Annotated in this window: 44 protein-coding genes (1 of these 44 running past the window's edge); 19 read left to right on the top strand and 25 right to left on the bottom strand. The window is 64.8% G+C overall.

What is annotated here, in order from left to right; translation table 11 throughout:
- Window positions 1-25: 25 nt before the first annotated feature.
- The 3 genes from NTZ26_00880 to NTZ26_00890 form a co-directional block, all read right to left on the bottom strand.
- On the bottom strand, window positions 26-370 hold the full coding sequence (locus NTZ26_00880) for a hypothetical protein (protein ID MCX6559042.1): 345 nt from the start codon (window positions 368-370) through the stop codon (window positions 26-28).
- Window positions 363-851: a sigma-70 family RNA polymerase sigma factor gene (locus NTZ26_00885; protein ID MCX6559043.1), complete on the bottom strand. Its 489-nt coding sequence runs from the start codon at window positions 849-851 to the stop codon at window positions 363-365. Before NTZ26_00885 ends, NTZ26_00880 begins: the two co-directional genes overlap by 8 nt.
- A gap of 301 nt (window positions 852-1,152) precedes the next feature.
- The gene (locus NTZ26_00890; protein ID MCX6559044.1) at window positions 1,153-3,300 is read right to left on the bottom strand and encodes a S46 family peptidase; all 2,148 of its coding nucleotides are present in this window, start codon (window positions 3,298-3,300) and stop codon (window positions 1,153-1,155) included.
- Between the two features lie 356 nt (window positions 3,301-3,656).
- On the opposite strand from NTZ26_00890, the gene NTZ26_00895 reads away from it, so the two are divergent.
- Window positions 3,657-4,229 (top strand): YcbK family protein, encoded by a 573-nt coding sequence (locus tag NTZ26_00895; GenBank protein ID MCX6559045.1) that lies wholly within the window; start codon window positions 3,657-3,659, stop codon window positions 4,227-4,229.
- A gap of 31 nt (window positions 4,230-4,260) precedes the next feature.
- Here NTZ26_00895 and NTZ26_00900 read toward each other — a convergent pair whose 3' ends face one another.
- Entirely contained in the window at window positions 4,261-5,982 is a 1,722-nt protein-coding gene (locus NTZ26_00900) for a L,D-transpeptidase family protein (protein ID MCX6559046.1), read from the bottom strand.
- Between the two features lie 151 nt (window positions 5,983-6,133).
- On the opposite strand from NTZ26_00900, the gene NTZ26_00905 reads away from it, so the two are divergent.
- Window positions 6,134-7,855: an alkaline phosphatase gene (locus NTZ26_00905; GenBank protein MCX6559047.1), complete on the top strand. Its 1,722-nt coding sequence runs from the start codon at window positions 6,134-6,136 to the stop codon at window positions 7,853-7,855.
- Between the two features lie 14 nt (window positions 7,856-7,869).
- Here NTZ26_00905 and NTZ26_00910 read toward each other — a convergent pair whose 3' ends face one another.
- The gene (locus NTZ26_00910; protein ID MCX6559048.1) at window positions 7,870-8,436 is read right to left on the bottom strand and encodes a hypothetical protein; all 567 of its coding nucleotides are present in this window, start codon (window positions 8,434-8,436) and stop codon (window positions 7,870-7,872) included.
- Between the two features lie 12 nt (window positions 8,437-8,448).
- Window positions 8,449-9,033 carry a hypothetical protein gene (locus tag NTZ26_00915; GenBank protein MCX6559049.1) on the bottom strand — a complete coding sequence of 195 codons (585 nt, stop codon included), beginning with the start codon at window positions 9,031-9,033 and terminating at the stop codon, window positions 8,449-8,451.
- Window positions 9,034-9,186: 153 nt separating this feature from the next.
- Between NTZ26_00915 and NTZ26_00920 the strand changes: the two genes are divergently transcribed.
- The 4 genes from NTZ26_00920 to NTZ26_00935 all read left to right on the top strand — a co-directional run bounded on the left by NTZ26_00920 (window position 9,187) and on the right by NTZ26_00935 (window position 17,844).
- A complete protein-coding gene (locus NTZ26_00920; protein MCX6559050.1) occupies window positions 9,187-11,607 on the top strand; it encodes a glycoside hydrolase family 127 protein in 2,421 nt (806 codons plus the stop codon).
- A 250-nt stretch (window positions 11,608-11,857) separates the two neighbouring features.
- The gene (locus NTZ26_00925; GenBank protein MCX6559051.1) at window positions 11,858-14,230 is read left to right on the top strand and encodes an alpha-L-arabinofuranosidase; all 2,373 of its coding nucleotides are present in this window, start codon (window positions 11,858-11,860) and stop codon (window positions 14,228-14,230) included.
- 147 nt (window positions 14,231-14,377) lie between these two features.
- On the top strand, window positions 14,378-15,751 hold the full coding sequence (locus NTZ26_00930) for a hypothetical protein (protein ID MCX6559052.1): 1,374 nt from the start codon (window positions 14,378-14,380) through the stop codon (window positions 15,749-15,751).
- Window positions 15,752-15,837: 86 nt separating this feature from the next.
- On the top strand, window positions 15,838-17,844 hold the full coding sequence (locus tag NTZ26_00935) for a glycoside hydrolase family 127 protein (GenBank protein MCX6559053.1): 2,007 nt from the start codon (window positions 15,838-15,840) through the stop codon (window positions 17,842-17,844).
- Here NTZ26_00935 and NTZ26_00940 read toward each other — a convergent pair.
- Both NTZ26_00940 and NTZ26_00945 read right to left on the bottom strand, forming a co-directional pair.
- Entirely contained in the window at window positions 17,841-20,147 is a 2,307-nt protein-coding gene (locus tag NTZ26_00940; GenBank protein ID MCX6559054.1) for a VWA domain-containing protein, read from the bottom strand. The genes NTZ26_00935 and NTZ26_00940 overlap by 4 nt on opposite strands.
- Window positions 20,144-22,360 (bottom strand): VWA domain-containing protein, encoded by a 2,217-nt coding sequence (locus tag NTZ26_00945; GenBank protein MCX6559055.1) that lies wholly within the window; start codon window positions 22,358-22,360, stop codon window positions 20,144-20,146. The genes NTZ26_00940 and NTZ26_00945 overlap by 4 nt, the downstream gene beginning before the upstream one ends.
- A gap of 196 nt (window positions 22,361-22,556) precedes the next feature.
- On the opposite strand from NTZ26_00945, the gene NTZ26_00950 reads away from it, so the two are divergent.
- Genes NTZ26_00950 through NTZ26_00960 form a run of 3 tightly spaced genes read left to right on the top strand, consistent with a single transcriptional unit; the run spans window position 22,557 to window position 25,189 of the window.
- Window positions 22,557-23,759 (top strand): hypothetical protein, encoded by a 1,203-nt coding sequence (locus NTZ26_00950; protein MCX6559056.1) that lies wholly within the window; start codon window positions 22,557-22,559, stop codon window positions 23,757-23,759.
- A 4-nt stretch (window positions 23,760-23,763) separates the two neighbouring features.
- Entirely contained in the window at window positions 23,764-24,837 is a 1,074-nt protein-coding gene (locus tag NTZ26_00955; GenBank protein ID MCX6559057.1) for a rhamnose:proton symporter, read from the top strand.
- Between the two features lie 13 nt (window positions 24,838-24,850).
- Complete coding sequence (locus NTZ26_00960; GenBank protein MCX6559058.1) at window positions 24,851-25,189, top strand: L-rhamnose mutarotase; 339 nt, start codon at window positions 24,851-24,853, stop codon at window positions 25,187-25,189.
- A 21-nt stretch (window positions 25,190-25,210) separates the two neighbouring features.
- On the opposite strand, the gene rsgA is transcribed toward NTZ26_00960, so the two are convergent.
- From rsgA to NTZ26_00990, 6 genes are all read right to left on the bottom strand, one after another.
- The gene (gene rsgA / locus NTZ26_00965) at window positions 25,211-26,326 is read right to left on the bottom strand and encodes a ribosome small subunit-dependent GTPase A (GenBank protein ID MCX6559059.1); all 1,116 of its coding nucleotides are present in this window, start codon (window positions 26,324-26,326) and stop codon (window positions 25,211-25,213) included.
- 7 nt (window positions 26,327-26,333) lie between these two features.
- Window positions 26,334-27,155 (bottom strand): adenylyltransferase/cytidyltransferase family protein, encoded by an 822-nt coding sequence (locus NTZ26_00970; protein MCX6559060.1) that lies wholly within the window; start codon window positions 27,153-27,155, stop codon window positions 26,334-26,336.
- Window positions 27,156-27,247: 92 nt separating this feature from the next.
- Window positions 27,248-28,591 (bottom strand): tetratricopeptide repeat protein, encoded by a 1,344-nt coding sequence (locus NTZ26_00975; protein ID MCX6559061.1) that lies wholly within the window; start codon window positions 28,589-28,591, stop codon window positions 27,248-27,250.
- On the bottom strand, window positions 28,588-28,956 hold the full coding sequence (locus NTZ26_00980; GenBank protein MCX6559062.1) for a hypothetical protein: 369 nt from the start codon (window positions 28,954-28,956) through the stop codon (window positions 28,588-28,590). Before NTZ26_00980 ends, NTZ26_00975 begins: the two co-directional genes overlap by 4 nt.
- Entirely contained in the window at window positions 28,957-30,057 is a 1,101-nt protein-coding gene (locus NTZ26_00985; protein MCX6559063.1) for a glycosyltransferase family 2 protein, read from the bottom strand.
- A 44-nt stretch (window positions 30,058-30,101) separates the two neighbouring features.
- Window positions 30,102-31,133, bottom strand: a complete 1,032-nt coding sequence (locus NTZ26_00990; protein MCX6559064.1) for an NAD-dependent epimerase/dehydratase family protein — start codon at window positions 31,131-31,133, stop codon at window positions 30,102-30,104.
- A 420-nt stretch (window positions 31,134-31,553) separates the two neighbouring features.
- On the opposite strand from NTZ26_00990, the gene NTZ26_00995 reads away from it, so the two are divergent.
- Window positions 31,554-32,837 (top strand): hypothetical protein, encoded by a 1,284-nt coding sequence (locus tag NTZ26_00995; protein MCX6559065.1) that lies wholly within the window; start codon window positions 31,554-31,556, stop codon window positions 32,835-32,837.
- A 24-nt stretch (window positions 32,838-32,861) separates the two neighbouring features.
- On the opposite strand, the gene NTZ26_01000 is transcribed toward NTZ26_00995, so the two are convergent.
- Both NTZ26_01000 and NTZ26_01005 read right to left on the bottom strand, forming a co-directional pair.
- Window positions 32,862-33,581, bottom strand: coding sequence for a lysophospholipid acyltransferase family protein (locus NTZ26_01000; protein MCX6559066.1), 720 nt, complete (start codon window positions 33,579-33,581; stop codon window positions 32,862-32,864).
- On the bottom strand, window positions 33,578-34,492 hold the full coding sequence (locus NTZ26_01005; protein ID MCX6559067.1) for a diacylglycerol kinase family lipid kinase: 915 nt from the start codon (window positions 34,490-34,492) through the stop codon (window positions 33,578-33,580). Before NTZ26_01005 ends, NTZ26_01000 begins: the two co-directional genes overlap by 4 nt.
- A gap of 218 nt (window positions 34,493-34,710) precedes the next feature.
- Between NTZ26_01005 and NTZ26_01010 the strand changes: the two genes are divergently transcribed.
- The 7 genes from NTZ26_01010 (at window position 34,711) to NTZ26_01040 (ending at window position 46,749) form a co-directional block, all read left to right on the top strand.
- On the top strand, window positions 34,711-36,693 hold the full coding sequence (locus NTZ26_01010) for a glycoside hydrolase family 97 protein (protein MCX6559068.1): 1,983 nt from the start codon (window positions 34,711-34,713) through the stop codon (window positions 36,691-36,693).
- Between the two features lie 92 nt (window positions 36,694-36,785).
- A complete protein-coding gene (locus NTZ26_01015; GenBank protein ID MCX6559069.1) occupies window positions 36,786-38,153 on the top strand; it encodes a sigma-54 dependent transcriptional regulator in 1,368 nt (455 codons plus the stop codon).
- A gap of 241 nt (window positions 38,154-38,394) precedes the next feature.
- The gene (locus NTZ26_01020; protein ID MCX6559070.1) at window positions 38,395-40,182 is read left to right on the top strand and encodes an ATP-binding protein; all 1,788 of its coding nucleotides are present in this window, start codon (window positions 38,395-38,397) and stop codon (window positions 40,180-40,182) included.
- Window positions 40,183-40,280: 98 nt separating this feature from the next.
- A complete protein-coding gene (gene kdpA, locus NTZ26_01025) occupies window positions 40,281-41,960 on the top strand; it encodes a potassium-transporting ATPase subunit KdpA (GenBank protein ID MCX6559071.1) in 1,680 nt (559 codons plus the stop codon).
- A 7-nt stretch (window positions 41,961-41,967) separates the two neighbouring features.
- Window positions 41,968-44,052: a potassium-transporting ATPase subunit KdpB gene (gene kdpB, locus NTZ26_01030; protein ID MCX6559072.1), complete on the top strand. Its 2,085-nt coding sequence runs from the start codon at window positions 41,968-41,970 to the stop codon at window positions 44,050-44,052.
- Between the two features lie 418 nt (window positions 44,053-44,470).
- Window positions 44,471-45,097: a potassium-transporting ATPase subunit C gene (locus NTZ26_01035; protein MCX6559073.1), complete on the top strand. Its 627-nt coding sequence runs from the start codon at window positions 44,471-44,473 to the stop codon at window positions 45,095-45,097.
- Window positions 45,094-46,749, top strand: a complete 1,656-nt coding sequence (locus NTZ26_01040; protein ID MCX6559074.1) for a PTS sugar transporter subunit IIA — start codon at window positions 45,094-45,096, stop codon at window positions 46,747-46,749. The genes NTZ26_01035 and NTZ26_01040 overlap by 4 nt, the downstream gene beginning before the upstream one ends.
- On the opposite strand, the gene NTZ26_01045 is transcribed toward NTZ26_01040, so the two are convergent.
- From NTZ26_01045 to NTZ26_01065, 5 genes are all read right to left on the bottom strand, one after another.
- The gene (locus NTZ26_01045; protein MCX6559075.1) at window positions 46,746-48,335 is read right to left on the bottom strand and encodes a hypothetical protein; all 1,590 of its coding nucleotides are present in this window, start codon (window positions 48,333-48,335) and stop codon (window positions 46,746-46,748) included. The genes NTZ26_01040 and NTZ26_01045 overlap by 4 nt on opposite strands.
- 10 nt (window positions 48,336-48,345) lie before the next feature.
- Entirely contained in the window at window positions 48,346-49,086 is a 741-nt protein-coding gene (locus tag NTZ26_01050) for a hypothetical protein (protein MCX6559076.1), read from the bottom strand.
- Between the two features lie 85 nt (window positions 49,087-49,171).
- Window positions 49,172-50,047, bottom strand: coding sequence for an alpha/beta hydrolase (locus NTZ26_01055; protein MCX6559077.1), 876 nt, complete (start codon window positions 50,045-50,047; stop codon window positions 49,172-49,174).
- A gap of 227 nt (window positions 50,048-50,274) precedes the next feature.
- The gene (locus NTZ26_01060) at window positions 50,275-51,618 is read right to left on the bottom strand and encodes an amino acid permease (protein ID MCX6559078.1); all 1,344 of its coding nucleotides are present in this window, start codon (window positions 51,616-51,618) and stop codon (window positions 50,275-50,277) included.
- A complete protein-coding gene (locus NTZ26_01065) occupies window positions 51,615-52,709 on the bottom strand; it encodes a hypothetical protein (protein ID MCX6559079.1) in 1,095 nt (364 codons plus the stop codon). Before NTZ26_01065 ends, NTZ26_01060 begins: the two co-directional genes overlap by 4 nt.
- A 151-nt stretch (window positions 52,710-52,860) precedes the next feature.
- On the opposite strand from NTZ26_01065, the gene bfr reads away from it, so the two are divergent.
- Entirely contained in the window at window positions 52,861-53,325 is a 465-nt protein-coding gene (gene bfr, locus NTZ26_01070; protein ID MCX6559080.1) for a bacterioferritin, read from the top strand.
- A gap of 1 nt (window position 53,326) precedes the next feature.
- Here bfr and NTZ26_01075 read toward each other — a convergent pair whose 3' ends face one another.
- The 4 genes from NTZ26_01075 to NTZ26_01090 form a co-directional block, all read right to left on the bottom strand.
- A complete protein-coding gene (locus NTZ26_01075; GenBank protein ID MCX6559081.1) occupies window positions 53,327-53,647 on the bottom strand; it encodes a YbjQ family protein in 321 nt (106 codons plus the stop codon).
- A gap of 268 nt (window positions 53,648-53,915) precedes the next feature.
- A complete protein-coding gene (locus NTZ26_01080; protein MCX6559082.1) occupies window positions 53,916-54,497 on the bottom strand; it encodes a YdeI/OmpD-associated family protein in 582 nt (193 codons plus the stop codon).
- Window positions 54,498-54,623: 126 nt separating this feature from the next.
- A complete protein-coding gene (locus NTZ26_01085; GenBank protein ID MCX6559083.1) occupies window positions 54,624-55,421 on the bottom strand; it encodes a glutaminyl-peptide cyclotransferase in 798 nt (265 codons plus the stop codon).
- Window positions 55,418-56,497, bottom strand: coding sequence for a uroporphyrinogen-III decarboxylase-like protein (locus NTZ26_01090; protein ID MCX6559084.1), 1,080 nt, complete (start codon window positions 56,495-56,497; stop codon window positions 55,418-55,420). Before NTZ26_01090 ends, NTZ26_01085 begins: the two co-directional genes overlap by 4 nt.
- Window positions 56,498-56,639: 142 nt before the next feature.
- Between NTZ26_01090 and NTZ26_01095 the strand changes: the two genes are divergently transcribed.
- Window positions 56,640-57,671, top strand: partial view of a solute:sodium symporter family transporter gene (locus NTZ26_01095; protein ID MCX6559085.1) — the 5' portion only. Its footprint extends 513 nt past the window's final position; 1,032 of the gene's 1,545 nt are visible here — the first part of the coding sequence; it begins with the start codon at window positions 56,640-56,642; its stop codon lies off the right edge, out of view.

Here is a 57,671-nt window from a genome sequence, read left to right on the forward strand (position 1 = left end):
AAGAATTCGAATGACCAGAGACCGTTCAATCCTTTTCATTTCGTTCCTCCTCGAAAAGATGAAAATCCGGCTTTTGGAAAAAGACGACCTTAATGTTCTTGCCGGCGATTTCGAATTCCGTGCGGATCTCGGAGATCGGATTCGGCGCCGTCGCGGGACGCGGGAAAAGAAGGAAGGCGGCCAGGAGCGCCGCGGCCGCGCCCGGAATTAAGGCCAACAGCCAAGGTCGGCGTCTATCCGATCGCTCCGCCCGAGAAGTGAACCTATCCGACGCTTCCCGAATCCGGCGATCCAGGGTGGGCGGAACGTCGCGTTGGACGCTCCGGACCAGCTTGGCGATGCTTTCGTCGAGGCGTTCGTCGCTATTCATGCGTCACTCCCATAATGGTCTTGAGGGCGGTTCGGGCTTGGAACAGAATCAGTTTGATGTGGCCCTCTTTCAATTTCGCGAGGTCCGCGATCTCGGCGATCGAGAACCCGCTCTCATAGAACAGAAAGAAGATGTCACGCTCGCGGGGCTTCAGTTGGGCGGCATACCGATAAACCTCGCCCACGGCGCCGCCCGGGCTGCCCGCGGCCGAAGCGGCGATCTTGTCGGGCTCGGGCAGCGATTCGGTGCGGCGGCGTTTCTTGAAGTGGGTCCTGATCTCGTTATGGGCGATCCCGAAGATCCAGGCCCCGAAAATCTCGTCTCGCCGGAAGGATCGGAAGTATTGCAAACCGTGCAGGACCGTTTCTTGGAAGACGTCATCCGCGTCCGGCGAGAAATTTAGGGACTTGAGGATGTAGTTGTAGAGTTTGGGCTTCAGCGGAGCTAAATAGTCCCAGAATAGACTTTGCGAAGTCTCCATCCTCCCCCTCGCGAGGATCGCCTGATCTCCGAATCCCCGCCTCGTCGCCTCAGCCAGGCCGTTTAAGGCGGCAATGGCCGCAATAGGGGATTGGGTCTTCACATACCTTATATAACGGACGGCGGGAAAAGGTTAGCGACGGAGTCCGATGGGCGGAAATCCGCCCTTAAGTCGATCCGCCCGCGGCTCCCGCGCCGCGGACGCAGGGAACGTCACCGGAGCCCGATCTTGAGGCCGATCGGGCTCCGGTGTCACCGGAGCCCGATCTTGAGGCCGATCGGGCTCCGGTCGACGCTTCGGCTTAAAGCCCCATCTCCTTGATGATATGGGTCGCGCCGGAGAACTTGTCGGTCACCCACAGCACGTAGCGGATGTCGACGCTGATCGAGCGCTGATACTCGGGGATGATGTAGTAATCGCCGACGACGCTCTCATAGGACATGTCGAAGATGATCCCGATCTGCTCGCCCTTGGCGTTCAGGGTCGGCGAGCCGGAATTGCCGCCGGTGACGTTGGTCGTGTTCATGAAGCAGGCCACGATGTCGCCCATGGCCTTGTCGCCGTAGCGGCCGAAGTCCTTGCCCTTCCAGAGCGCCTTGACCTTTGCCGGCACCGCGAAGGGGAAGACGCCGGTGTCCTTGTCGATGACGCCTTTGAGGGTGGTCATGGGGGTGTACTGGACGGCGTCGCGCGGCGAGTAGCCCATGACCGGGCCGTAGGTGAACCGGATGGTGCCGTTGGCGTCCGGGGGATAGGTGCCCTTCTTCATTTCCAGGATGGCGGCTTCATAGCCCATCTTGAGGTCGGCGCCTTCGCGGCCGAAGCCCTTGCTCTCCTCGCGGATGATCTTGAGCTCCGTTTCCATGGCCGCCGCCAGCTTCAGGAACGGATCGTCGGTCGCCGCCAGTTGGGCGGGCTTGAGGCCGAGCACTTCGAGCCGCTTTGCGCTGTCGCCCAGCTTGGTCGCGGCGTACATGGCGTCGATCCTGGCGGCGACTTCGGCGTCCGAGCCGGCCACCAGGGCCCGCAGGCTGGGCGGCCACTGGGCCGCGTCCGGCCGGGTGGCTTTAAGCCGTTTGAGGGTCCACTTCATCAGCTCCCGGTCCGTGGCGAAAACATAGCCGCGCTCGGCTAGGCTTATGTTCTGGCGCAGGCCCGGCATGTTCCGCTCCTGGTAGGCCGCTTCGCGGTCTTTATCGGGCTTTTGCAGCTCGGGAACGGCCCGGACTAGGGTATAGGCCTGGTTCAGGATGGTCGATCCGCCGAGGACACCGTTCAGGGCCGCGCTGCGGGCGGCGAAAGCCTTTTGCTTCTCGAGGTAGGCGTTGAGGTCGGCCGCGACCTTGCCGTACTTGGCCGTCCGGGCGGGATCGGCCGCGATCCAATCGAGGAGGACCTTCTCCTGCTCCGCCTTGCGGGCGATCAGGTCGAACTTCTGCAGGCCCTCGAGCTTGCCCTGCGTATTCTTGAGGCCGTTGTAGAGGCCTTTGACGCGGGAGGCGTAGCGGATCTCGACTTCCTTGTCGGCCTTGCCGGCTTGCTCATAGAACGCGATCAGATCCTGGGTGTCCTTGATCCGCTGGCCCATCGAGTCCATGTCGGCCTTGAGCTCGCCGAAGGCGTAATTGCGGTACGTCCGTCCGGGGTAGCCCATAACGAAGGTGAAGTCGCCTTCCTTGTACCCGTCGAGCGAGGCCTTGATCCAGACTTTGGGCTTGTAGGGAATATTGGCCGGGCTGAAGTCGGCCGCGTTTCCGTCGGGCGCGACATAGGCCCGCAGGAAGGAGAAATCGCAGGTGTGGCGCGGCCACATCCAGTTGTCGACTTCGCCGCCGAAGTTGCCCAGGGACTGGGGTGGGGCGTAGACCAACCGAATGTCCCGAATCTGTTTGAAGGTGTAGAGGTAATAGGCGTTGCCGCTGTACATGGAGGCCAGAGTGCAGCGGAGGTCCTTACCGCCCTTTTCGCCGGCCGCGATGAGGTCCTTCTGGGCCTTGTCCAGGGCGTCGTAACGCTCCCGCGGAGTCATTTTGGGCTTGAAGTAGGCGTTGACCTTGGCCGTGACGTCTTCGTAGCCGAGAAGGACGCCGGCCTGGTAGCCCTGGGCCTGGATCTCCTTCTCGCGGCCGGGAGCGATGAAGCCGTTCTCGATGTAGTCGTTCTCCTTGCTCGAGGCCCGTTGGATGGCGCCATAGGCGACATGGTGGTTGGTCAGGATGAGGCCTTCGGGAGAGACGAACTCGCCCGTGCCGCCGCCCAGGTTGACGACGGCGCTCATCAGGCCGGAGCCGTCCTTTTTGAACAGATCGTCCGGGTTCATCTGCAGGCCGAGGGCCTTCAGGTTGAGGTCTTTCATCTGATGGGGCATCCACATGCCCTCGTCGGCCCGGCCGAGGAATCCGACGAGCAGGATGAGTCCGAGAATCGCGATCCATTTCTTTTTAAGCATGACGGCCTCCGGTTGGGGGTGAGCGTTCGGCGGGGCGGGGGAGCCGCTGCCGCAGGCATCTATTGTATGACGATCGGCCCGGCGCCGTCCACTGATCTCCTCGTTTTGCGGCTCGCCGCTCGGCGGCGACTGGCCGAAGGGAGCCCTGAATTGCAGCCTAGCTTCGGGATCAGAGGCTCGGAAATCCAGGGTTCCCATTGCCGGCGATTCCCTCTCCCCACCCGCAACGAGATGGAATGGCGCGGAGTTAATAGGTTGTGATCACAACAACAAGATATATCGTTACAAAATATTTGGTTGCACTCGGTCCTCTGAATCGGTAATATCTCTCGTCTTGAGCCAAACCGCGATATAACATGATGACCGGAAAAAAGCTGAATCGATCGATCGGCAAAGTCGGAAAGACGCTGCCGGCCGCGATTTTTGCCATATTTATGGCCTTAACGCCCCTCTTTCCCATGGACGGCGGAACGCGCACGCTCTCGGGCGACCGACGGCTGTCTCTCTATGTCCTCAACAACCGCGAGCGGATCGAGATCGACTACTGCTTGGACGGCGTCTATGTCCCGGTGGCTTTGTCCATGATCGACCGCCTCCTCCGGGACCCGTTAAATGGCGGCGTCAAATCTATCGACCCCAAGCTCCTTGACCTGCTCTACGAGCTTCATGCCAAGGTCGGCGCAACCGGACCATTTACAGTGGTTTGCGGCTACCGTTCACCCCAGACGAACGCCGCTCTCCGGGCCCACAATCCCGCCGTGGCCGAGTATAGCCTGCACATGGAAGGGAAAGCCGTCGATATTCAGCTTCCCGGAGTCCCCCTTCAAACTCTCTATAAAGCCGCCTTGGATATGAAGGCCGGCGGGGTCGGCTATTATCCGAGATCCGGGTTCATCCACGTGGATGTCGGTCCGGTTCGCACTTGGTGACCGGCGGCCACGCCGATTTTCCCCTCCCGGCTCAACGCCCTGTCGCGGGGAGCGGGGCCGGCGGAATATCCCCCCCCAGCGCTTGGGCGAGTGCGGCATCCCGGCCATAGATATCCTTCCGAAAGTGAATGGCGCCGTCCGGTTCCCGCCAAGCCGTAAGATAGACGATATAGACCGGGAGGGGGTCGGGGATGGAAAGCATTTTATTCGCGCCTCCGTCGATAGCCGCCTGGAGGCTTTCTTTTGTCCAAGCCGGGTCGTTGCGCAGGAGCGCGACTGCCAGGTCAAGCGGCCAGGCGATCCTAATGCAGCCGTGGCTGAAGGAGCGCGTAGACTGTTGAAAAAGCTCCCTCTGCGGGGTGTCGTGCAGGTAAACCGCCCACGGATTGGGGAACAGGAAGGCCAGCCGTCCGAGCGAGTTCAGGGGACCCGGGGCCTGAAGGACGCGGTACCGGAAATTCGACTCGTTCAGGGCGTTCCAATCCACGGCCGACGGATCGATCTCGGACGCCCCAGCGCCCCAGCCGTCATACAGCTTGTAGCCCCAGCGGCGGAAATAGCCTGGCTCCCGCTTGACGTTGGCCACTATTTCCTTGGCTGCGATCGTGGCCGGGACGTTCCAGACGGGGTTGACCTCAATTGTCGTCATCATCTCTTCGAAGACGGGGGTTTGGGCCGCGTTGGACCCGACGACCACCCGCATATCGAGGGTCACGGATCCATTCTCGACCAGATCGAGGTGGAAGGCCGGAATGTTGATCATGAGGTAGCGGCGGCCGAAGTCGCGGGGCAGCCAGCGCCAACGCTCCAGGTTGACCTTCAGCTGGGTCAGCCTCTCTTCGGCCGAAACGTTGAGCGAGGCCAGCGTTTCCTGGCCCACGACCCCGTCCGGGGCGGTCCCGAGGCGGGTCTGGAAACGACGGACCGCCGCCGCGACCGTATCATCGTAGACGTCCGCCGCCGCCGCAGGACCCGCCGCGGCGGAGCCCGCGGCCAAGTCGCCGCCTAAAGCCAGCCTCTCCCGCAGCGCCAGAACCCGCGGCCCGGAGTCCCCGGGTCGGATCGAGGGGCCGATGGGTACCGGCGGCCAGCCCCCCCGGGCGACGACGTTGGTGAGTTCCCGGAGGGCTTCCCGCAGGCTCGCGTATTCCGGTCGGGAGGGTCGCAAGGTGTCCAGGGCGCCCGCCACGTCGCTCATATTCAGAGCCCGTCGCAGCACCGCTGCCGCGTCAGGGCGGTTCACTTGGATGAACCATTCCGACTCGATCATAGCCGGCTCGACGGTCCCGGAGGCGAGATGCGTGGCCAGCAGGATGAAGGCATCGCTCAGCAAGAGATCGAGGTCGGCCAGCCGGAGGGCCGAATCGCCGGCCGCGCCGCGCCGGTCCGTCTGCACAGCATCCAAAGCCGAACGGATGGGCTCGAGATGATAGGCGCCGCTCTTCAGCCCGTCCAGCCAAACTTGGGCTAGGACCCTGATCATGTCGTCAATGTTGGCCAGCGGCATCCCGTCCCGGGTCCAGGCCGGCTCGTACATCCGTCGTTCATAAAAGCGCTGTAAGGCCTCCGATCCGACCAGGCAATCCCCGTTGCAGACCAGGCCTTCCCCTCGCGGTGAGACGGCCAGGCGTTCCCGGATGACGACGGCCGTATCGACGGGATCAGAGGGCGGGGGGAAAGCCTTTGCGGCGATTGACGGAAACGGCCGGGCGGCGATCAAGGCCAAGAGGGCGAAGCGGCAAAAATTCTTCAAATTCCATCCTGAAACATTGGTCTGCACGAAAACAACTCCCTTTTTTAATTTTCGCTATCCAGGCCGGCTTGTCAAGGGCGGCGCTGCTTTTTCCCTCCTTGAAGACGGGGGGCCGTTTCGCTTATGATCTGGGCTTTCCAAGGAGAAAGCCGTGTCCCGATCCAACACTTGTCGACGCGCACTCGCCCTTGGCGTCTTAATCGCCTTCCTAGTTGTTGCCGGGCCCCCGATTTTGGGGCAATCCGCCGGCTTTACCCCCGCATCCGCGACGCCCCGGCAGGTCCGCGACCTGCGCGTGAATAATTTCATCCTGATGATCCCCGACGGCATGGGGACCGCCCATGCGACCCTCGGGCGCTGGTACAAGTTCATCAAGACGGGCGACAACCGGCTGGTCTTCGACGACCTGGCCTGCGGCTTCGTCCGAACATATTGGGCGACCGGCCTGATCACGGATTCGGCTCCCGCGGCGGCGGCCATGGCCACGGGCTTCAAGACGTCGGCTAGCATGGTCTCTGTGCGCCCGACCAAGGTGACCATGCCGGGCGTGCAGGCCTTGGGCGAAGGCGAGGCTAATACCCCGGTCGCCACCGTTCTGGAAGCAGCCAAGGCCCGCGGCTTCGCCGCCGGCCTGGTGGTGACCTGCGAATTCCCGCATGCCACTCCGGCCGGGTTTTCCAGCCATTACATCCAGCGCAGCGCCATGGATCTGCTGGCTGAGCAGCAGGTCTACCAGGGCATGGACGTCGTCCTGGGAGGAGGCCGAAAATACCTCGATCCCAAGTCCCGCAAGGACAAGGAGGATCTGGTCCGGGTCCTCCAGGATCGCGGCTATCGGTATCTGACGGATCCGGCCGAGCTGGCTTCCGCCACGGAAAGCCGGATTTGGGGGGCCTTCGCCGAGACCAGCCTGGCCCGGGATTTGGACCGCGACCCGGCTAAGGAGCCGTCGCTCGAGGATATGACGAAAAAGGCCTTGACCGTCTTGTCACGCAATAAGAAAGGGTTTTTCCTGATGATCGAAGGGAGCCAAGTGGATTGGGGCGCCCATGTCAATGATCCCGTCGGCACCGCTTCCGAGATCCTGGCCTTCGAGAAGGCCGTGGCTGCGGTTCTGGCGTTCGCCCGGCGCGACGGCCATACGGCGGTGATCATCGCCGCGGATCACAGCACGGGCGGGCTCAGCATCGGCAACCCGGACGTCGGCGACTTGCCGTTGGAGCGGTTCGCCGGAGCGATGAGCAAGCCCACGGCCACGCCGACCAAGACGGCGGCCGTGATCCTGGCCGATCCGCAGCCGGCCATGGATAAGGCCCGCCTGGCGGTCGCCTCCCTGCTCGGGATCGATGACTGGAAGCCGGCCGAAATTCCCGAGTTCGAGTCCTTGCTGCAGGAGAAAAACGCCAAGAAGCTGGAGATTTTTCTGGCCAGAGCCCTATCCCGGCGGGCCGGGGTCGGCTGGGTCTTTACGGGCCACGGCGGTGAGGACGTCGGCTTGTACGGCTACCACCCTCGCGGCCCTCGGCTCTCCGGGGTCGTCCAGAACAGCGACATCGCGCTTTATATCGAGATGTGTCTGGGCTTGGACCTCAAGGGCCAGACGGCCGATCGCTTCGTCCGGGCGGATGCGGCCTTCGGGCCCGTCGGCGCGGAGTTGACCGTGGACGTGGGGGATTCGGAAAACCCCGTCCTGGTGGCGACGGCCAAAGGGCGGAGCTTGCGCCTGCCGGTCAACAAAAGCGCGGCCCTGCTAGACGGCCGCCCGGTCGAGCTGGACGGCGTCGTGGTCTGCACCTCCGTGATCGGCGGAAAATCGGCGCCCGAGCCCAAATACTGGTTTGTGCCGCGCCGCGCTGCGGCGCTACTAAAATAGCCCGGCCCGGTCGTTTACTTCTTGAGCTGGGTCAATCCGGTAATAAACTTGGGCGCCCGCTTGAATTCGTCGAGGACGAGCTGGCCGTCGACGAACCGGCAGGTGGCGTCCTCATAGATTTTCGCTTCGCCCCGGCCCTTGGCATCGACGTCCAGGATGACGACCATGAACATCAGGCCCGAATAAGGCGTCTGGGCTGCGCCCAGCTCGAGGCGCGCATTTTCGGCGATGAGCTCGATTCTTTGGCCTTTGTCCGTTGGGGTCGCCCTGGCCGCATGGAACTCGATGTTCATGCCCCGGCCGCCGGTGACGCGGAGCGAGCCCTTCTTCAAAGCCCGGAAGGCGGCGTGAAATCCGGCTTCGCCCTGATCGCTGTAGGCCTTGATGATTCCAAGGATCTCATCCGCTGTCGAGTAGCCGAGGATTTCGATGTTGATGGTCAGAACCGGATCGGATTTCCCGTCGTTTTCAGTGAAGTAACGTCCTCGGTATTTCGTCTGGCCTATCGAGGGCAGGGTCAAGGCGATCACGGCGAGTGCGATCAACGGAAGCGTCAGGCGGGAACGGCGGCTCAGAGACATCGGGACGAGCGCCTATTTCTTGACCTTGGCTTTGACTTGGGTCAGTCCGGTAACGATCTTGGGGGCCCGCTTGAACTCGTCGAGAACGAACTCGCCGGTCGAAAGGACGCGGCAAGTGGAATCCTCGTAGACTTTGCCTTCGCCCTTGCCGTTGGCGTCGACTTCAAGGATGGCGACCAGGAACATCATGCCCGAGGGGGTTCTCATCGAGGTCGATCCGAGCGAGAAGGCGGTGTTCTCGGCGATGAGCTCGATCTTCGTCCCTTTATCCGAAGGAATCTCCCGGGCGGAGTGGAAATCGATGTTCATGCCCCGGCCGCTCATGACGCGAAGCGACCCCTTTTTCATGGCCCGGAAGGCCGTGTGGAAAGCGGACTCGCCCCCCTCGTTGTAGGCCTTGACGAGAGCGGTGATTTCCTCGGGCGTCGAGTAGCTGAGAATTTCGAAGTTGACGGTCAGGATGGGATCGATCGAACCGCCGCCGCCGGTCAGGTAACGGCCCCGAAATGTGATTTGGCCGAGTGAGGGCAAGGCCAGGGCGATCACGGCGACGGCGATCAACGGAAACATCAGGCGGGAATGGCGGTTCAGGGACATCACATCCTCCTTGCGGTCCGAGGGCGGTTAAAAGCACCCCCGTGTGTCTCCATGGTAAGCCCCCCCGGAAAGGCTGTCAAGGTCCGGGGCGGAATTGATTTTTGGCCGGTTTGGAATATAGTAATTGGAATCATCGCCGTCTGAGGAGTCGCTATGATCCGTCGCATCCCCCTTCCCGCCGTCTTTCTGGGCGCCGCGGCCCTTCTGTCCGCCGCCTGCGTCACCCGAACCGCCTCCGACTATCCCGTCAAGGACGTCCCCATGACCGCCGTCAAGCTGAGCGGCGGGTTGTGGGGCGCCCGGCAGGCGACCGACATCGCCGTCACCATCGGCCACCAGATCGAGGAGAACGAGGCCACCGGGCGCATCCGGAACTTCGAGGCCGCCGCTGCGACCCTGAGAGGCGAAAAAGGCGGCAAGTTCGCTTCCCACTACGCCTTCGACGACTCGGACGTCTATAAAACCATCGAGGCGGCCGCCTATGTCCTGATGCTCAAGCCCGAGCCCGGGCTCGACAAGAAGCTGGACGAATGGATTGCCAAGATCGCTGCGGCCCAGGAGCCGGACGGATACCTCTACACCGCCCGCACGATCGACCCCGCTCACCCCCATCGCATGTCCGGGCCGGAGCGCTGGGTCAATCTCAAGGACAGCCACGAGCTCTACTGCCTGGGCCACCTCTACGAGGCGGCCGTGGCCCACCGCCAGGCGACCGGCAAGAGGAATCTCTTCGACGTTGCCGTCAAGAGCGCCGATTTCATCGCCGCGACTTTCGGGCCCGGCGAGAAGCAGAACCACCGCGTCCCCGGCCACGAGGAGATCGAGCTGGGTCTGGTCAAGCTCTACCGGGCCACCGGGAAGGAAGCCTACCTGGACCTGGCCCGCTACTTCATCAACCAGCGCGGCAACGCCGTCGGGCACGAGCTCTACGGTGAATACGCCCAGGACCACAAGCCCGTCCGCGAGCAGACCGAGGCCGTCGGGCATGCCGTCCGGGCCGCCTATCTCTATTCCGGCATGGCCGACGTTGCCGCCCTGACCGGGGACGCCACCCTGATGACCGCTTTGGATGCGATCTGGGAGGATGTCGTCAATAAAAAGCTGTATCTGACCGGCGGCATCGGGGCGGCGGGCGGCTGGGAGGGCTTCGGCCCGGCCTACGACCTGCCCAATCCGAGCGGCTACGCCGAAACCTGCGCCACGATCGCCTACGCCCTCTGGAACTACCGCATGTTCAGGGCCAAGGCCGACGGCAAGTACATGGATCTTTTCGAGCGGGCGGCGCTCAACGCTTTTCTCTCCGGGTCGGGCATGAGCGGCGACCTCTACTTCTACCCCAACCCCCTGGCCTCCTTCGGCCAGCATGAGCGGACGCCCTGGTTCACCTGCGCCTGCTGCCCGCCCAACGTGGCCCGCTTCATCGCCGAGATAGGCGGGTTCGCCTACGGCACGGCCGGCGACAAAGTCTACGTCAGCCTGTATGCCGCGGGGACGGCGACGGTCGAGACCGCGGCCGGGTCCCTGACTATCGCGCAGACGACCGACTATCCCTGGTCCGGAAACGTCTCGCTCAAGATCGCCCCCGTCCGGCCGGCGTCGTTGACGATCCTCCTACGGGTCCCGAGCTGGGCCCAGGGCCGGCCTCTGCCCGGCAATCTCTACCGCTACGCCGACGCCGCGGCCGAGCCGGTGACGATCAAGGTCAACGGCCAGGCCGTCCCCGTCGTCGTCGAGAAGGGCTTCGCTCCCGTGGCCCGGAAATGGAGCGCCGGCGACACGATCGAGCTGTCGCTGCCGATGCCGGTGCGGCGGGTGCTGGCCAACGAGGCCGTGGCTTCCGACATCGGCCGGACCGCCGTGGAGCGCGGGCCTCTGGTCTATTGCGCAGAAGGCGTCGATAACGGCGGACGCGTGGCCGGCCTCGTCCTGGAGGACGCGGCTGCGCTGACGGCCGTGCCGAAGCCGGACCTGCTGAACGGACTGACCGTCATCACCGGGCCGGCGACCGCCATGGAGATCAAGGCCGGCAAGATGATCGGCCGGCCCCAGCCGCTCCAGCTCATCCCATATTATTCGTGGGCCCATCGCGGCAAGGGCGAGATGGAAGTCTGGCTGGCCCGCGAGCCCGGCAAGGCCCGGCCGACCCCGGAGCCGGGGCTGTCGGCCAAGGCCAAAGTTTCCGCTTCGGAGGGCGCCCAGAAGCTGGCCGGGCTCAACGACCAGTACGACCCCGAGCGATCCGACGACGCCGTCGGATACATGCACTGGTGGCCCAAGAAGGGCACCCGGGAGTGGGTCGAGTATGATTTCGCCAAGCCGGTCCGGGTCTCGGAGATGGGCGTCTATTGGTTCGACGACACGGGCGGCGGCGAGTGCCGGGTGCCTGCGATCTGGACCGCGTTTTATAAGGCCGGCGCGACTTGGGTCCCGATCAAAGCCGGGGATCCCTACGGCACGGCCAAGGATGCTTACAACACGGTCCGCTTCGCCCCTGTGACCACCACCGGGCTGCGGCTGGAGATTCAATTGCCCGAGAAGTATTCGACGGGGATCCAGGAGTGGAAGGTCAAATAAGTGGGCTCGGGCTATGGGGAGCCAAACACGCTCACGCCCCCAGCGAGGGCGTTCGCTCCGCCAGCTCGGTCGCTCCCGTCCCAATCGGGGACGATCCGTACCCGATTGAGACGGACCGTGCCCGCTCCCTCGCCGATGGGTTTGGCCTCCCCATAGCCCTCGCCCTAGTATAATTTCACCTTTTCAGACTTTTGCGTGTTGCTGATTGATCGTATGCTCTTTCGAATTCGAGAGGATGAAGGAGAAGATCATGACTAAGCGTTCAATGTCCCGAATGATAAGTGTTGGCGTTCTTGTCGGGCTGGCGCTGGCCGGCGCGGCGTTCGGCCAAGGCAAGGCCGTCCCCAACGCCATGATCAACGGCTCGTTCGAGGATCTGGCCGCCGGCGGGCCCAAAGACTGGCGAAGCGTCAACTGGGAGGCCAAGGCTGAGTTCGGACTGGACGACGCCATCGCCCGCTCCGGCCTGCGCAGCGTCCGCATCTCTTCGGCCGCCGGCGCCGATGCGTCCTGGCAAGTCATCGTCCCCGTCAAGCCCTTTGCCAAATACAAGCTCAGCGGCTGGATCAAAACCCAGGACCTCGTCCCCGGCGCAGGCAAAGGCGCGCTCATCAACCTGCACGGGCTGGACGTCATGACCACCGCCTTGAGCGGGACGCGCGATTGGACCCGGGTCGAAGTCGCCTTTGACACGGGCCGGAACGACGCCGTCTCGGTCAACTGCCTGTTTGGCGGCTGGGGCAAGTCCGTCGGCACGGCCTGGTTCGACGACCTGGCCTTGACCCTTGTCTCGGCCCGGACCCTCAAGCCCGAGGCGGTGATCGACGCGGCCGCGCTCCGGACGCCGATCTCCCGATACATCTACGGCCAGTTCATCGAGCACCTCGGCCGCTGCATCTACGGCGGCCTCTGGGCCGAGATGTTGGAGGACCGCAAGTTCTTCTATCCGGTCGGCGGCAAGGAATCGCCCTGGAAGGCCGTGGGCGAAGCCGGTAACGTGCGGATGAACCCGGTCCTGCCCTATGTCGGGGTCCAAGCGCCCGAGATCCGGATGAAGGGCGACGGCACGCCCGGCGGGCTCGTCCAGGAGGACCTGGCCGTCGTTGCCGGGAAATCATACGCCGGCCGGATCGTCCTGGCCGGCGATCCCGGATCCGTTCCTATCGAAGTCAGCCTGATTTGGGGCCCGGGGGCAGCCGATCGGCAGACCATCGAGCTGCGGGACGTAGGCGTCGATTACAAGACCTTCCCGCTGGCGTTCACCGCGGCCGCGTCGAGCGACAAGGCCGGCCTCCAGATCTCCAGCCGGGGCCGGGAGGCTTTCCGGGTGGGCCCTGTTTCGCTGATGCCGGCGGACAATGTCGAAGGCTTCCGTCCCGACGTCCTCAAGCTGCTCAAAGACCTCAATTCGCCCGTCTACCGCTGGCCGGGCGGCAACTTCGTCAGCGGCTATGACTGGCGGGACGGCTTGGGCGATCCGGACCGCCGGCCGCCGCGCAAGAACCCGGCCTGGCTCGGGGTCGAGCCCAACGATGTCGGCATCCACGAGTTCCTGCGGTTCTGCGAGCTTGTCGGGACCGATCCTTATATCACCGTCAACAGCGGGCAGGGCAACGAGAGCCTGGCCGCCGACGAGGTCGAATACGTCAACGGCCCGGCCGACTCGACCATGGGCGCCCGGCGGGTCAAGAACGGGCACCCGGCGCCCTGGAAGGTCAGAATCTGGTCGATCGGAAACGAGATGTACGGCGACTGGCAGCTCGGCCATATGCCGCTCCCCGATTACGTCATGAAACATAACCGGTTTGCCAACGTCATGTGGGTCAAAGATCCCTCCATCCGGCTCGTCGGTGTCGGGGCGGAGGGCGATTGGAGCCGGGGCATGTTGGCTGGGAGCGCGGCCTCGATGGATTACCTGAGCGAGCATTTCTACGTCGGCTCGCAGCCCGGGCTTCTCGGCCACGTCGACCAGATGCCGCGCGAGATCAAGCGGATCGCCGACGCTCATCGGGCTTACCGGAAAGCGATCCCGGCCCTTAAGAACAAGACCATCCCGGTGGCCTTGGACGAGTGGAACTATTGGTACGGCCCGCACGTCTACGGCGAGCTGGGGACCCAGTATTTCCTGCGCGATGCCCTGGGGGTAGCGGCCGGCCTGCACGAGTACTTCCGCAACTCCGACATCTTCTTCATGGCCAATTACGCCCAGACCGTGAATGTCATCGGCGCCTTGAAGACCTCCAAGACGGCCGCCGTTCTCGACACGACCGGATTGGTTCTCGAGCTCTACCGGAACCATTACGGCACTATCCCGGTCCGCGTTTCGGGGACTCCCGAACCGCTCGATGTGGCTGCGGCCTGGAAGGACGCCAAGAAAAAGATCCTGACCGTGGCCGTGGTCAACCCGACCCGGACGGCCCAGAAGCTGCCGTTGATTTTCAAGGGCCTCAAGCTTCCCGAGACGATCAAGAAGTACATCATTACCGGTGCCGACGAGATGGCCTGTAACGTTCCGGGCCAGGCGCCGGGCGTCAAGATCACCGAATTGGACGGCGTCGAGATGGGCACGACATTGAACCTTCTTCCCTTGAGCGTGACGATCTACGAGATCGCGGTCAAATGATGAATAGGGGGCAGGTCTTAAGATATTAGTTTCGAATTGCCGTTGGGCGGCAATCTTGACAAAAAATGTCGAGAGTTAGCTTATATCTTAAGACCTGACCCCTCCTTGAGGCGGCCCGCGGGTCGTGCTATCCTACGGCGTTTTCCCATGAGCCGCCAAGCCGCCCCTAACGCCGCCCCGACGAGAGGCGGGCTTCTGCGCTTCTGGCTGCCGCTCGAGGCCACTTGGCTGATGATGGCGGCCGAGGGGCCGTTCCTGGCGGCCGTCATCGCCCGCCTTCCCGCCGCCAAGGAGAACTTGGCCGCCTTCGGCGTCGCCGCTTCCCTGGCCTGGATCATCGAATCGCCTATCGTCATGATGTTGTCCGCCTCCAACGCCCTTTGCCGCGACGGGGTCGCCTATCGCAAGCTCCGGCGCTTCTCTTTCGCCCTCAACGCCCTGGTCACCGCGGCCATGACCGTCCTCATCCTGCCGCCCGTTTTCGACCAGGCGGCCAGGCGCGGCCTGGGATTACCGCCCGATGTCGCCGCCCTGGCCGGCCGGGCGATGATCTTCCTCGTCCTCTGGCCGGCGGCGATCGGATACCGGCGTTTCTATCAGGGAATCCTCATCCGGGACGGCCGTCCGCAGGCCGTCACTTGGGGGACGATCGTTCGGCTTTCGACCATGACCGCGACCGGGCTCATCTTGGCCCTGGTTATCCGCCTGCCCGGTGCCAGCGTCGGCGCCGGGGCGCTGGGCGCCGGCGTCTTGGCCGAAGGCGCCGCCAGCCGATTCATGGCCCGCAAATCCGTTCGCGCCCTGCTGGCGCAGCGGGATAAAGAGTGCCGCTTCGGCCTGAGCCTGACCCGGTCCGGCATTCGCAAGTTTTATGCGCCCTTGGCCATGACCTCCTTCTTGTCGTTCTTCATCAACCCGCTGACCACGTTCTTCCTGGCCCGCGGCCGGCGCCCGATCGAATCCCTGGCCGTCCTTCCCGTCGTCGTCGGGCTGGTGTTCCTCTTCCGCACGGCGGGCATCGCCCTGCAGGAGGTCGTGATCGCCCGTCTGGAGGAAGACGGGGGGAACCTTCGCCCGATGGCTTTCTTCTCGGCCCGGCTCGGGCTGGCGGCATCGGCCCTCCTGGCCGTCGTCCTGTTCAGCCCGATCGGTTCGATCTGGTACCGCAGCGTGTCCGGGCTTCCGGCCGACTTGGCCGCTTTCGCCGTCTGGCCGGGGTGCTTCCTCGTCCTCCTGCCGGCTCTTGAAGCGTATCTTTCCTATCAGCGCGGCGTCCTGGTCAAATCGCACCGCACTCGGCCGATCAGCCTGGCCGTTTCCGCCCAATTGATCCTGACGACGGCGGTCTTCGTCCTGCTCATCATCCCCCTCAAGATGGTCGGCGCATTGGCCGTCGGGCCCGCCCTGACCGCGGGCTACCTGTCGGGGAACGCCGTGCTCTACCTCCTGCGAGGCAAGCGCGGCCTTCTTCGCGCGCCCGAGCCGTTCGTTGCCGCTCCCCCCTCGACCCCGATCGTTTAAGGCCCGTCCTTTTCCCGTGCTTTGTCCGGACCGTGATAGAATTGTCCACGTTCCCGAAAACCTGATTCTTCTGCGGAGGCATTCCCGTGACCCGAGCCCGCCTGATCGCTCTCGCCTCGCTGCCGGCCCTGTTGGGCGCGCTCTTGGCCGCCTGCGCCAAGCCGCCCGCGCCGCCGGCCGCCGTTTCGGATTACCCCATCCGGCCCGTGCCGTTCACCCAGGTCAAGGTCGACGACGCCTTCTGGGCCCCGAGGATGGAGACGAACCGGGCCGTGACCATTCCCTTCGCCCTGGACAAAAACGAGGAGACGGGGCGGGTGGACAATTTTCGCAAAGCGGCCGGGCTGATGAAGGGCGCCTTCCAGGGCAAGCGCTACAACGATTCCGACGTTTACAAGGTCATGGAGGCCGCTTCCTATACGCTCATGTTGAAGCCCGACGCCGGCTTGGCGAAGAGGCTCGACGACCTGATCGCCGTCATCGCCAAGGCCCAGGAGTCCGACGGCTACCTCTACACCAACCGGACCATCGATCCGCGCCATCCCGCGCCGGGGGCCGGGCCCAAACGGTGGTCCAACCTCCGGGTCAGCCACGAGCTCTACAACGTCGGCCATATGTACGAAGCGGCGGTCGCGCACTTCCAGGCCACTGGGAAGCGCACCTTCCTCGATGTCGCGATCAAAAACGCGAACCTGCTCGTCCGAACCTTCGGCCCCGGCCGGCGCCGCGCCTTTCCCGGCCATCAGGAGGTCGAGATCGGGCTGGGCAAGCTGTTCCGGGTCACCGGGACAATCGCTTATCTCGACCTGGCCAAGTTTTTCCTCGACGAGCGGGGCCATTATTTCCAGGGCGAACGGCACGCCCCCGATGACCCCTTCGCCGTCTACGACTCGGACGAATACCTGCAGAATCACAAGCCCGTCCTGGAGCAGGTCGAGGCCGTCGGGCATGCCGTCCGGGCCATGTATATGTATGCCGGAATGGCCGACGTGGCCGCCTTGGGCGGGCATCCCGACTATGTCAGGGCCATCGACCGGTTGTGGGAAAACGTGGTCGGTAAAAAGCTGTACATCACGGGTGGCGTGGGCGCCCGGGCCGAGGCCGAAGCCTTCGGGGACGCCTATGAGCTGCCCAATCGAACCGCGTACACGGAAACGTGCGCCGCCGTCGGCAACGCCCTGTGGCAGGAGCGGCTCTTCCTCCTGCACGGCCGCTCGGACTACGTCGACGTCCTGGAGCGAGTGATGTACAACGGCCTGCTCTCCGGCGTCTCGCTCGACGGCACGGCCTTCTTCTATCAGAATCCCTTGGAGGCCGACGGCAAGACCGCGCTCTACCAGGGCCAAGTCGGGCGCGCGCCCTGGTTCGAGGTCTCCTGCTGTCCGCCCAACATCTCCCGCTTCCTGCCATCCGTTCCGGGTTACGTTTATGCCAGCAAGGACGACATCCTCTACGTCAATCTGTTTATGACCAATACGGCGACGATCGGTCTGGCCGGGCATAAAGTCGCCATCGCCCAGGAGACGCGCTATCCCTGGGACGGCACGATTGCGATCGCGGTCGACCCCGACTCGCCGGCTGAATTCGCGCTCCACGTCCGCATCCCCGGCTGGGCCCGCAACGAGCCCGTGCCCACCGATCTCTATCGGTACCTGGATGCCGGCGTCGAGGCTCCCTCGCTCCGGATCAACGGGACCGCGGCGCCGATCGATCTGCTGGACGGATACGCGGCCATCCGCCGCCGCTGGTCCAAGGGGGATCGCGTCGAGCTGCGCCTGCCGATGCCGGTCCGCCGCGTCTTAGCCAGGGAATCGGTCGTCGAAGACGCCGGCAAAACCGCCGTCCAGCGCGGCCCGCTCGTCTTCTGCGCCGAGGGTGTCGATAACGGCGGCCGGGCCCTGGACATTGTGCTGCCGGATGAGTCGGCCTTTGCGGCCGCTTTCGAACCGGGCCTGCTTAACGGAGTGGTCGTCCTGCGAGGCCGCTCCGCCCGAAAGGCAGGGGGAGGCGAGCGGGAAATCGTCCTGGTGCCCTACTACGCCTGGGCCAATCGCGGCGCCGGCGAGATGAAAGTCTGGTTCCCACGCCGCTAACGGATGACGAAGGACGCCGATACGTTGCCGAGGGCTCCCGAGCCTATGTCCTCGGCGTAGAAGTAAAGCGTGTAACGCCCCGTCGGAAGCCCCGCCGTCGAAATCTCCACGGCCTGAACAATGGTCTCGCCCAAGGTCGTCGCCGTCGAGGCCCTTACCGAGAGCGATTGCCGCCGCCCGGTGGCCGAGTCGAGCAGGACCGTCCGCAGCGCCACCCGCGAGGAAGACAGCCGATCGACGGTCAACGGCAGCAGGACCCGCAGGACCGGCGTGCCCGCCGGAAGGGCTCCCAGCAACGGCTCTTGGGCCGACGCGTCGAACGGGTAGAGGGCGGTCCAGCCCGTCGCCCCCGCCTCTTCCTTCCGGCCGGAGATTTTGCCTTCGAGATAGACAGCCCGGGCTCCCGGGCCGAGTAAAAGCGGGGTATGCAGGCGAAGTCCTCCGGCGGCGGGCGCGGGGACGAAGACCCGGGCCGTGGACACGGCGGCCACACCCGTGTCGAGGTCGCGGATGATGACCCGGCACTTGTAGGCGCCGCGGGCCAGGGTCATCCGGGAGGCGAAGATGACAGCGCCGGCCTTGAGGCGGGCCGTTGCTTCCTCGCTCCGGCGCAGATCGACCAGATCGTCGCGCTCGTCGTAGACCAGAGTCACGATCTCGGCCTTGGCCCCGGTCAGTCGTTCCGTCGATTCCGCCGGCAGTCGGGTCAGCAGGACCGCGTTGTTGGGTGTGCCGGCCGGTCCGGCCAGGACGGCCGAAGCGGCCGGCAGGGGGGCCTGGAAAAGCGGCGCATCCGACATCGCCAGGTCGAGCAGATGGAGGCGCTTCTCGAGGTCGCTCAGGTCGTGGAACGGCTTGGGGTTGAAATACCCGGCCTGGGTCCGGACCTCGAGGCCTTTGCCGCGGACCTCGACCTTCAGCGGGTGATAGGCCCCGTCCCAGACTTGGGAGATCGGGTAGCCTAGGACGTAATAAGTGCCCGTCAGGGCTTCCAGATCGGCCAGGTTGCGCTTGAACTCGTCGATGTTGCCGTAGAATCGGCCGCCTGTCGCGGTCGACATCCGCCGTAGCGAGGGCATCCCGGTCAGCGTGTCGTTTCGGATGATCAGATCGTTGTTCTGGTGAACCCCGTACTCGGTGAACAGGTCGCGGAACCGGGTGATGAACGTTTCTTCGTCGTAGGCGAACAGCGACGGCACCATGGCCGCCTCCCGAATGTCGAAGGCGAAGACCGAGACGGAGGCCGAGCCGAGCTCCTTCAGCATGGCCTCGTGCAGGGTCCGCAGGACGTGGTCGCCGGCGTCGTACATCGACTCTTTCCCGGCCGTATTGCCCTGGGGTGTGCCGGCCTGCTGGCCGTAGATGAGGGTGTAGGCGATGCCGGAGGAGAAGAGGATCAGGTTCTTCTGGCCGGGCACATACCGGAGCCCGCGGGCCAATCCCGTCATCTCCTCGATGAAATGCTCGGCCTGGCTCTTGGTCTCCTGGCGGCGCCAGTGGTAGAGGGGCTGCTCCTTGACGCCCTCCGATTGGACTTCCTGCAGCTCGCCCTTGGGGACGATCTTGATGGTGCCTTCGGTCGCCTGCCGCCAGTACTCCTGCTCGATGTCGTCGCCGCGGCCCGAGATGCCTTTGACGCCGACGTCGACCACGGCCCGCCGGACCTTGGCGTGGTCCGTGGTCAGGAACTCGTGCACGACGAGCCCCCGCGTCAGCGAGAAGGAGATCAGCCCGATCTCGTCCCCGGGCGCGATGCGTTCGTCCAGGAGATGGAGGGCCGCCTCCTGGGTCATCCGGACGCCGCGCTGGTTGTTGTTGGCGAAATCGAAGAAGAGCAAAAACTTGCGGGGCAGGCGGGGTTTCGTCTCCCCGGCGGCCGGCTTCTCGGGCGGCCCCGCCCCCGCCTTCGCTGCCGTCGTTGTCATGGGCGTTGCTGCTGGGAGCGACGCGGATGACAACGACGACGTAGGTTTCGTCGCCGTCGAGGTCATAGGCGTTGCCGTTGACGGCAATGCAGATGACAGCGACGACACGTGCCGCTCGAACTCGGTGATCGCGACCGGCTGCCCGGCGTCGCTGAGAGAGAAATCCTCCCGGGTCAGGCCGGGGACTGGACGCCCCTGGCGGTCGGTGACGAAGACTTGAATGAGCTTGAGCGTGACATTCACGTCGTGGCGGATCGGCTTCGGAAGGCGGACGGCTTGATCCTGGGCCTCGGCGCGCAAGCCCGGAAGGAGTCCGGCCAGGATCAGCGCGGCGAGAGCCGCCGCTGCCCTGACCCGGAATCTCCCGGCCCCGCTCATCTCAAGATTAAAGGAACCGAGACATGGGCCATGGCGCCCGAGTTCGTATCCTCGGCGTAAAAATAGAGCGTGTAGCGCCCCGCCGGCATCCCGATCGTCGGGATGTCGAACGTCTGGATGATCGTGTCGGCGAAGGCCGTGCGCCCGGCCGGCATGATGGTCAGGCTGTATCGTTCGGCCGTCGCGGTGTTCAACAGGGCGGCCCGAAATGCCACCCGGCTCGTCTCCAGGCCGACGACGGTCATCGGCAGGAGGACTCGCAGCGTCGGGACGGCGACCGACAGCGGCCCCATGAGCGGCTCGTGCTCGGCCGGGCCGAATGGGTAGAGGGCGGTCCAGACTGCCGCCGCGGGGGCTCCCGGCTTGGCCGACAGCCGGCCTTCGATATAGGCGGCATCGGCTGCGGGGCCGAGGAGGAGCGGCGTATGGAGCCGGAGCCCGGACGCGACGGGGGGCGGCACGTGGGCCGGGCAGGAGGCGACCGCCGCCGCGCCCGTCTCCAGGTCGCGAACGACGACGCGGCATTTGTATTCGCCCGGCAGGAGCGACGCCGTGGAGATATAGAAGACGGGCTTGTCGAGGTAGCCCGAGAGCTTCTCCTCGGCCCGACGCATGTCGGCCAGCCGGTCTTCCTGATCGAAGACGAAGGTCACGATCTCGGCCTTGGGTCCGGTCAGCCGTTCGGCCGCGTTGGCCGGGAGGCGGGCGAGCAGAATAACCTGGTCTCTTCCCGCGCCCGGCAGGCCCGGCCCGACCAGGGCCTGCAGCGATCCGAGAAGCGGCGTCTGGTAGAGGGGCGCCTCGCTCAAAGCCAAGTCGAGCAGATGAAGCGTTTTCTCGAGGGTCGAGTATTCGGTGAACGGCTTGGGGTTGAAAAAGCCTTTCTGGGTTCGGACTTCCAGCCCTTTACGTGCGACCTCGACTTTGATCTCATGGAAGGCGCCGTCCCAGGCCTGCCCGACGCTGTAGCCCAGCACATAATAGGACCCGGTCAGAGCCTGCAGGTCGGCCAAATTGCCTTCGTACTCGTTGATGTTTCCGAAGTATTTTCCGCCGGTGTCCTTGGACAGCTTGGTCAGGGAATAGCGCCCGGTGATGTTTTCGTCCTTGAGCACGGCGGTGGAGTTCTGGTAAGCGCCGCCCACCGTGAAAATGTCGCGGCTGGTCTTGGAGCCGAAGGTCTGTTCGTCGTAATCGAAGAGCGTGGCCGGCTTGGCCGACTCCCGGGTATCGAAGGAGAAGATCGAGCTGTTCGAGGCGCTCAATTCCTTGAACAGCGCCTCGTAATCGGTGACCAGGACGTGATCGGGGGGCTCGAACTTGGACCGGTCGGTGACGCCGCTCGAGCCCATCGGTGTGCCGGCCTGGCCGCCGTAGAGGAGCGTGCTGGCGATGCCGGTCGAGAAGAGGAGCAGGTTTTTGTGCCCGGGGACATAGCGGAAGGCCTTGGCCAGGGCGGTCAGCTTGAGGATGAAGGCCCGGGCCTGGCTTTTGGCGTCCTGCCTTCGCACCGACAGATCGCGCGATAAATCGGGCGCGGCCCCTCCCTCGGCGGCCAGCCGCCAGTATTCCTGCTCCACGTCGTCGGCCCGGCCGGCGCCGGCTTTGACGTTGAGGTCGGCCAGGGCTTGGCGGACCTTGGCCCGGTCGGTGGTTAAAAACTCGTGGATGGTCAGGCCCTTGACGACGGAGTAGGAGATCAGCCCGAACTCGTCGCCCTGGACCGCGCTCTTGTCCAAGAAGCTCAAGGCGGCAGCCTTGGCCTTTAGAGCGCCGCGGGGGCTGTTGAAGGCGAAATCGATGAACAGGAAGAACTTGCGGCCTAGGGTGGGCTTGGCCTCGGGGGCAGCTGCCGCCGCCGGAAGCGCGGCTTCGGGCTTGGGCTCGGCCGGAAGCTTCGGGAGCTTTGAAGGATCGAGGGCGTGCCGCTCGAACTCGGTGATGGAAACGGGTTGGCCGTTGTCGGTAAGAGTGAACTCGTCCTTCCGCAGGTCAAGGACGGGCTTGCCCTTTTTATCGGTGACGTAGACTTGGACCAGCTTCAGGCCGACTGTGACCTCGTGCTGGAGGGGCTTCTGGGTCCGGATGACGATTTCCTGCCCGGCCGCCGACGACTCCGGGACAAGGCCGGCGGAGCCGAGTGCGACTAAAAACGCCAGGAGGATCGAAAGATTCTTTACGCTGGGAAGAAGTGTCCGAGGTGAGCTTGGCAATCGTTTTTCCTTATATTTCCATAGTATAGCAGAACCCCTCGGGCGGGCGCGAACCTCCGACACTCGGTTATTAAGCAAGAAATATGCCCGGATTCCGGCCGGCGTCCTTGACACTCGCGGTCCGCCGACGATATGCTGGCCGCGCTTCGCCTCCCGGCCGCCGCCGGGAGGGACTATCGAGCCGGAAGGAGGAGCCTTGAGCCAATCCGATGCGGTCGCCCAAGCCCCGGCCGGAGCGCCCCGCGCCGAAGCCGCCCTCCGCAAGCTGGACCGGATGGGCAAGGCCTTTCGCCACGAAGAGCCCGACCGGGTCCCGATCAGCGACTTCTTCTGGGGCGGGTTCATCCGCCGCTGGCGAGCCGAGTTGGGCCTCCCGCCCGACACCGATATCTACCGCTATTACGATCTGGATTGGATCGTCACCACCCCGAACATGGATCCTTGGATCCGGCCATTCGAGACGCTCAGCGAAACGGCGGACGAGGTCGTGGTCAAAACCGGCTTCGGGGCCGTTATCAACAAGCGCTTCGAGCTGCCCATGCCCGAGATGCGGTCATGGGAGGTCGACGAGTTCGAGAAGCTGGAGCGGGTCGAGTTCGACGACCCGTCCGACCGCCGCCGCTTCTTCGAGGCCGGCGACAACCAGATCGGCGGCGTCGGCGACGGATTCCAGCGGAACTCTCCCCCCTGGATCGAGACCGTCCGCTCGCTGCGTCCGGAGTTCCCGGTCTACGGCAGCATCATCGAGTCCAGCGAGTGCCTGACCCGCCTGGTCGGGCAGGGGAACGCCATGCTCTGGATGGGAGCCGAGCCCGAGCGGATGGGGGCGGTCATCGATCGCCTCGGGGCCTACTACCTGGAAATGACCCGGGCCCAGATCGAAGCGGCGGCCGGTCTGCTCGACGGGTTCGTCATCTGGGGCGACGTGGCCTACCGGCGATCGACTTTCATGGCGCCGAACTACTGGCGGCGCTACTTCAAGCCCTGGGTGGCCCGCATGACCGCGCTGGCCCACGCCGCCGGCCTCCCGGTCATCTATCACGGCTGCGGGAACGTGGCCGCGATCCTGCCGGACTTCATCGAGATCGGTGTCGACGCCTACAACCCGCTGGAAGCCAAAGCGGGGCTCGACGTCGTCGAGCTGCGGCGCCGCTACGGCCACCAGCTGGCCTTCTGCGGCAACGGCGACATCCAGGTCTGGGAAAGCGGCGATCCCGAAGCCATCCGGCGCGACGTCCTGCGCAAGCTCAACGCGGCCAAAGGCGGCGGCTACATCTTCCAGTCCGATCATTCCGTGACCAGCGGGGTGGCGGGCCGGACCTACGACATGATCGTCAAATTGGTCCGCGAATACGGGCGCTACCCGCTCCGGCTCGGGCCGTTCGACGAGGAAGGGTGATCCCATGGACCCGGTCTCTCCCAATCTCCTGCTCGGCGTCTCGATGCATGCGGTCGGGGCGTTCTTCGCCGCCACCTGCTACGCCCCCCAGAAGCGGATCCACGGCTGGTCCTGGCAGACCTACTGGATCACCCAGGCCGCCTTCTGCTGGTTCGCCCTGCCCATCATCGGGGCTCTGCTGACCATCCCCGACCTCGCCGCCGTGCTCCGGGCCGCGCCGCGAGGGCCGATGCTGTCGGCCTTTCTGCTGGGCGTCGCCTATGGCGTCGGCGGAACGGCTTTCGGGATCGCCATCCGGTACATCGGCTATTCGCTGACCTACGCCGTCGCCATCGGGTTGTCGGCCGTGCTGGGAACCCTCATCCCTCCCTTGGTCAAAGGCACGCTCGGGGCGACGCTCCGAAAGCCGGGCGCGTCCTGGATCGTAGCCGGCATCGCGGCCGGAGCGGTCGGCATCGCCATAACCGGATGGGCCGGCCGCCTCAAGGAGATCGATCTCGAGGCCCAGCAGCGCCGGGGCGAGTTCTCCCTGTCCAAAGGCCTGCTGCTCTCGCTTTTGGCCGGCGTCCTCTCGGCCGTCTATGGCTTCGCCCTGGCCGCCGGCGAGCCGATCGCCGACGTTGCCACGCAATACGGCGCCGGCGTCTTCCGCGGCAATGTCGTCTATATCTTCGCCAACACCGGGGCCTTCCTGACGACTGCGGTCTATTGTCTATTCCTGCATGCCCGCCATAAGACTTGGGGCGAATTCCGGCGTCCAGTACAGGTCCCGGATCAAATAAAGCCCCGCCTGCCGATGAACTACGTCCTGGCCGCGGTTACCGGGCTCTTCTGGTACGGCCAGTTCTTTTTCTACAACCTCGGCCATGTCCGCATGGGCACGTACAAGTTCACATCCTGGGCCATCCACATGATCATGCTGGTGCTCTTCAGCTCCTTGGTCGGCCTGGCTTTCCATGAGTGGCGCCGGTCCCGGAAGCTGACCCTGGCCATGATCCGACTGGCGCTCGCGGTGCTGGTCGCGGCGGTCCTGCTCCTGACCTACGGCAACTATATCGGCGGCTTGGCGGCCGCCTGAGGGGAGAGGCGAGATGAAACGATACGGCGCCGTCATCGGCCTGGACGAAGCGAAGGCCGAGGAATATAAAGCCCTGCATGCCGCCGTCTGGCCCGAAGTCCTGGCCATGATCCGGGCCTGCCATATCCGCAACTATTCGATCTACCTGCGGCGCCTGGACGACGGCCGGCTGTATTTGTTCAGCTATTTTGAATATATCGGGGAGGATTACGAAGTCGACATGGCCCGCATGGCGGCAGACCCGGCGACTCAGCGATGGTGGGCGGTCTGCATGCCTTGCCAGCGGCCTCTGGATAATCGCGCCCCCGGGGAATGGTGGGCCCCTCTGGAAGAGGTATTCCACACCGACTGAAGGACAAGGGGGCGCTCGGCGCTAGTCTCGGAAACGGGCCTTGGGGTCGATCTTATTGAACGTCTTGACGGCCTTGTGGATCGCCTTGGACCAAGCCTGCTTGTCCGAGCCAGGCTTCTCCCGCCGCTTCGTTTCCAGGAAGGCCTGTTCCTTGCGCAGCTTGAGCCAGCTCTGGTAGCGCCCGGCCTCCAGCGTCCCGGCTTCGAGCGCCGCGAGGACCGCGCATCCCGTCTCTCGCAAGTGAGTGCAGTCTCCGAAGCGGCACGCGTCGGCTAGGGCGGCGATGTCGGCGAAGACTTCGTCCACCCCGTCCTCCGTGTCCCAGAGCTGGAACTCCCTGACCCCGGGTGTATCGATGAGCAGCGCGCCGCCCGGCAGAACGATCAGCTCGCGCCGCGAGGTGGTGTGCCGGCCCTTGGAGTCGGTCGGCCGGACCGGAGCGACGGCCTGCCTGTCCCGACCGAGGAGCTTGTTGATGAGGGTGGATTTTCCGGCCCCGGAAGAGCCGATCAGGACGTGCGTCTCGGCCGGCCGCAACCGGGCGCGCACTCCGTCCAAACCAGATTCGTTCAAAGCCGAGACGGCCATGACGTCGACACCGGGCAGGGCCTCCCGGGCTCGGGCGGCCGCCTCGCCGGCGTCGGCCAGAAGGTCGGCCTTGTTGAGCAGCACGACCGGGGCCGCCCCGCTCTCGCGGATCATGACCATCTGCCGCTCCAGCCGCCGCAGGTTGAAGTCGAAGTCCAGACCCTGGACCAGGACGATGACGTCGATGTTGGCGGCCAAGACCTGTTCCTCCGTCCGTCGGCCTACGGCCCGGCGCGACAGCCGGGCGGCTCGCGGCAGGATCTCGTGAATGACGGCCTTGGCCTCGGCCGGATAGTCCGTGACGGCGACCCAGTCGCCGACCTTGGGGAAGTCCGACGGCGAGGCGGCTGCGAATTGGAACCGGCCCGAAACCTCGGCGGCGCGCTCGCCCCCCCTCGTGATCAGGATGTAGGTTTCCCGGTTCTCCACCGTCACCCGCCCGAAGTCCAGTCCCTTGCCGCGATGGATCGCGGCTGCCTCCTCGCAGCGGGCGTTCCAGCCGTACGCCAGCAACGGATCGGCGGCGGGAGAGGGGGCGGAATCGATCATGGCCGGCTTAAAATCCGCGCAGACTGGTGCTGTCGCGGCTCGGCAGCCCGCTTTTGGGCGTGCGCTTGAGGACCACGTATTGGATGCCGCGCCCTTCGCAGAACTCGCGCTTCTCCGGCCGGTCGCCGTCGTCGTTGACCAGGTAGACGTCGGGCTTGATGCGGCTGATCTCGGGCGCCGCATCCAGCCAGCCGAAGCCGGAACCGACGAAAGCCTGCTTGACGTGCTTGACGGCCAGGACCATGTAGAGCCGGGTGTCCTGGCCGAGCAGGGGGTGGCCCTTGCCCTTGAGCATCCGGATGTTGGCGTCGCTGCCGACGTCGACGAAGAGGTCGCCGTAGCCCGAAGCCTCCTCGAAGAAACGGATATGGCCCGAGTGGAGCCAGTCGTAGCAACCGCTGACAATGACTTTGCGCTGGCGAGCCAGGCGGGAGTTGAGAGGGGGGGCTGGCGGCAGCGCGATCAGGTCCGTCTCGGGGATCGTCCGCACCTCGATCTCGAGGCCGGCCCCGAAGGTCCGCTTCGCGTCGTTCATCTCGCCTTCGGGCACGGCCCAGACCTGCGGCTTGACGACATCCAAACCCGGGACGGCGTCGGCGGTCGGGCTGCCGGTGGCGATGCGGGCGCTCTTGACGAAGCGGAGGGACTGGACGATGTAGAGCCGCTCGCCGGCCGGAAATTTCGCCGGCTTGCCGGAGATCCTCTTGACGGCGGCATCCGGCCAGACCCAGGCGTGGACATCGCCGATCTTGGCCGCCTCCTCCAGGAAACGGACCTGGCGGGAGCGGAGGTCATCGAAGCTCCCGACGATGGCGACGGTCTTGATCAAGATTCAGACTCCATTCTCCCGCTCATTATAGGGAAGAACGGACCGGAATTCCAACCCTCGTTTCGCCGAGCCTGGCTCCGGGGCCGGGCGCTTCAGCGGAGGCGAACCTTCAGACCCGTACTGACCGATAGGTATTTCCAGCCGGGGGCCGTGACCGCCCCAACCGGGGCGAACGGAGCGCTGTAAGCTTCTGCTTCCAACTGCCATTGCAGTGTCGGGAGAAGCTCGATGCTGATGGTCCCCCAGCCTCGCAAGGCCGTCTTCCAAAGCCCGAACGCTTCGCCCGCTTTGGCCAGGCGCTGGATCCCCGCCCCCAGGTCGAGGGAAGCTGCGACCGGACCGTTCCCGCCGATCTCCCAGGCCGTCCCGGCTTCGAGGGTCTCGACGGCTCGAGGCGCGAAGTAGCCGGCCGAGGAGGCGCGGGCGAAGCCGAGCCAGTGGGCTTGGAGGGAGACTTCGCCGGACGCGCCGAGAGGCCGGACGAGCGCGATTCCGGATTGGAGGCGACGGTTGGCCTTCTCGCCGCGGGCTTCGATCCAGCCGGCCCGGCCCGTGCCCCTGATCCGGAACGGGCCGGCCGGGACGTCCAGCCCGAGCCGGGCTTCGTTCGAGACCGCCTTGTTCAGAGCCAGCAGCGGGTTGGCGATGAGCGGTTTTCTTTGCGCCCTGATGTCGAGGGCAAGCCCCTCGTCCGGAGCCCGCCAGCGGACGCGTACCTCGGCCTCGGGTGTGGTCCAGGAGGCCGAACCCGATTTCTTCCCGTCGCCGGCATGGCGGGCGGCTCCCAAGCCCGCCTCCAGCCGCACAACCGGACTCGGCCGGCCTTCCAGCCGCAAGAGAAGCTCCTCGATCGAAGTCCGCCCCGCTTGGGTTTGCGTCCCGTCGTCGAGCCAGGAGGCGATGGCCAGACCCCCCAGCCGGAAACCCCCGCGGAAGGCCATGTCGCCCGCCAACCCGGCTCGCGCGACATGGGTTCCGTCGGAATCGACGGACGTCCCGCCCAGGGGCTGGAGCGTGGGGGCGGCGCGCAGTTTCCCTTTGGCCAGGGCCTGCTTGATGTCCTCCGCTTCCTGCGCCGTTTGCGCCGCGCGCTCGTAGGCCCGCAAGGCCTCGACCGTCCGGCCGAGCTTGAGCCAGGTGTTGCCGAGGGCCAGCCAGCCCCAGGCATCGCCGGGCTCGAGCGCCGTGTATTCGCGGAACCGCGGCAGGGCGCCGGCGGGGCTTTTGGCCAGGAGCCCGAGGAAGTAGTAGGCCGCGGATTGATCCGGATCGAGCTCGATGACCTGGAGGAACAAGGCCTCGGCCTTGACCCGGTTGCCCTCATTGTAGGCCGCCTTGGCCTGGAGGAGTCGCGCCTGGGCCGTCGTTTGCTCGGCTGCGGGAAGGCCCAAGACCATTACGGCCAGGATCATCAACGCGATTCGGATGCCTTTCATGTCTTGTCTTTCCGAATCGAGAATCGGGCCGCTTGGACGGCCAGGAGCACGACGGCCAGGGTGATGTACCCGGCCGCCAGGGCTGCCCAGCGGATGAAGTTGCGGGCATGGACCGATTTCAGTCCCGTCGCGACAGCCGCTCCCGCGATGCTTTTGGCCGAGGGAACAACGAGGAGCCCGAGAATCCAGCCCGTGGCCCATATCCCGAGCAGGATGCCGGCGGCGATCCCCGTGTTCCCGACGATTTTTGGCCAGGCGACGGGGACTCTTCGCAGGCGGCGCCAAATCCCTCGCAGCGGGAGGAGCAGCGCCGCGGCCAGATAGAACAGGCCGCCGATGCCGGTTCCCGGCACGCCCGCCGTCATCTAATGCCCCTTCTCATAAATGAGGAAGCTGCGGCCGCGGACGACTTCCGACCATAACGCTTCCAGGAAGTAGATCGCGTTGACCGTCCGCAGAATAAAGAAGCAAGGCACGCTGAGAAGCGCCCGCCCCACTTCCCGCCGGGGCCAGGCTCCGACGACGACCGGGACGACGACGGCGGGCACGTCGATGACGTATCCGAGCAGGATCAGGGGACTCCGGAGCAGAATGGCGATGGCGGGCAGCAACAGCAGATAGACGAGCGAGGCGACGATGGCGTCCCAGAGCGCGACGGCCACGGCCGAGCGCAGAAACGGGATTTTGAGAAGTCCCCGGCGGTGAAGCCGGACGTTCTGGACGAAACCGTGCGACCATCGCCGAAGCTGTTTTTTCAGGAATCCGAAGTCGTGCGGTTCGATGGGGAAAGCGACGGCGTCGGGGATGAACCGGACCGCGTACCCGTTCTGGTACATCGTCCAGGTCAAGTCGACGTCCTCGGCCAAGGTCCGGTTCCGCCAGCCCCCGATCTCGCGCAGGGCCTCGGTGCGGTACATCGAGAAGCAGCCCGAGCTGATCAACGGCGTCCCGTACTGGTCCTGGACGCGCTTGTAGAAAGTGAAAGCGAAAAGGTATTCGATGTAGCGGCCCCGCTCCCAGACGCTCCGGACGCGCCGGGGCAAAACGCTGCCGCAAGCGGCGGCGACCCGGGGATCTTCGAAGGCGGGGAGAAGCCTTTCGATCGCGTCCGGGGCGAGCGTCGTATCGGCGTCCAGGGCGATCGCATACGGCGTCCGCACCATCGGCAAAGCGAAGGTCTGGGCCCCGGCCTTGGAGCCCGTATTGGCGGGGGGGCGGACGACGGTGACCCCGAAGGCGCGGGCCGCGTCGCCCGTGCCGTCGGTCGAACAGTCATCGACGACGATGACCGAGGCGGGAGTCCGGGTCTGGGCTAGGAGGCTGCGAAGGGTGTCTGCGATGGCGGGTGCTTCATTGAAAGCGGGAATGATCACCGTCAGAGGGACTGTCGGACCGGGGATGACCGGCTCGGGAGAGATACAGTCCCGGGGCTGGGGCTTGCGGCCGGACCGGCTCGGTGCGGACATCTTGGCATTAGACCAAGCGGCCGGGCTTTCCTTGGCGCCGAAATTCAATCGACCGTCTTTTGGCCCGCCTTCTTGAGCTCGTACTGGCCCTTGATCCAGTCGAAGGTCTTCTTCATCCCGACCCGCAGAGGCGTATCGGGCTCCCAGCCCAGCATCTTCATGATGAAGGTGTTGTCGGAGTTGCGGCCGGCCACACCGCGCGGCGCGTCCAGCTCGTAGGTCCGGCGCAGCTTGACGCCGGCAATCCCTTCGACCAGCGTCACCAAGTCGTTGACCGATATCAGCTCGCTTGTGCCCAGGTTGATCGGGGTGGCGATCAGGGCCTCGGTGTGAGTGATGCGGTCGATGCCCTTGACGCAGTCGTCGATGTACATGTAGCTGCGGGTCTGGGTGCCGTCGCCCCAGATGCGAATGCGGCCGCTCTTGCTGTCGACGGCCTCGATGACCTTGCGGCTGATGGCGGCGGGCGCCTTCTCGCGTCCCCCCGTCCAGGTGCCCCACGGCCCATAGACGTTGTGGAAGCGGGCGATGAACGTCTTCATGCCCCGCTCGGCCCAGTACTCCTGGCAGAACATCTCGGAGATGAGCTTTTCCCAGCCGTAGCCGCGCTCGGACATGGCCGGGTAGGCGTCGGACTCCTTGAGGGCCCGCACGTGGGGGTCCTTCTGCAGATCGGTGTTGTAGACGCAGGCCGAGGAGGAGTAGAAGTAGCGCCGGCAACCCGCTTTGTAGGCCGACTCGATCATGTGGGTGTTGATCAGGATGGAGCGGAGGCATTCGATCCGGAAGCGCTCGATGAAGCCCATGCCGCCCATGTCCGCGGCCAATTGATAGATTTCGTCCGCGCCCTCGACGGCCCGCTTGCAACTGACCTCCTGGCTCAAGTCGAGGCAGAGACACTCGACCCCGGGAACGCGCTGGTACCAGTCATGGAGCGGCTTTTTGTCGACGGCCCGTATGCGGGTGAAGCCCTTGGCCTTGAAGTAGGCGGCCAGGCTGCCGCCGATAAAGCCGCCGGCGCCGGCGATGACGATTTGGATGCCCTTGTCCGGGGCTTTGGCTTTGGCTTGGGTCATGTCTTTTCCTCCGTGCGACTAAGCGTTAGCCTTATTTTCGCCCAATCCGGGGCGCCGTGGCAACGGCCCTGGGATCGGGCGCTTTTCGGCGTCGTGCGGGGAACAGAATAAGCCCGTACCGCGCCTGCGTCCATCCCCCCCGGCGGCGATTCCAGGGGTGATTTCCCCGGGGCCGTCGTCGCCGGGAATCCATTTGCCGGCAAATGAGATCCCCTTTTATTTGGTTCTTCTCCCATCTTCGGGGGATGGTCAGGCGGTACGGTGATCGGCCAACGGCGAAATCGCGAGAAGAGGCCGAAGCCGCCGGGCCGATCACTGTGACGCAGGCCCCGGAGATGGGAGAAGAACCTTTTATTTGACCGGGTTTTCGGGCTTGTGGTAGAAAGAAAGATAAGGAAGACACAAGGATCGGGGGAGCCCATGCGCCAGCCACACCGTCGAATCTTCTTTTCGGCCGAAGATCATCTCCGAAGTCTCGGACAAGCTCTCCTGATCGTCGCGGCGGCGTCGATGCTCGTCCCGGCTGCCTGCCGCCGGGCCGAAAAAACCGACGGCTTCGTTTGGCCGTCGGCTCCGCCGGCCGACTGTCCCTTCCCGCCTTCCGCTGAGCTCACCGGCCTCGAGTTCACCGGCCGCCACGCCGAGTACACCGACGCCGACACTTGGTACCCGTCCTGGGCCTCGGACGGCAAGATGTATTCCCCCTTCACCGACGGCCGGGTGGACGAGATTCGCGTTTCGTCCGCGGGCAAGGACGCCGCCACGGGGCAGGCCGTCATCACCGGCGACGATCCGCTGCGCCTGAAGATCCGGCCGCTGGGCGTCCGGCCCGGCTCGCCCGCGCCCTATGAAGGCCGGTACCCCTGCGGCAGCCTGGTCCACAACGGCATCTGGTACTATGGGACTTACGGCCTTCTCAACGCGGGCTACGGGCTGAACTGGCCCGTCCTGGGACCGACCCCGGGATTCTATATCTCCGAGGACTTCGGCATGACCTGGATCGACCCGCCCCATTCCTGCGAGCCCGGCCGAGCCCTCTTTCCCGAGCCGTCCCGCAAGGGCGGTCCGGTCAAGATCGGAGCCCCCCATTTCGTCGACTTCGGCCGCAACATGGAGCATTCGCCCGACGCCAAGGCCTATCTCATCGGGCACGGCGCCGAACAAGACGATATGACCGACCGGGTGGCCAACCTGAGCTGGATCACCGCCGATCAGGTTTATCTCTGCCGGGTTGTCCCGACCCCGGCGACGATCAACGACGGCAGCCGCTATGAATATTTCGCCGGCCACGACGAGGCCGCCCGCCCCGTTTGGACTCGCGATTTCGAGCGCATCCGCCCGTTGGCCGAGTGGGCCAACGCCATGGGCTGTGTCACGATCACCTACAACGCGCCTCTCAAGAAGTACCTGATGTGCGTCACCGACGGCGGCATCACGGTCTGGAAGTTCTCGACCTACATCCTGGAGTCGGACGCGGTCACCGGTCCCTGGCGGCTGGTGACGTACATGAAGGACTTCGGCGAGCAGGCCTATTTCGTCAACATCCCGTCCAAGTTCATCTCCCCGGACGGCCGGACGCTGTGGCTGTGCTACGCGGCCAACTTCACCAACGGCTGGCTGGGGACGAAGTTCGCCGGCAAGCCGCCCGGAAGCCGCTACGGGATGTGCCTGCAGGAAGTGCGCCTGCAGGGCCCGAAGCGCTGATTCCTTCGCGGCGCCGCCGGGGCTTTACTCGACGTAGTTGAGAAACCAGGCCCGGGCCCGCTCCAAGAGTACAGCGTGGTTGTCGGCCGTGACACCGGCGGAAGGAATGGGCGGGCCGATCAGCACGTCCACCCGCCCGGGCCGGATCATGCGGCTTCCGCGGCGGTTGATCCGGTACCCCCCCGTCTGGGCCATCGGCAGGATATCCAGGCCCGAGGCGGCGGCCAGCCGGAAGGCGCCAGACTTGAAACGGCCGAGCTTGCCGTCCCGGGTGCGTGTTCCCTCGGGCAGGACGAGGACGGAGAAGTCCGGCCTGGCCTGGATCAGCCGGGCCGCCCGGTCCAGGCTGGCGCGGGCCTTAACGCTGTTGCCGCGGTCCACCGGAATCATTCCGATCCGTCGAAGCATGGCTCCGTAGAGCGGCCAGCTGAAATGCCGCTCCTCCTCCAACCCGCGGGCCAGGCCCGGAAACGAAGCGTAGAAGACGAACGGGTCGAAGAGGTTGACGTGATTCATTAGGATGATGTACTGGCGTCCGGGCTCGACGTGCTCCCGGCCCCTCACCCGCAGCCGGATGCCGGCGGCGAACAGAATCAGACGGCACGACCACTTGATCAGCGGCTCCAGGCGACGCCCGCGGTAGACTAGGGCTGTCACCAGGATGCTCGAGACGCAGACGATGAAGACCGGGAAGGCGACGATCCAGAGCAGGATCGATCGCAGGCTCTCGAGGATCCGTTTCATGCCAGCAGGGTCAGCTCGGCGGGCAGGACTTTGAGCCGCAGGGGGGTCGTGCCCAGGAGCTCCCCGTCTGCCATCAGCAAGAGCGGGGGATCGCTTTCGACGGTGATTTCGGAGGCCTGCAGGGTCTCGACCTTGGGGTGGGCCTTGTGCGTCCCGGCGAAGACCCGCTTGAAGATGGCCAGGATCTCGCGGCGGTTCACTTGCCGGAAGACGATCAGGTCGGCTTTGCCGTCGGCCGTGTCCGCATCCGGGGCGATTTTCATCTTACCGCCCGTGTACTTGGAATTGGAGACGACCAGGGCGCTGTCGCGGATCTCCTGCACGGCGCCGTCGGCCGTGATGGTGATCCGGTTGTCCATGCCTTTGGCCAGGCGCAGCAGCACCGCCAGGCTGTAGCCCAGGGTTCCCAGCGGCTTGAGCTTCTCGTTGGTCAGCTTCAGGATGTCGGCGATCAGGCCGGCCCCGATGATGTTCAGGCTGTAGCGGCGCTCGACCGCGGCACCCTGAAGATAGGTGAATTCGACCAAATCGACGGGCCGCCGGCGGCCCTCCAGGATGCGGTCGATGGCGACCTCCGGCGAATCGACGCCGAAGTCCCGCAGGAAGGAGTTGCCCGTCCCGGCCGGGATGAGCCCCAGGTCGGGCCGGCGGGCCGGCCGGCCCTCGGCGTAAAGGCCGTTGACGACTTCGTACGGCGTCCCGTCGCCGCCCAAGCAGAGAAGAAGCTCGAAGGCTTCTTTGGCGGCCCAGCGGCCGATCTCGACGGCGTGCCCGGCGTATTCGGAGAGCCGGATGGTCAGGCTGGGGAAGAGCTGGCGCAGGCGGGGCTCCAGACGCTCGAAAATCTTGAAAGCTTTCCCGTGCCCGGCCTCGGGGTTGATGACGAGCAAGGTTTTGGTTGTCGGCAACATCGCCCGCTTATAGCATGGCCGGCCGAAAAACGCAATTTTGATACGAGCGCTCCAGCCTAGAAAGTCCATGGCCAAAAGTTGGAGCGGGTTCTGGAGCGCCAGCCCCGTAGCGGGATTCTCCGTTCTTCCACGGACTTGCGCCCACGGGATCCCGCGGAGGGATTGAAACCACCCCGGCTTTGGAAGAAAATGCGGGGGAATCCCCCGGGAGGCTCACCATGAAGAAATCTGCCGTCCGCCTGATCTCCAGCCTATTCGCCGTTATCATCCTGACCGGCGCGGCCTCGGCCGCGGCTCAGGCCTACTCGCTTCTCTCGCCCGACAAGACCGTCGAGGTCAAGATCAGCCTCGGCAATACCCTGACCTACGAGGTCCTCTATAAAGGCCGTCCGCTCATCGCGCCTTCGGCCGTTTCGATGACCCTGGGCGACGGGACCGTCCTGGGCCGGGCGGGACGCGTCAAGAGCGACAAGCGGCGCTCGTCCGACGTCGTCCTGAAGCCGTTCGTCCGTCAGAAGGCGGCCGAAATCCGGGACAAATTCAACGAGCTGAAGCTGGAGTTCCGGGGCGACTACGCCTTCATCGTCCGGGCTTATGACGACGGCGTGGCCTACCGGTTCGCCACCGCCCTCAAGAAGCCGATCACTGTCGTCTCGGAGCAGGCCGAGTTCACTTTCACGGCCGATCACACCGTCTACTGGCCGCAGGAGGATGGCTTCCAGACCCATCAGGAGAGGGCCTTCAAGCCGGTCGCCTTGAGCGCCATCGACGTCCAGAAGTTCGCTTCGGCTCCGGCCGTAGTCGCCGTCGAGGGCGGCCCCAAGGTGGCGGTGACCGAAGCCGACCTGGAAAGCTATGCCGGGCTCTATCTGGCCCGTTCGGCCGACTTTCCGATGAAGCTCGTCGGTGTCTTCCCGGCCTATCCGGCCAAGGAGGAGGCCCGCAACGACCGCAACATCGTCGTCACCGCGCGCGAACCCTTCCTGGCCAAGACGGCCGGGACGCGCAGCTTCCCCTGGCGCGTCCTGATGATCGCGGGCCGCGACGGGGACTTGATCGAAAGCCCGATGATCTACCGGCTGGCCAAGCCCGCCGGCACCGACTTCGCCTGGGTCAAGCCCGGCAAGGTCGCCTGGGACTGGTGGAACGACCTGAACATCTCCGGCGTCGAGTTCCGGGCCGGCGTCAACACCGAAACCTATAAGCACTACATCGACTTCGCGTCCGAAAACGGGATCGAGTACGTCATCCTGGACGAAGGCTGGTACAAGCTGGGCGACCTGCTCTCGGTCAATCCCGCGCTGGATATGCCGGCCGTCCTGGCCTACGCCAAGGCCAAAAATGTCGGCGTCATCCTCTGGGTGGTCTGGAAGACGCTCGACAACCAGTTCCAAGCGGCGATGGATCAGTTCAGCCGTTGGGGCGTCCAGGGCTTGAAGATCGATTTCATGCAACGGGACGATCAGCCGGTCGTCGATTTTTACTACAAGGTCGCAGCTGAGGCGGCCAAGCGGCATTTCCTGGTCGACTTCCACGGCGCTTATAAGCCCACCGGGCTCTACCGCACCTTCCCCAACGTGCTGACCAGCGAGGGCGTCATGGGCTTGGAACACTCCAAGTGGAGCCGCGACATCACCCCCGAGCACGATGTCACCCTGCCCTTCACCCGGATGTTTGCCGGGCCGATGGACTTCACCCCGGGGGCGATGCTGAACGGGGGAATGAAGAACTTCCAGATCATCTATAACCGGCCGATGAGCCAGGGCACTCGCTGCCATCAATTGGCCATGTATGTCGTCTACGAGAGCCCGCTCCAGATGCTGGCCGATTCCCCCACCAACTATCGGCGCGAGCCGACTTGTCTGGCGTTCCTATCAAAAGTCCCGACCGTCTGGGACGAGACCCGGGTGCTCGACGCCAAGCTCGGCGACTATGTCGTCGTCGCCCGCCGCAGCGGGAGGGACTGGTACATCGGTGCGATGACCGATGCGACCGAGCGGACGCTGACGCTGGATCTATCCTTTCTGGAGCAGAAGGAAGTTTACGCGGCCTTGATCTACCAGGACGGCGTCAATGCCGACCGCGACGGAAACGATTTTACGTTTACCAAACAGAGCCTTCTGGGGAAAGACCCTCTGACCATCCGGTTGGCCCCGGGCGGCGGTTGGGCGGCCCGGATCATTCCGTTGGATATCAAATAGCTCCCGGCCGGCTTGATCTTCATCGGCCCCCGCCTTATGATCGTCGGTGATGGGCCCGGCGGCCTGACCTCCGCCGCGAGGAGCTTCTCCCGATGAATCAAGACGCGACGTCGATTTCCGAGGACCGGCTGAATGTCCTCGTCGTCGACGACGAGGTCAACATCCGCCGCGTGCTGGCTGTCTGCCTGGAAACACGCGGTCATCGCGTCACCGCCGTAGGGCGATTCCCTGATGCGCTGACGGAAGCCGGCCGGCAGGCCTTCGACTTGGCTTTCGTCGATCTCCGGTTGGGGACCGATAACGGCCTCGACCTCATTCCCCGTTTATTGGCGGAGTCGCCCTGGCTCAAGATCGTCGTCATAACCGCTTATGCTTCCGTCGAAACCGCGGTCGAGGCCATGCGCCGGGGCGCCGTCGATTACATCCCCAAGCCCTTCGTGCCCGAACAAGTCCTGCTTGTGGCGGACCGGGTGGGCGCGTTGCGCCGGATGGAGCGGCGGCTATCGACCTTGCAGGATGATCTCCGCCGAGCCAACCCGGAAGTCACATTCCAGACCTGGAATCCCGGGATGGCGAGGGCCATCGAAACCGCCCGCCAGGTGGCCGGATCCGAGGCGGTTGTCCTCCTGCGCGGGCCGAGCGGCACGGGCAAATCCGTGCTGGCCCGGGCCATCCATGCTTGGAGCCCCAGAAGCGCCAAACCGCTGGGGATCATCTCCTGCCCCTCGCTCAGCCCGGAGCTTTTAGAGAGCGAGCTCTTCGGCCATGCCAAAGGGTCGTTCACCGGCGCCGTCCGCGACAATCCCGGCCGCATCGCCGCCTGTGAAGGCGGGACTCTGCTGCTCGACGAGATCGGCGACCTGCCTCTTTCGATTCAGCCGAAGCTGTTGCGCTTTCTACAGGATCGGGAATTCGAGCGGGTCGGGGAAGCCCGAACCCGCAGTGCCGACGTCCGGATCATTGCCGCCACGAACGCCGACCTCGGAGAGGCGGTGGCGCGCGGCTCATTCCGCGAGGATCTGTTCTATCGCTTGAACGTTTTTCCGATCGAGCTTCCGTCCTTGCGGGAGCGGGTCGAGGACATCGGGACGCTGGCCGCGGAGATGCTGGACTTCTTCGCCGGCCAGAACCATAAATCCGGGCTGGCCTTTTCGTCCGATGCCTTGGAAGCGCTGCGGGCCTATGATTGGCCGGGGAATATCCGTGAACTCCGCAATGTCGTCGAGCGGGCCGTTATCCTCTGCCCCTCCGGCCTCGTCGGCGTCGAGCATCTGCCCCCGGGGCTGGTTCCTTGCGTGCCCGCCCTCCAACTCGGTGCCCTGGTCTCCCTGGAACGGATCGAGGAAGCCCATATCCGCGGCGTCATCGCGGCGGCCCGCTCGCTCCAGGAAGCCGCTGAAATCCTGGGCATCGATCAAGCCACTCTATGGCGGAAGCGGAAGCTCTACGGGTTCGACTGAGGCCTTCCGCCCGCGTCCGCCGCACTGCTTCTCGCAAGGCTTATCTGGACCGATCGTGCATTCTGCAATCCCGTTCCCGCCTTGTCCGCTCTTCCCCCCCTGAAAACTCGCCTTTCGGCCTGGCACATCGCTTGCATTATAGATTCGCCGGAGGCGCACCATCATGCTCGGTATCAGGCAAAAGCTGGTCCTCGGTTTTGGCGGCCTGTTCGTCTTGGTAGGGGGAATCGGCCTCCTGACAATGGCGAAAATCTCCGTCTTGGGGCGTTCTATCGATGTCATCCTGCGCGAAAACTTTAAGAGCGTCATCGCCTGCCAGTCCATGAAGGAGGCCCTGGAGCGCATCGACAGCGGCGTCCTGTTCTCCTTCATGGGCCGTCCGGACGAGAGCCGCCGGCTGGTCGAGGACAACCGCAAAACCTTCGCCGCGGCGCTCGACGCGGAGCTTCGCAACATCACCGTTCCCGGAGAAGGGGAGAAAGCCGAAAAAATCCCGGCCCTTTATGCCGCCTATACTGCTTCCATCGACGCTGTCGTCGATGCCTCCCGTCCGCTGGCCGAGCGCCAGGCCCTCTATCTCGACGGCCTTTATCCCCGGTTTCTCGAGCTCAAGGGATTGGCCCAGAACATCCTGGATCTCAATCAGGCCAATATGGTTGAAGCCAACGACAGGGCCCGGGCCCGGGCCGCGGCGGCCCATCGCCAGCTCCTGATGGTCATTATCGCCACGGCGGCCGTCGCCCTCATCTATAGCTTGTCCATCCGGCGCTGGATCTTATGGCCGATTCGCCGTTTGACGGTCTTTGCCGATGAAGCCAGGCGCGGCAACCTCGACCTCGTCCTCCAGCCCAAGGGCCGCGACGAGATCGGCCGTTTGGCCGAGGCCTTCAACGACATGGCCGAAGGGCTTAGGCGCCTGCGCCGGCAGGACCGGCTGGAAATCCAGCGAACTCGCCGGGCCACTGAGGAAGTGTTCAAAGCCCTGCCGACGCCGATCGCCGTTCTCGACCTCGATGGCCGCGTCGAGCTGGCGACCGAGCCGGCCGACCGGTTGTTCGGGCTCAAGCCGGGAGTGGACGCCAGAAGCCTGGGCCAGGATTGGCTGACGACCCTGATCGACCGGGCGGCGGCGGAGAACCGGCCGGCCGAACCGAAGGACGGAACGGCCGGCTTTCTGCAGAGATTCGACGGCTTGAGCGAGCGCTTGTTCCATCCCGTCGTCCTGCCGCTGTCCACGGCCGGCGGGCCCGACGAGCCGTCCGGCCTGGCCGTCCTTCTGCTCGACGTCACCCATCTGCACGAGCAGCTTGAGCTCAAGCGAAGTGTGGTGGCCACCGTCTCCCATCAGCTGAAGACCCCGCTGACCGCCCTGCGGATGTCTCTCCATATGCTTCTTGACGATAGCCTAGGCGACCTCAACCCCAAGCAGGCCGAATTGGCCATCGCGGCCCGCGACGAAAGCGAGAGGCTGGTTCGCATCGTCAATGACCTGCTGGACATAGATCGCATCGAATCCGGACGGGCCCAAATGGCCATCCAGCCCGTGGATCCGGTTTCGCTGGTCCGGGACGCGGCCGACCGCCATTTTTTCGAGGCCAGGGATCGCGGCGTCACCCTGGCGGCTTCCGTGCCGCCGGATCTGCCCCGTGTCCTGGCCGACCGGGGCCGGATCGCCCTGGTCCTCGATAATCTGCTGTCCAATGCTTTCCGTTATACCGAGGCGGGCGGATCGATCCGCATCGAGGCCGAAAGCGACCCGGTCGGAGTCCGATTCCGTGTCCGCGATACGGGCCGGGGCATCCCGCGCGAGCATCTCGACCAGGTCTTTGCGCCGTTCTTCCGCGCCCCCGGACAGGACCCCGCTTCGGGCGTGGGGCTGGGACTGGCCATCGTCAAAGAGACAATCCGCCATCACGGCGGCGAGGTCGGCGTCGAAAGCGAGCCGGGGCAAGGGACGATGTTCTGGTTCACCCTGCCGGCGGCCGGAGGCGAAACCGAAGGGCCGAAGGTCGAGGCGGTGCGTCCATGACCGGATGGCTGGCCCTCCTTCTTTTTGTCTTCAGCCTGGCGTACTTGTTTTACGCCCTGATCGACCCGGAGAAATTCTAGAATCGTTGCGGAGATCTCATGAGTCTGATGACGATGGCCGTCATTCTGCTGGGCGCGTCGGCCCTGTCTTTTCCGCTGGGCCGTTGGATGGCGGTCGTCTTCGAATCGCCCTCCCCCGAGGCGGCCGGGACCGGCCTGCGGGCTCGGATTCTGCGCGCGGTCGGCGGCCGGGCCGTCGACGAGGATCAGTCGGCCGGCCGCTACATCCGGTCGCTTCTGGTTTTCAACGCCGTTCTCTTTGTCCTGGTCGTCCTGATCCTGTCCTTGCAAGCCGTCCTGCCGGGGAACCCCGACCATAAAGGCCGGTTGTCTTTTCACCTCATCTTCCACATCGCCTCTTCTTTCGTCACCAACACCAACCTGCAACATTATTCCGGCGAGGCCACATTGAGCCCGGCGGCCCAGATCTACGGCCTGATGGTCCTCCAGTTCCTCTCGGCCGCGACCGGCTTGGCCGCCTTGGCTGCCCTGGCCCGCGGCTTGTCCGGCCGCGTCAAGGTCGGCAACTTCCTTCGCGACGTCGTTTCGGCCGCGCTCTTCGTCTTGCTCCCGCTGTCGCTTGTAGGCGGAGCCGTTCTCGTTCTGGGCGGCGTGCCGATGACTTGGGGCGGCGCCGTGACGGCTCGGACGCTGGAAGGGGGGATCCAGACGATCTCCCGCGGCCCCGTGGCCGCCTTCGAGGCCATCAAGCAAATCGGCTCCAACGGCGGCGGATATTTCGGTCCCAACTCCGCCCATCCCTTTGAAAACCCGACCGGGCTGACCAACCTCATCGAAATGCTGGCCATGCTGATCCTTCCGATGGCCTGCGTCTGGATGTTCGGCCGGATGACCCGGCGGCGCCGCCATGCCGCCGTCGTCTTCGGGGTTATGGCCGTCCTGATCTTAGTGAACGTCACCCTCTGCTTGGGGCTGGAGATGCGCCCTTCCCCGGTGTTCCGCGTTCCCGCGGCCGCGCCGGCGAGCCTGAATTGGGAGGGCCAGGAGCTGCGTTTCGGATCCGGGGCGGGGCCGTTTTGGTCCGCCCTGACGGCTTCCCTGGGCAACGGATCGGTCAACGGCATGCTGGACAGCCATCATCCCGCCACGGTCCTCATTCTCCTCGTCGGGATGTGGACGAACGTCGCCTTCGGCGGGGTCGGAGTCGGCTTCATCAACATGTTCCTCTATATCGTCATCGGGGTCTTCATCTGCGGTCTGATGGTCGGGCGGACGCCGGAGTATATGTCGCGCAAGATTGAAACTCCGGAAATGAAGCTGGCCCTGTTCGGACTCCTCGTGCATCCGATCTTGATCCTGGGCGGGACGGTCTTATTCACGGCCATCCCCAGGCTGGCCGGGTTCTCGCCTCCCCTGGGCGCTCACGGCTTCAGCCGGATCCTCTACGAGTTCACTTCGGCCTCGGCTAATAACGGTTCCGGCCTGGAGGGCTTGGCCGACGGCACCGCGGCCTGGAATCTGGCCAGCGCTGCGGTCATGATGATCGGGCGCTATCTGCCGATCGTCCTGCCGCTCCTTATCGGCGGCCGGCTCGCCGCCAAGGCTCCCACGCCCGAGACCGCGGGCTCGTTCCGCATCGATACGCCGCTGTTCGGTTTCATCCTATTGGGGACGGTCCTCCTGGTGGGGGCTCTGCTGTTCATGCCTGTCGCCGTCCTCGGTCCGGTGACGGAGATTCTGGCCGGCCCGGGACGATGAGGGAAAGATGAGAGCCGCCGCCGGACCGATCATCAAGCGGAATCCCCGCAAGGAGATCCGAGCCAAGGCCGCGGCCCGGCTGTTCGATCCCGCCCAAACAAGGGCTGCGGCCGGCGAGGCCTTCCGGATGCTGGCGCCCCGGCGCATGGCCCGCAACCCGGTCATGTTCGTAACCGAGATGGGGGCCTTCGTCTCCACTGTGGCGCTTTTCGATCGTTCCACTGGCCGGGCGGACGGATTCGCTTACACCCTGGCCGTCGTTTCCGTCCTCTGGCTGACGGTCCTGTTCGCCAACTTCGCCGAGGCCCTGGCCGAAGCCCGCGGACGGGCCCAGGCCGAGGGGTTGCGCAAGACCCGCCAGTCGACTCAAGCCCGCCGCCGGACCGCGTCCGGCGAGGAGTCCGTTCTCTCCGAGTCCCTTCGCCGCGGCGACCTCGTGATCGTACGGGCGGGAGAGATCATCCCCGGCGACGGCGAGGTCGTGGAGGGGATCGCCACCGTGGACGAGTCGGCGATCACGGGCGAATCCGCTCCCGTCGTCCGCGAAGCCGGAACGGACCGCTCGGGCGTCACCGGGGGGACACGCGTCCTCTCGGACGGCATCGTCGTCCGCATTACGGCCGGGGCGGGCGAATCCTTTCTCGACCGGATGATCGCCCTGGTCGAGGGCGCATCCCGCCAGAAGACGCCCAACGAGCTGGCCTTGACCGTGACCCTGGCCGGATTGACGCTGGCCTTCCTTCTGGTGACCGGCGCCTTGGGCCCGATCGGTCGGGCTTTCGGCGTCCGGATTCCCGTCCCGACGCTCGTCGCCCTGCTGGTCTGCCTTATTCCAACCACGATCGGCGCCCTCCTGGCGGCTATCGGTCTGGCCGGCATGGACAGGGCCTTGGCGGCCAACGTGGTGGCCAAGAGCGGCAAGGCCGTCGAGCTGGCCGGCGATATCGACACTCTCCTGTTGGACAAGACAGGGACGATCACCGTCGGCGACCGCCAGGCGGTGGAGTTCTTCCCCTTGGCCGGCGTCGCCAAGGCCGAGCTGGCGGAGGCGGCCGTCATCGCCTCGTTCGGCGACCCCACGCCCGAGGGCCGATCCATCGTCCGCCTGGGCGAGCTGACGCTCGGCGCTTCGATGCCCCGCCCGCCGGCTGATGCCTTGCTCATTCCTTTCAGCGCTGAAACAAGGCTTTCCGGCCTGGACGCGTTGGACGGTCGGTCCTTCCGCAAGGGCGCGGCCGACGCCATCGAGTCCGATATCCGCCGCCGCGGCGGTCCGATTCCCCCCGCCCTGCGGGAGGCCGTCGCTGTCGTGGCCCGCGGCGGCCGGACGCCGATCGTCGTATCGGCTGGGCCGCGGGCTCTAGGAGTCGTCTCGCTGTCGGACGTCCTCAAGCCCGGCATCCGCGACCGCTTTGTCCGCCTGCGGGCCATGGGCCTGCGGGTCATCATGGTCACCGGCGACAATCCGCTGACGGCCGCCGCCATCGCCGCCGAAGCGGGGGTGGACGGTTACTTGGCCGAGGCCAAGCCCGAGGACAAGCTGGACTTCATCCGGCGCGAACAGAAGGCCGGCCGCTTGGTCTCGATGATGGGCGATGGGACCAATGACGCCCCCGCCCTGGCCCAGGCCGACATCGGAGTGGCCATGAACTCGGGCACCCAGGCGGCCAAGGAAGCCGGGAACATGGTCGACCTGGACAACGATCCGACCAAGCTGATCGAGGTCATCGAGATCGGCAAGCAGCTTCTCATCACCCGGGGGGCGATGACGACGTTTTCGGTGGCCAACGATGTGGCCAAGTATTTCGCCATCATCCCGGCCATTTTCCGCTTGGCCGTGCCGCGCCTGGGTATTCTCAACATCATGGGCCTGGCCACACCCCAGAGCGCCGTGTTGTCGGCGCTGATCTTCAATGCCCTGATCATTCCCGCCCTCATTCCCTTGGCCCTGCGGGGCGTCCGATACAGGCCGCGCGGCGGCGAAGCCCTGTTGCGGCGCAATCTCCTCGTCTATGGATTGGGCGGTCTTATAGCGCCTTTTCTGGGCATTAAGCTGATCGATTGGATGATGGGCTGGGCAGGGCTTTTTTGAGGCGAATCATGATTAAAAGAAAAGGTTCATCTCCCGGCTCCGGGATACGCGGCCGGGGATCACCGTCGGGGGCAACGATGCTATGCGCCGTGATCGGAATTCCTATAATCCTTGATCCGAACGCTATCGACGGCGCATTGATCGGCCCGGCCAATCCGCTCGGCGCCTCAGCGCTTCGCAGTCCTCGTCGGGGCGTCGCCTCGAAAGTCCCCGCGAGGGCGGAACTCCGCATTCGAGATTTTCCGGTCATGGAGCCCCCCCATTTTGTTTCAGATCCGTTAGATTGTCGCGTGCTCAAACAGCCCTCGGCGCCTGGCATAAGCCAGGTTCCCTCAGAGAACTATGGAAAAAGGCGCCGGCCTTGCAATTTCGCCGTTGGCCGATATCCCCTTCCGCGTTGTTATCACGGAGTTGGGAGATGATCCAAAAAAAAGGGGCCGAATGGATTCGGGAGACGGCGGCTTCGCTGCGGATCGCCGCCGTCTCGTTGGTGGTCCTGGGCGGGATTTACCCCGTGCTCCTCGGCGGTCTGGGGAAGGCGGTGGTCCCTTCCGCCGCCGCCGGATGGCTGGTGCGCGATGCGGCCGGAGCCGTCGTCGGCAGCGCATTGATGGCCCAGAAGTTCAGCCGGCCGGAATACTTTTGGCCGCGGCCCTCGGCCGTCGACTTCAACGCTTCGGCGGCTGGTGGGAGCAACCTCCCGCCCGGAAGCCCGGATTTGGCGGCCCGGGTGAAGGCGCGGATCGCGGAGCTTGGTGGGACAACCGCGAATCCCGTCCCGGTCGACCTCCTGGCCGCTTCCGGCAGCGGGCTTGATCCCCACATCACCCTGGCCGGCGCGGAATTCCAGATCGATCGCGTGGCGGCGGCTCGCCGTCTCGAACCCGCCATCCTCCGGGATTGGCTGCGGGCCTGGTCCCGCGCCCGGCGCGAGGGCCGCGGCCAGGCCCCGTTGGTCAATGTCCTGGGCTTGAATAGAACTTTGGACGAGCGCTTCGGCCGTCCGCCCGTTGCGGCGGCCCCGGCGCGGAAGGAGGCACGATGATCGGAAATCGAGCCGACAGCTTTTTACGCCTGATCCGGAGATCGCAGCGGGGGAAGCTCAAGATCTACCTCGGCTATTGCGCCGGCGTGGGTAAGACCTTCCAGATGCTGCAGGACGGCCACCGCCTGGCGGCCGAAGGAATCGACGTCGTCATCGGCTACGTCGAGCCCCACGGCCGGGCCGAGACGCAGGCCTTGACCGCCGGCCTGGAGGCCGTGCCCCGGCGCAAAACTCCCTATCGGGGCATTGATCTTGAGGAGATGGACCTGGACGCGGTTCTGGCCCGGCGGCCCGCCGTCGTCCTGGTGGACGAGCTGGCCCATACCAACGTCCCCGGAGGCCGCAACGAGAAGCGATTCCAGGACGTCGAGGAGATTCTGGCCGCCGGCATCCATGTCGTCTCCACCCTCAACATCCAGCATCTGGAAAGCCTCTATAACATGGTCGAGGGGGCGGTGGGGGTCAAAGTCCGGGAGCGGGTGCCCGATAAGATCGTCCTCGACGCCGATCAGATCGTCAATGTCGACGTGACGACCGAGGATCTGCTCAAGCGGTTGGGCGAAGGCAAGATCTATCCGCGCGAGCGGATCTCCTCGGCCCTGGCCTCCTTCTTCCGGGCCGAAAACCTGGAGCAACTGCGTGAGCTGACCCTGCGCGAGCTGGCCTCCCAGATCGACGTCCGGCGCCGCGATCCCGGCCACGAGGAATCACGATCCGGATTGGATCAGGTCCTGGTCTGCCTGGGATCGAGGGGGCCGAACAGCGAGGCGCTGCTGCGATACGGCTCTCGCCTGGCCGGGCGTTTGAACCGCAATTGGTACGCGCTCTACGTCCAGACGCCCAACGAGAACCCCGAGCTGATCGACGCCCAGACCCAGCGGATCCTTTCCAATACTCTGGCCCTCGCCCGGCGCTTGGGGGCGACTGTATTTACGTACAAAGGGGAGAACGTCGTCGAGACCATCCTCCGCTTCGCCCGGGAATACCGGATCGGCCACATCGTCATCGGCCGGCCACGCCCGGTCTCCCGGATGAAACGGCTGATCGGCCGCCGCGACGTCGCCGAATGCCTGATCCGGCAAGCGCGGGGCTTGACGGTGGTCGTCGCCGACAACCGCGTCGAGGCGATCGGAACGGTCGGCGAGGGGGCGGCGCCCTTGGTGCGCGAAGCGATGGAAGACAGCCGCCCGGCTTCGAAGTCGGCCTTCGAGCAGGCGTCGATCCGGGCCGTGATCTGGCGGGAGCCGATGGCCAAGGAGGAAGCTTACCGCAAGCTCCTGCACCAGGCTCTGGCCGGAAGTCCCGGCATCGATGAGGCCAGAGTCTGGGACATCTTGCGTTCGCGGGAAGCCCAGGGGTCCACTTATTTGGCCGAGGACCTGGCTTTGCCGCACGCCAGGATCGAGGGATTGGACGAGCCGATTCTGGGCGTGGCTTCGGCCGCGAAAGGGATCCACGAACCCGAGACCGGCCGCGTCGTCAGGATCGTCTTCCTGCTTCTCTCTCCGGTCCAGCCAAGTGATTGCCATGTCCGGCTCCTGGCCGAACTGGGGTCGATGGCCCGCGACGACGCTTTCATGCAGGGGTTGGCGGCGGCGCCGAACCCGCGCGAGATCGTCGATCGGGTTCGGGCCACCCTTCTAGGCGCCTAGCGCCGCGCTTCGGCCGGGGTCCGGATCTTCTCCAGGATCGTGATCTTGACGAAGTCCTTGGTCTCCTGAACGCGGATCTTGGGCGCCTTAAGAGTGAAGCCGCCGGTCCAGATCTGAGCGTCCACATAGACGTCCTTGCCCTCCTTGCCGGCGCTGGTCAGCTTGTACCCCTTGCCCCCGAATTTTCTTTCGGCGTCCACCCACTTGACATAGTAGAGTTGGTCCTGGACGATTGGGGTTTTGGCGCCGCTGAATAGAACGTCCTGGACCTTGACGGCTTCAATGCCGTCGGGAAAGATGTGGACCAGGCCGAGGTCGTAGACGGGGCCCGGCGCCAAGGGGTTGAGGTACTCTCCCGCCGGCTTGAAGTCGACGATGAAGGCCCGCCCCTTGCGGCGCTGGACCCGACACCAGGCTTCGTCCCGCTTGGCGATCACGTCGCCGTGTTTCTTGCGCAGCTCGGCCAGCGGATAGCGATCCTTCAACCCTTCGCCGGCCGCGGCGAGGTCTTCGTCCGAAAGGCCGAGCCTGGTCAGCAGATCGCCGGCCAAGAGCTTCTGGCTCTGAAAGAAGCCAACCTGCCAACCCGGAAAGAGCCGCGACAGCAGAAGCGCCTGGAAGCTGCCGTACTGGTAGCATTTCGTCTTGGCTTCCATGGATTTGCCGCGTGCTTCGATCAGAGCCTTGATCTCCTTGTCGAAGTAGGCGCCGGCGTTCGCGAAGCCGGCGAACCATGGGTCGTCCGCCTTCCCGACGAGGGGTTTGTAGCCGCCCTCTTTCATCAGCTCCAGCGTCCGAGTGGTCGAATAGACGGCCGTGCCCTCTATCAAGTCGTCCTCGGATTCCTGGTTGGCCTCGAGCGCGGTCATGGAGGCGGCTCGTTTCAGCCGCCGGGCGGCCAGGAAGTCGGCAGCCCGGGCCCTGACCTCGGCCGGTTCCGGGGCGAGCCAAGCCTTCTCCAGGGCCAGCCCTTCGATCTCGGAGTAGACGGCATAGTCCGCGTCGGTGTTCGTCTGCAGGTTGCCGAAGCGGTAGCGGTAAACATTGTGTTGGAAGCAGTGGAAGAGCTCGTGGATATTGATCAGAATCTGATTCTCGCTGTCCCTGGGGTTAACGGCCGGGCTCTCTTCCGTTTTGCCGGTCGGCTCGGCGGCCGGGGGGAGCGCGCTCATGTGCAAGCGGACGGTGTTGACCATCCTTTCGCTGCCCATTATCAGGGGGCCCCCGCCCCCGAGAATCGGCGGCCTGAGGTCGAGCGGGATTTCTTGCCGGCGGTCCAGGTAAACCTTTTTGCCTTGCACTTCGAGCCCCGGGACGACCTCGAATCCCTGCATCGGGCTGGGATGGCCGACCAGCAGGCGGACGCCGTTGGCGTATTCGAACAGAAAGGGGACGTCGCGGTAGCCTGTCCAGCCCGGCCAAACCCGGGCCGCGTATTGGTCGAGGATGTTCCAGGTCTCCTCCAACCGCTTGAGCTCGACCCTGAGGTATTCGGGCAGGTCCGGAGCGGGGGGAGCGGCTGAAGCGGCCAGGCCGGCCAGCCCGAGCAGAGCGGCAAGGACGATGATCAGGCGCGGGGGTCTCATGGCCTCCTCCTCATTGCCCCAGCCACTCGTCGCGGTTTGCCGCCTTGACAAAAGCCGGCGGGACATCGTAGATCCCGGCCGGCGGCGCGGCCGTTTCGATCTTGGTCATTACGTTCTCCCAAACCGTCCGCCCGGCGATGGGCGGTTCCTGGGTGACGATGGAACGGATCGGTAGGCGGTCGCGGAGCGCGGAGGTTTTCCCGTAGACGCGGGCCAGGGTTCCGTCGAGCCCGGGCGCGATGAGTCTCTGGAAATATTTGCGGGCGTCGATCGGGACGTCCTTGGCCAACCAGATCTCCCGCGTCTCTTCGGCGTACTCGGCGACTCCGGTCAGGAGGGCTTTGACGCAGGTCCGGCCGTCGATGACCTTGTCCTCGCCCGTCATTTTCCCCGTCCAGATATACGAGGGCGCATAGCTCCAGCCGAGCTCTTGGACGCGGAGGGGGCCCTTGTCTTCGGCTTCCGGAACGACCGGGGCGCCGAGCATTTCCTCCAGGTATTTCATCGTCCGGACGTTGAGCACCCAGCGCTTGCCCAAGTCGTAGCGGTCGATCGTCGTGACAGCGCCGGCTCGGGCATAAACTTTGTCCGCGCCGATCCAGATTTCGCTCGTCTGGGGCGGGTAGGTCCGGCCCATATAGCTGCGGCGCGATTCCGCCAGGATATGGTCGTCGGCCGAAGCCGGAACGGCCAGGGCGGCTGTCCCGAGCCCTAAAAGAACCGCCGCGGCGATTATTTTCTTTATACCCATCCTCCAAATCCGGAAATCCTATTGTCAAACGTCGGCGGCCGGACGAATCGAAACGCGGCCGCCCGGCGGAGCGGCGGGAGTGGATCTATTTTCCATTTAAAAAATTCAGGACGGCCGTATTAAAGGCTTCGGGCTGCTCCAACGGAATGAGATGACCGGATTTGAGAATGATCTCCCGCCGCGCGTCGGGAATGCCGAATTCGATGACCCCGGCGTGCGCGTGAACATCCGGGATGTCGTATTCGCCGACCAGCACCAAGGCCGGGACCTTGATCTCCGAAAGAAACTTGGCGGCGGGTCTATCGGCCGGTTTGTAGAACTCGCCCTTGGGCTGATGGATGTTGGCCTCCATCAATTTCACGAATATTTCCTTGGCCTTGGTGTTTTCGGCATAGATTTCGTAGGGATCCTCCCGGCCGAAATACCGGATCATCTTGTGCGGATCGGACAGCTCCGCTCGCGATTTCATATGGCCCCCGCGAGTCATCATGTGAGAGGAATATTTGTAGCCGTAAACGACGGCTCCGACCAGGACCAAGGCCGATACTTTTTCGGGGTGCTTCAAGGTGAAATCCAGGGCCAGCGCACCGCCGGAGGACATGCCGAATAGGGTCGCCCGATCGATCTTTAATTGAGTGAATAGCCGATTGAGGTCCTCGATGTCCGAGTAGGGAGCTTGCGGGTCGGACGATTTGCCGTAGGCGCGGCGATCGTACCTGACGACTCTGTAATTCTTGGCCAGGACGGGGAATTGCGCGTCCCAGACTTCCCGGTCGACCATCCCGTCATGCAATAGAACGATGTTTTGGCCTTCACCGGCTTGCTCATAAAACAGCCGCCCGCCCTCGACGTTGACGTACCCGGAAGCGACTTCAAGGGCCGAGGCTTCATCCCAGGGCCGTGAAAATGACTGGGCGGCCATCAAAGCCAGAACGCATAAAGCGACCGTGAGTCTTCTCATTTGTGTTTTCTCCAAGCTGGTTTCGCAGTGAATTCCCCGGGCCGGGCGCTTCGATAGTCCGTTGCCTCCGCCCGCCCGATATGTGTTCATCCGCTCCTCCAGTTATAACGTCCTCACCAGGGCGAAAGCTTACAATGGCCCGTTCGAATCGGCTGCCGGCAAAGGAGAAGGTGCCCACTGAAATCAGCCGAAGCCGTCTGCGGTCCCCGGCCGATTCCCCGTTTCCGTCAGGCGGACAAGCGCTCCGCCGCCCGCTTCTTGCCCCGGAAATAGAAATAGAACGGCAAGCCGAGGAGGCAGGCCCCGCACGCGGCCAAGGCCTGGACGGGCTTCTCCAGCAGGGTGGCGCCGACGAAGAAGAGCGACATCAGGATGAACAGGATCGGGGTCAGCGGGTAGCCTAGGGTCCGGTAGGGCCGGTCGGCCGTGGGCCGCGTCCGGCGCAGCTTCATGATCCCGATGCCCGTCAGCAGCATGAAGATGCCGTCCATAAAAACGAGGTAGGTGATGATGTTGGCGAACGTGCCCCAGACGAGCAGGAGCACGACCGCCCAAGCCGACTGCAGGACGATGGCGTTGGCCGGGGTCTTGAAGCGCGGATGGACCCGGGCGAAAGCGGGAAAGAACAGCCCGTCGTCGGCCAGGGCGTAGAAGATCCGCGGCACGGAGTAGGTGTTGATGCCGACCGTGCCCAGGGCGGAGAGAGAGATCATGATCGCAATCAGGATCGCCCCGAAGGGGAGCACGGTCTGCAGGGCATCGGCGGCCACACCCGAGGAGCCGGCAATGCGGCCCACGGGCAGAAGGAACAGATAGCCCAGGTTGGCCAGCCAGTAGACAAGCCCCACCACGATGGCCCCTAAAATCATGGCCCGCGGCACGGTACGGCGCGGGTTGCGCGCCTCACCCGCCAGGTAGGAGGCGTGCTGCCAGCCGCCGACGGAGAAGTAGACGCCGACGAAGGCTAGGCCGAAGGCGCCCGCCCAGCCGATGCCGGGGTCGGTCGTGGAGACGGAATGGAAATTGAGGCGGATTCCCGTCCGGGCCGGCGATCCCATAAACAGCCCGACCCCGATAATCAGGGCCAGCCCGCCCAGCTTGAGCCCGCTGAAGATCTTGGCCGCCAGGTCGGAGAACTTCGTCCCGACCACGTTGACCGCGGCCATGACCGCGATCGCGGCGGCGCCCAGGACAAGCGTCCCTGTCGGGGAGAGGCGCACGATGAAAGCCGTGTATTTGGCGAAGGTCAGGCTCAAGGCGGCGATGCCCGAGCCGTTGATGACGACGAACGTGACCCAGGCGTAAAGGAAGGCGACGAGCGGTCCGAAGATCTCCTTGAGGTAGGCATACTGGCCGCCGGCCTTGGGCAGCATGGCCCCCAGCTCGGCGAAGGTCAGCGAGCCGGTCAGGGCGTGGAGGAGCCCCAGCCCCCAGACGAGGAGGATGAGAAGCGGCGAGGAGAGATAGCCGGCCACGAGCGATGGGCTCAAGAAGATGCCGGAGCCGATGCAGGCCCCGATGGCGACCATGGTCAATCCATACAGGGAGAGATTGCCTTCCAATTTGCTCATGGCTGGACCTCGTAGATGCGGAGGATCTTATGCGGGTTGGGATTCGGCCCCGCGGGTTCGATCTCGACCAGGACGAGGAGCCGACCGCTGCGGGCGACCGAGTGGACGTGCGCCTCGGCTTGGACCTCGGCCACGACCTCGAATCCCGACGGCGTCTCCTTATAAACGACGAACTTCTGGTCGCCCGGCTCGGGCCCGCCCACGCCAAGCACGACGAAGGGAGGCCAGGCCCGGACGCCCAGAGAGTAGAGCCTGGGCTCGTCCCAATCGAAACGGGACCGAAGCCGCGGCCGCGACAAATCGCCGGCCGCGAGCACCCAGAGGCCGCCCCAGTAGGCGGCGGCGTAAATCGAGCCCTCCCGGACGTCCAGATCGACGATGTTCCCCGGATAGGGCGAAAGCCAACGGGCCAGCGGGGCGATCCGGAACGGGCGACTCAAGTCGACGATGTCGAGCCGGGTCGGCGCCCCGTCGTTAGCGGGCGTGCGGGCGAGCAGGACGACTCCGTCATCCGTCACTGCGAAACCGGGGTCGACCAGATTGGCGGGGTAGAGGCCCGCGGGCTTGGGAGGATTGCGGGTCAGGTCGTAGACGTACGCTCCGCCGGGATAGTAGTTGTAGCTTCCGGCCTGGACGAAAAGCAGGCTCCCCCGGACCTCCATTTGCTCGACCGCGGGGGAGGAGTCGAAGCGGGCGAGGATTCGGGGCCGGCCGGAGGCGTCGATCTCTAGGACGGCGATCTGAGCCCGGTCGGGGAGGGCGACGTAGACGCGGGATCCTTTGGCCGCGACGGCGCCCGCTTGGCCGCCGAGCTCGAACGACGAGAGCCGGAACAGCAGCCGGGGCGCTCCCGGATCGGCGAGGTCGTAGGCCGCGAGCCCCGGATATCCGTTGGGGACGTACATCCGGGTCCCCTCGAAAGCCGTCTGGGCTTCCGACCCCCAGGCCCAGGCCGGCTCGCGGATCGTCGCCAGCGGGGTCCAGGCGAATCCGGCGGCGCGGCCGGGCTGGGGAGGGACCGGCGCGGCCGCGGCGAGCGCCAGGGCGGCGGCCAGGATGGCGGCGGGTCCGCGAAGGGGCGCTGTGTTCATCGGAATGGCTTGGCGTCCGGTTCAGTCTATCACAGACAAGCGGCGTTCCGCAGGAGCCGGCGCCGGGTCTTTCCCTGGCGAAGTTCCTCCTATTCCTATCAACAAATGGTGGTATAATAAAAGGGTCATCCCAAAGCCAAGGAGAAACCGCATGAAGGGAAACGCCCAACTCATCGCTACGCTGAACGCCCTGTTGGCCGACGAGCTGACCGCCGTCAGTCAGTACATGGTCCACTCCGAGATGTGCGCCAACTGGGGCTACCAAAAGCTCCATAAGCATTTCGAGAAGCGGGCCGTCGACGAAATGAAGCACGCCGAATCGCTGATCGGCCGCATCCTGTTCCTGGATGGGATGCCCGTCGTCTCCAAGCTCAACCCGATCCACATCGGGGCCGAGATCCCCAAGATGCTCCTTTCCGACCACGAGGCCGAGATGGGCGCCATCAAGAGCTACAACAAGGGGATCGAGCTGGCCGGCAAGGTCGCCGACTTTGCCACCCGCGAGCTGCTGGAGAGGATCCTCAAGGACGAGGATGCCCACATCGACGGCATCGAGGAGCTGCAGGACCAGATCGGCCACATGACCCTGCCGATCTTCCTGACTACCCAGGTCTGACTTAACCGACCGGCTCGACGACGACGGCCGTGCCGTAGCAGAGCACCTCGCTGACGCCCTGCATGACTTCGGTGGCGTCGTAGCGGATGCCGATCACGGCGTTGGCCCCCCGCTCTTGGGCGTGGGCGACCATCATCTCGAAAGCCTCCTCGCGGGTCTGTTCGCAGAGGTCGGTGAAGAGGGTGATGTTGCCGCCGACGATCGTCTGCAGCGAGGCCCCGATGGTGCCGAAGAGCGAGCGCGAGCGGACGGTGATGCCGCGCACGATCCCCAGCGACCTGACGATCTTGAAGCCGTCGATGGTGAAGGCGGTCGTGGTCAGGGCCTGGATGGCGGCCGGCCGGCGTGCGGCGGCCTTCTCCTCGGCCGACAGCTTGTCGTAGCACTCGTTGCAGACGCCGGGAGCCTGGAAATAATAGATCGACGGAAAGTCTTTGCCGCAGCGCAGGCATTTCATTATTCTCTCCTTCCTTGCAAAATGGGGTATAAGCCCGAATCATCCTCATTTTCATCTGAAAATGAGGACAGGATACGTACATCCCTATTTATCAGGACGAATGAATTGGGGACTTGCGTATACTGTACCCCGATTATTTGGCTTTGAAACCGGGTGTGCGGCCGGTCGCGATTAGGTCGCCCAGCTCGGCGATCCGGCGGGTCCGCGTCTCGGGACGCTTGGCGCTGGCCACCCAATAGGACAGCATCTTCTTCTTGGAGGCGGACAGGGCTTCGAATTTCTCCCTCAGCTCCGGCCGGGATGAAATGGCGGCGAGCACGTGGCCGGGCGGTCCGCCGCCGCGGCCGATCCGCTCGATGTCGTTGAGTTTGTTCCAGGATTTGTTCTTTTTCGCGATCCGGACGGCGGCCAGCCCGGACTCGGCCATGCGGCCCTCGGCCAGGAGCGTCTTGATCCTGGCCTTGTTGGAGGCGGACCAGATGCTCTGCGGCTTGCGAGGCGTCCACCGCTGCATGTAGCGCTCGGTGTCCAGACGGTTCACTGTCGAGTCAATCCAGCCGTGGCAGAGCGCTTCGTCCAGCGCCTCTTTATAGGTGACCGATTTCTTGCCGACGCTCTTTTTGTAATAGGCCAGCCAGATTTCCTTTTCCCGGTTATGGTTCTTCTCGAGCCAGGCCCGCCAAGCGGCCGCAGTTCGGAACAGGCGCGACTTCATGGACCGAATCTTAGCTGGGCGCCCGCCGGCCTGTCAACGCGGGCTTTGCCGTCATCGCTCCGGCGGAGCCGTAACGATGGCGGGCTTTGCAGTCATCACACTGACGAAGTCGTGCTGAACCCGCGTTCAGCGCGCGGCGGGTACCAGCTTAACCTGGAATAAACGCGGCCAGTTCTTGCCCGTGACGAAGAGCCGTTTGCCCTTGGCGTCCCAGGCGATGCCGTTCAGGACGTCGACGGTCGGGTGATGATCGGCGGCCGGCAGTAGGCCGCTGAAGTCGACCTCGGCCTTGACCCGTCCGGACTCGGGATCGATGAGGACGACCCGGTCGGTCTGATAGACGTTGGCATAGATCTCGCCGTCGATCACTTCGAGCTCGTTCAAGGAATAAACCGGTCCCCGGTCGTCTTCGACCCGGATGCGGCGCAATAGATCGAAGGACTCGGGGTCGCGGACGGTGAGCACGCTCGAGCCGTCGCTCATGACCAGGTCCTTGCCCAGGACGGCCAGCCCCCAGCCCTCGCTGGCATAGGTGAACGAGGCCAGGCGCCTGAAGGACGCCCGGTCGTAAACGAAGCAGAGGCCTGCTTCCCAGGTCAGCTGGAAGAGCTTATCCCCTAGCAAGGCCAGTCCCTCGCCGAAGATGCGCGGATCCAGATTTATCTTTTGCAGGACTTTGCCGGTCTCCAGGTCCACCTTGCGAAGGGTGGATTCGCCGTATTGCCCCGTGCTTTCGTAGAGCACGCCCTCCCACCAGAGCAGGCCTTGCGTGTAGGCCGCGGGATCATGCGGGTAGGCCTTCACGATCTCGAAGCGGAAGCGCTTCGGGGCGGCCCGCGGGTCGGGAGCGGGGACCGCTGCCGCGCAGGCAGAGAGGGCCAGGAGCAAAAGGGCGGGCAGGGCCAATCGGTGATCGCGGTTCATACGCCTATGATATCATCGTCGTCGGGCGGACGGAACCAGGGGACCGGGCGAGGCTTGTCGTCGAACCCCGGGGCTCCCGGCTGCGACCGGGCGGCCCGGATGAAGGCCAGTATATTGGCCAGGGGAACGTCGCCCTCCACGGCGTGGGCGGGGGCGAAGATGTAGTGGCCGCGGGCCCCCATGGCCAGCAGCCGCTCCGACTCGTGCCGCACGTCCGCCTCCGACCCGAATGGCAGCGTCTTTTGGGTCGACAGCCCGCCCCAGAATGAAAGGCGGCCGCGCCGGCCGGCATAGTGGGCGGCGATGTCCATGACCTCGGGCTGGAAGGGATTGAAGCAGGAGAGCCCGATGTCGGCCAGGTCGTCGAACAGCTCGTCGACCTTGCCGCAGGAGTGGAGAAAGACGAGCTTGCCGGCGGCCGTGACTTCCCGGAACATCCGGGCCAGCACCGGCTTGATGAACTCCCGCCAATTGGCGCGGCCCAGCATCAGGCCGGTCTGGTGGCCCCAGTCGTCCCCGAAATAGACGGCGTCGATGTCGTAACGCAAGGCGGCCCGGACCTGGGCCACGGCATAATCGGCCACGGCGTTCAGCAGGTCGCGGACGAAATCGGGGTTTTCGACGAAGTCGGCCAGCAGGTTCTCCAGTCCGCGCAGCGTCCAGGCCCGCTCGAAGAGGGAAAATCCGAGGCAGAAAAGGCGGAAGCGGTTCGGGGCGCGCCGGATCTTGTCCGGGATGTCGGCGAAGAAGCGGGGATCGAGCGGGTCGGGAAAGGCGTAGCCCGCCAGGCTGGGGCCGGGCAGGACGGTCCCCTCGACGTTGCCGATGTCCTTGTCTACGGTCCGGTCCCAGACGACGCCGAAGGCGTCCCGGACCCGGCCGCGGCCGATGTCTTCGAAGAAGCCGATATCGCTTCCCAGCTCCAGGATATGATTGCCGACGGCCGCTTCGACATCGTCCGTTCCAAAGTGGGACCGCAGAACGTCGCGGGCCTCGCGGGTGAACCGAAACGACCAAGGCACGTAGGGCGGGCGCTCACCCCGCAGGGCGGCCAGAACCACTTCGCGTTCGGTCATCGTGCTCCTCCGGCGGCTCCTTTATTGTATTCGAAATCGGGCGGTTGCCAAGCCCGGACGGGCGGATATAATAATGGCCGGTGATCGCCAAGCGTTCCCGCGCGTCCATCCCGGCCAATCCCGGCCGCCCAAGGAGCCGTCCATGAATCTGCACTGGGCCGACATCTCCGTCTTCGTCGCTTTCTTCGCCCTTGTCATCGGCGTCAGCATGTACAAGAGCCGCAAAGGCCGCTCGGGCGAGGACTTTTTCCTGGCCGGCCGCGGACTGGTCTGGCCGCTGATCGGATTCTCGCTGATCGCCGCCAATATCTCGACGGAGCAGTTCGTGGGCATGTCGGGGCAGGGGGCCGGGAGCGCCGGCCTGGCCGTGGCCAGCTACGAATGGATGGCCGCCATCACTTTGGTCATGGTCGCCATCTTCTTCCTGCCCAAGTTCCTCAAGGCCGGCATTTATACCATTCCCGAATACCTGGAGTATCGCTACACCCCGGCTGCGCGGGGGCTCATGGCCGGCTATCTGCTGATCATCTACGTCTTGGTCAGCTTTGCCGCGGTCGTGTACACCGGCGCCCTGGCTCTGCACACGATCTTCGACGTCAACCTGACCCAGGCCGTCTGGGTGATCGGGGTCATCGCCGCCGTCTATACGACCTGGGGAGGCCTCAAGGCCATCGCCTGGGCCGACCTTTTCCAAGGCTCGGCTTTAATCATAGGCGGCCTCGTCACCCTGATCATCGGGCTCAAGGCGGTCGGAGGCGTCAGCTCCTTCGCTGCGGCCAACGCCGACAAGCTCCACATGATCATGCCGTCCGACCATCCCATCATCCCCTGGACGACCTTGGTCATCGGGCTGTGGATCCCGAACTTCTATTACTGGGGGCTGAATCAGTTCATCACCCAGCGGACCTTGGCCGCCAAGAGCCTCAAGCAAGGCCAGCTCGGGATCTTGTTTGCGGCGGTCCTGAAGCTGACCATCCCATTCATCATCATCATGCCCGGGATCATTTCCTGGCAGTTGTTCAAGGCCCAGCTCACGGCCCCCGGCGCCACGACCGACCAGGCCTATCCGCTCCTGATCAAAAACCTGGTCGGGCCCGGCCTCCGGGGATTCATCCTGGCGGCGATCGCCGGAGCGGTCATCAGCACTCTGGGGTCGCTCCTCAATTCGGTGGCC

It is taken from the genome of Candidatus Aminicenantes bacterium (assembly GCA_026393855.1).
Taxonomy (GTDB): domain Bacteria; phylum Acidobacteriota; class Aminicenantia; order Aminicenantales; family UBA4085; genus UBA4085.

Coding starts and splice junctions, on each gene's coding strand:
- NTZ26_00880 (MCX6559042.1), bottom strand. CDS start 370: ATGAATAGCGACGAACGCCTCGACGAAAGCATCGCCAAGCTGGTCCGG.
- NTZ26_00885 (MCX6559043.1), bottom strand. CDS start 851: ATGGAGACTTCGCAAAGTCTATTCTGGGACTATTTAGCTCCGCTGAAG.
- NTZ26_00890 (MCX6559044.1), bottom strand. CDS start 3,300: ATGCTTAAAAAGAAATGGATCGCGATTCTCGGACTCATCCTGCTCGTC.
- NTZ26_00895 (MCX6559045.1), top strand. CDS start 3,657: ATGATGACCGGAAAAAAGCTGAATCGATCGATCGGCAAAGTCGGAAAG.
- NTZ26_00910 (MCX6559048.1), bottom strand. CDS start 8,436: ATGTCTCTGAGCCGCCGTTCCCGCCTGACGCTTCCGTTGATCGCACTC.
- NTZ26_00915 (MCX6559049.1), bottom strand. CDS start 9,033: ATGTCCCTGAACCGCCATTCCCGCCTGATGTTTCCGTTGATCGCCGTC.
- NTZ26_00920 (MCX6559050.1), top strand. CDS start 9,187: ATGATCCGTCGCATCCCCCTTCCCGCCGTCTTTCTGGGCGCCGCGGCC.
- NTZ26_00925 (MCX6559051.1), top strand. CDS start 11,858: ATGACTAAGCGTTCAATGTCCCGAATGATAAGTGTTGGCGTTCTTGTC.
- NTZ26_00930 (MCX6559052.1), top strand. CDS start 14,378: ATGAGCCGCCAAGCCGCCCCTAACGCCGCCCCGACGAGAGGCGGGCTT.
- NTZ26_00940 (MCX6559054.1), bottom strand. CDS start 20,147: ATGAGCGGGGCCGGGAGATTCCGGGTCAGGGCAGCGGCGGCTCTCGCC.
- NTZ26_00955 (MCX6559057.1), top strand. CDS start 23,764: ATGGACCCGGTCTCTCCCAATCTCCTGCTCGGCGTCTCGATGCATGCG.
- NTZ26_00960 (MCX6559058.1), top strand. CDS start 24,851: ATGAAACGATACGGCGCCGTCATCGGCCTGGACGAAGCGAAGGCCGAG.
- rsgA (MCX6559059.1), bottom strand. CDS start 26,326: ATGATCGATTCCGCCCCCTCTCCCGCCGCCGATCCGTTGCTGGCGTAC.
- NTZ26_00975 (MCX6559061.1), bottom strand. CDS start 28,591: ATGAAAGGCATCCGAATCGCGTTGATGATCCTGGCCGTAATGGTCTTG.
- NTZ26_00980 (MCX6559062.1), bottom strand. CDS start 28,956: ATGACGGCGGGCGTGCCGGGAACCGGCATCGGCGGCCTGTTCTATCTG.
- NTZ26_00985 (MCX6559063.1), bottom strand. CDS start 30,057: ATGTCCGCACCGAGCCGGTCCGGCCGCAAGCCCCAGCCCCGGGACTGT.
- NTZ26_00990 (MCX6559064.1), bottom strand. CDS start 31,133: ATGACCCAAGCCAAAGCCAAAGCCCCGGACAAGGGCATCCAAATCGTC.
- NTZ26_00995 (MCX6559065.1), top strand. CDS start 31,554: ATGCGCCAGCCACACCGTCGAATCTTCTTTTCGGCCGAAGATCATCTC.
- NTZ26_01000 (MCX6559066.1), bottom strand. CDS start 33,581: ATGAAACGGATCCTCGAGAGCCTGCGATCGATCCTGCTCTGGATCGTC.
- NTZ26_01005 (MCX6559067.1), bottom strand. CDS start 34,492: ATGTTGCCGACAACCAAAACCTTGCTCGTCATCAACCCCGAGGCCGGG.
- NTZ26_01010 (MCX6559068.1), top strand. CDS start 34,711: ATGAAGAAATCTGCCGTCCGCCTGATCTCCAGCCTATTCGCCGTTATC.
- NTZ26_01015 (MCX6559069.1), top strand. CDS start 36,786: ATGAATCAAGACGCGACGTCGATTTCCGAGGACCGGCTGAATGTCCTC.
- NTZ26_01020 (MCX6559070.1), top strand. CDS start 38,395: ATGGCGAAAATCTCCGTCTTGGGGCGTTCTATCGATGTCATCCTGCGC.
- kdpA (MCX6559071.1), top strand. CDS start 40,281: ATGAGTCTGATGACGATGGCCGTCATTCTGCTGGGCGCGTCGGCCCTG.
- kdpB (MCX6559072.1), top strand. CDS start 41,968: ATGAGAGCCGCCGCCGGACCGATCATCAAGCGGAATCCCCGCAAGGAG.
- NTZ26_01035 (MCX6559073.1), top strand. CDS start 44,471: ATGATCCAAAAAAAAGGGGCCGAATGGATTCGGGAGACGGCGGCTTCG.
- NTZ26_01040 (MCX6559074.1), top strand. CDS start 45,094: ATGATCGGAAATCGAGCCGACAGCTTTTTACGCCTGATCCGGAGATCG.
- NTZ26_01045 (MCX6559075.1), bottom strand. CDS start 48,335: ATGAGACCCCCGCGCCTGATCATCGTCCTTGCCGCTCTGCTCGGGCTG.
- NTZ26_01050 (MCX6559076.1), bottom strand. CDS start 49,086: ATGGGTATAAAGAAAATAATCGCCGCGGCGGTTCTTTTAGGGCTCGGG.
- NTZ26_01055 (MCX6559077.1), bottom strand. CDS start 50,047: ATGAGAAGACTCACGGTCGCTTTATGCGTTCTGGCTTTGATGGCCGCC.
- NTZ26_01060 (MCX6559078.1), bottom strand. CDS start 51,618: ATGAGCAAATTGGAAGGCAATCTCTCCCTGTATGGATTGACCATGGTC.
- NTZ26_01065 (MCX6559079.1), bottom strand. CDS start 52,709: ATGAACACAGCGCCCCTTCGCGGACCCGCCGCCATCCTGGCCGCCGCC.
- bfr (MCX6559080.1), top strand. CDS start 52,861: ATGAAGGGAAACGCCCAACTCATCGCTACGCTGAACGCCCTGTTGGCC.
- NTZ26_01080 (MCX6559082.1), bottom strand. CDS start 54,497: ATGAAGTCGCGCCTGTTCCGAACTGCGGCCGCTTGGCGGGCCTGGCTC.
- NTZ26_01085 (MCX6559083.1), bottom strand. CDS start 55,421: ATGAACCGCGATCACCGATTGGCCCTGCCCGCCCTTTTGCTCCTGGCC.
- NTZ26_01090 (MCX6559084.1), bottom strand. CDS start 56,497: ATGACCGAACGCGAAGTGGTTCTGGCCGCCCTGCGGGGTGAGCGCCCG.